This window comes from Microbacterium sp. GXF6406 (assembly GCF_054798215.1).
The window spans coordinates 1-52554 of record NZ_JBSJZH010000020.1 but is presented as its reverse complement, the minus strand read 5'-3'; the positions used below and the strand labels follow the sequence as shown (position 1 = coordinate 52554).

Genomic DNA, 52554 nt, shown 5'->3' with positions numbered 1-52554 from the left:
GCCTGCGACAGATATGCCGCGGCTTTCCTGAGGACCTCGTTCTCCTGCTCGAGAAGACGGATCCGCTTCTTCAACTCCCGAGCCTCGGCCGCGTCAGCCGCGGTCTGACCAGGCCGATTCCCGGCTTCGACATCGGCTTGGCGGAGCCAGTTCTGCAGGGTCGCTTCGCTGATACCGAAGTCGGTGGCGATCTGTTTAATGGTGACGCCGCTCTCGCGACGCCGTGCGACCGCGACGACATCCTCGCGGAACTCTTGGGGATAGGGACCAGGCATGATGACATCCTTCCCGCCAGCGCCTCCCAGCACTAACGATCAGTTGTCACCGATCCGTTCCTCACGCCCAGAGCAAGTTATGCACATGGTGAGCACGCAACTACCAAAAGTGTCTAGAAGGTCACTAGTGTTAGTGGCGCAAGGTAGCTCGGGTTGCAAACAACCACGACGACGACCCCCACAGAGGGACACGTAGCGTTCACGTTGAGTGGCGAGCTAAGGGAGTCCGATCACCATTCGGTGTCGTCGGGCAAGGCAGCCATAGCCTGTCGTCAGTGAGTGCCTCCACGGAATGAGGCGAGCGCGAACAGCGCGACGAAAGTCGCGTGCATCGTGCTCGGAATCCGTGGAGATGTGCTCATGCTCACCACTGCCCTTACCGACACCAGCGCAGCGACCGAGGTTGCCGCGCCTGACGTCCTGCTCTGGGATGTCGAGGCCGCCGCATCGGCGACCGGACTGCGCGTGCGCTACGTGCGCAAGCTGATCGCAGAACGCCGCGTGCCAGTAGTCAAGCTCGGACGCCTCGTGCGCATCCGGCCGGCTGACCTGGTCGCCTACATCGAGGCGAGCACTCTCCCCGTCCAGGAGCGTTGATCGCCGTGCCCGCGCCTGAATGGCACCTGCTGTCAGCACCCCGCGCCGAGATGCTCACGCCTCTCCCCGACCGGGCGCCGCTGTCCGCACGCGCACTGTATGCCGCGCTCGCATGGTGCTCCCCTGCCGTCATGCGCGACATCGAGCATGGCCGAGAGAACTCGCGCCGCGTTCGTCTCGCGCTCGCGCAGCACGCAGCACGACACGTCGCGCCTAAGCTCTCGCGCGCCGAGGTACGCAGAGGCGCTGAGCACCTCCGCGGCATCATCCGAGAAGGTCTGAGATGACTGATGCCCGCCTCCCGAGCCGCTGGATGGCAGATCGACGCTTCGCCCGCCTCGCTCCCGAGCACTTCGTTAGCTACACCTGGGCGCTCATGTATGCCGTTGAGAGCGGGACAGACGGACGGCTCGAGCAAGGTGACCTTGAAGTCATCCTCCGCTACCGCGGCGACAGCACCGAAGTCCTCATCGCCGCCGGCCTATTCGGACGCGACGACGACGGGGCGCTGCAGATCCTCGATTACCCCTCGACGCAGAGCACCGCCGCCGAGGTCAAGGCCGCAGACGATCGCCGGGTCAAGGAACGCCTGCGCAAGCGCGAACAGCGCGGGCGACGCCGACAACCGGGCACCACCGAGGGCGACTCTGACGCCACTCCGCCGGCTGCTGAGCCGACGTGGGACGTTGCCAGCATCCCCGATGTCGACAGCTGGGAAGCAGCCGGCATCGATACCACCACCTTCTAACCAACCTGAACCACAGAAAGCGAACACAACATGTTCAACCGCAAGACCGACACTCTGAACACCGCTTCCGAGATGCTGAACGACACTCCTGAGACATGGGTGCCGGCCGACGTTGCCGACCGCGTTCCTGACGTCACGCAAGCCCTCACCCTCGATCCTCTGACGGAACGCGACTGGCAAACCTTCATCGAGCAGTATCCCCTCGCAGGACGCCTGAACCGTCTGGAAGCTCACGTCTCGGCTTACTTCCTCGAGTGCGACCCTCTTCCCGACGTCCCCGCTTCTGCGGGCCTCGCTGCGCTTGGTCTCGTTCGGAAGGCCGCTTCTCCCGCGGATCGTGAATATCGAGAAGCGGAGCAACGACACCGCGAGCGCGTGCAGGCCATGGCCGCTGACATCCTTGACTCGCCTCGTCGAGCTTGGGATGCGTACGTGACCCTGCGAACTATCGAACAGGCACGCGAGCTGATCGCCGAGGAGAAGGCCGCAGCACACCGCGAGCGCACACGTCTTGCCCTCGAGCTCTGCCCCATCTGCGGAAGGTCTGACGGTAAGAACATCGGGCCGGTTCGCCCTCGGGACGTGCGGCACAGACTGGATCACGTTCGTTCCTGCGCTGACTGCCACCTAGTGGTTATGGACCAGATGACCCGTCGTGCGAGCCAGGCGCTCACAGAGAACGGTACGCAGCGATCAGAACTCATCGCCGCGTATCTCGACGCGCGCTACGGCGCTTAAACAACGGTCAAGGGCCCTGCTACCCCATGTAGCGGGGCCCAAGCGAACGACATTCACTCGAAAGGTACGAAGAACAATGGCAGGATCAGCACGCTTCGAAGTCGATATGACGATGAACGCCCGCGGTGTAGCCGCCGGTGCCAAAGAGGCAGAGAAGCATTTGGGAGAACTCGGGGACGCGCTGGAGGATCTCGACGCGCTCGGACCCCGCAGCGCCGGCCGCGCCGAGGATGCCCTGGACGACCTCGGCCGCGCAGCGAAGGACGCCGGCCGCGACGGCGAGCGCGCGATCGATAACCTCGAAGATGCGCTCCGCGACGTCCAGCAGCAGTCGAAAAAGACCGAACGATCGGTCGATGACATCGGCGACGTCGGCGGCAAGGGCTTTCAGAAGGTCCGCGAAGGCGCCCAGGAAGTCACCCAGGAAGTCGGCCAGAACCTCGGCGAGGCCGTGTCCTCGATCCGAGGCGACCTCACCGACCTCGGCCAAGTCGGACAGGACACCCTAGGCGGGCTCGCCGCGACCCTCGCCGGCACCGGACCCGCAGGCATCGCCGGCGCCGCAGCACTCGCGGCCGGCGCAGTCGGACTCGGCCTCATCACCGCCGAGATTGAGGCGCAGAACGAGCGCGTGCAAGCGCTCAAGAGTTACTTCTCCGACGCGTGGCGTGAGGCCGTCGAGGGCGGCCGAGACTACATCGAAACCGCGACCATCATCGGCGAGATGAACGACATCAGATTTGACCCCGACCGCGCGAAGGAATACAAGCAGATCCAAGAGGACGCGGCCGCATACGGCCTCGAGGTGAACACGCTACTTCAAGCAGCCGCCGGCGATGAAGAGGCGCTCAACGAAGTACGCAGCCGAGGTAACGCGCTGCTCGAAGAGCGCAAGGAAAAGACCCTCGAAGCGCAAGAGAGCTTCATCCCTGGGAACGAGTACACCATCGACGGACTGCTCCGCGAAGAGCGCGAGATGTCGAACGTGAACGAGCGTTGGAAAGAGCGATCCGACATCTACGCCGAGAACAAGCAGAACGCCGCCGATGCGCAGGCTGCTGAATCCGAGTACCTCAAGTCGGTGGTGGAGAACGCATCCTCCGCTGCCGTCGAGGTCGATGAACTCGGAAACAAGCTGCTCACCCTCCCTGACGATCAGCAGATACTCATTGACGCCGAAACCGGACAGGCCACGCTGAATATCGACAAATTCCAGGGCGACGCTGACGACGTCGTTGACCACGTCAACGGCCGACAGATGAAACTCGACATCTCCACCCACGACGCGATCAGCGCCGCGCAGAGCGCCGTGAATCAGATCAACGGTATGCGCGCCTCGATCGACATTACCGCGCACGCTAACAGCGCGATCAGCTCGGCGCTGAGCGCGGTACAGCAGATTCGAAGCCTGAAGTGGGACTGATGATGGAACAAGCAACACAAGCTCAAATCACGGCCCTCGGCGATCAGGACACAGCGGCTTTACGCGACCTCCACAAGGCCGCAGGCGCAGCGATCCGCATGTATGGCAACCGCGGCGAGTTCCTCGCAGCTAGCGAGAACTACGCAGAAATGCTCTACAGCATCGACGGCGAGACCGCTCGTCGACTCTTAGGAAGAATCGTCACGGATGCCGCCGCAGCCGAAATGAACGCATAGGAAGTACAGATAGGACGGCTGTAGGCACGAGTCAAGACTCGTGCCTACAGCCGTTTCGTCTTGCTCAGAGTGATGCTTGCCAGAGCCCGTTACTCAGTGAGGACGCATTCAGCGTAGAACTGTCCTTCTAGGACTGGTTTCTCATCGATCACCGTCTCGCCCCGGGCGAGCCTGCAACCGATCGAGCCGGATCCGCTCTGCACGACGCCCGCCGTATACCCGTCGTGAACAAGTGTGATCGAGAATGGAAGCTTCACAGTCTGCTGCGAGTGCGCGCCATCCGCGACCCATATGACTGTGGCTTCACCCTCGCCGAGCGCTTCGAACACCAGACCCGCCGAAACAGGCTCCGCTGCGCTCTCCGGCACGGATGCTGATACGTCCACAGGCGTCTCGGTAGTCACAGGCTCGGCAGTGACCGTCACAGTCACCGCAGGGGCCGGCATCGGCTCTGATGTGCACCCGGTCAGGAATCCGACCACGACGAGCAGGACGAGCAACGCACTTCGCTTAGCGGACACGACCTCAAGATACAGCCTCACTGCTACAGGACAGGACAGGACAGGACAGGACAGGCCACTACAGGACGGGTTAGATTCCTCGACATTCCGAGAGCACCAGCACGCACACCAGCACGACGACGAGACCACCAGGACGACCAGGGGCCCACAGGAGTTAAGCGGGATGCCTGTCCTGTCGTGTCCCTTGGGACGTCCCGCGGGACTCTACAGGACAGGACAGGACAGGACAGGCCACTACAGGACGGGTTAGATTCCTCGACATTCCGAGAGCACCAGCACGCACACCAGCACGACGACGAGACCACCAGGACGACCAGGGGCCCACAGGAGTTAAGCGGGATGCCTGTCCTGTCGTGTCCCTTGGGACGTCCCGCGGGACTCTACAGGACAGGACAGGACAGGACAGGCCACTACAGGACGGGTTAGATTCCTCGACATTCCGAGAGCACCAGCACGCACACCAGCACGCACACCAGCACGCACACCAGCACGACCACGAGCACCAGCACGACCACCAGGCACCAGCACGACCACCAGGCACCAGGCACCAGGTACCAGCAGCAACGACCAACGACCAACGGCCAACGGCCAACGGCCAACGGCCAACGACCAACGACCAACGACCAACGACCAACGCTCTTTTTTTAGAACACAGTCGCAACCCCCGCCTTAGGCTCTACAGCAGTGTTTTTCCCCGAGTCCCAGGGGACGTCCCAAGGGACACCAGAACACTACGAATACCCTCGTCGCCCTCGTCGCCCTCGTCGCCCTCGTCGCCCTCGTCGCGCTCGTCGTGGTCGTCGTGGTCGTGGTCGTCGTGGTCGTCGTGGTCGTCGTGGTCGTCGTGGTCGTGGTCGTCGTGGTCGTCGTGGTCGTCGTGGTCGTCGTGGTCGTGGTCGTCGTGGTCGTCGTGGTCGTCGTGGTCGTCGTGGTCGTGGTCGTCGTGGTCGTCGTGGTCGTCGTGGTCGTCGTGGTCGTGGTCGTCGTGGTCGTCGTGGTCGTCGTGGTCGTCGTGGTCGTGGTCGTCGTGGTCGTCGTGGTCGTCGTGGTCGTGGTCGTCGTGGTCGTCGTGGTCGTGGTCGTCGTGGTCGTCGTGGTCGTGGTCGTGCTGCGCCACCGGATCCGCGCTCGATCCCCGCCGGCTGTCGTCGCCCTCGTCGTGGTCGTGGTCGTGGTCGTGCTCGTCCGCCGACTGTCGTCGCCCTCGCCGACTGTCGTCGCCCTCGCCGACTGTCGTCGCCCTCGTCGCCCTCGTCGCCCTCGTCGCCCTCGGCGTGGTCGTGGTCGTCGTTGGTCGTGGTCGTGCTGCGCCACCGGATCCGCGCTCGATCCCCGCCGGCTGTCGTCCGCCGGCTGTCGTCCGCTCGCTGTCGTCCGCCGTGCTCGTCCGCCGGCTGTCGTCGCCCTCGTCGTGGTCGTGGTCGTGGTCGTGCTGCGCCACCGGATCCGCGCTCGAGCCCGGCCAGCCGTCGTCGTTTCCTATCCGCGTTGCGCGTATCGCTCAGCACCCGCCGCCCAGTCGCGCAGCGCATCCACAACCTCTGCCGGGCTCGAGGCATCATCGACGACCAGTGCCGGGCCGATCACCAGCGAGTAGGAGTCCCTACCGTTCTCCTGATGCCGCCAGATCACCGCCTCGCCGCCTATCGACGTGCCACGATCCGCGTGCATCCATTGGTCCGGCGCATCACCCTCGGCGCCGTGATCCGGTCGATACCCTGCGCACCATGTGACCGGGCAGTCAAAGTAGTCGTTCATCGTGTCGTCTCCTCTACCAGTGCGCGCATCCGCTCGTCTGAGACCTGTACGTATCGCTGCGTAGTCGCGGCTGAGGCGTGACCGAGCAAGCGTTGAACTGTGAACACATCGCGGTTCACGTTGTATGCCCGCGTCGCGAATCTGTGCCGTAGCGCGTGCATCGTCACGCCGGGCGGCAGTAGCTCGCTGATCTTCTTCCCGAGGTATCGCGCCGAGATATGCCCCGCTGTGACCGTGTGCCGTTGTCGTTCCACGATGCGACCGGGGAACACGTAGCCGACCGGCAGAGTCCGCAGCGTGAGTGCGAGCGACTGAGACAGCGGGACTCGACGCAGCTTGGACCCCTTGCCATGCACTGTCAGCCAATCGCCGTCGGATCCCGTCACGATGTCCGCGGAGTGAATCTGCGCGACCTCGCCACGCCGCAAGCCGAGTTCAGCAGAGATACGGATAGCAAGACGCCAGCGCTCGTCGTCAGCGCCCGCGAGAGCGGCGGATAGATCTTCCTCAGTCGCCGGCCGCGCTACGGGGTCGCCAGCTCGCACGACGGGAAGGCGCTCAGTTGGATCCCGTTCAACTCGCCCTGTCTCGACCGCCCAGCCGTAGAACCCTCGTAGCGTCACCTTTCGCGCCCGTCGAGTCTCTCGCGACCATTGCTGGCCGGCCATCCACTCATAAAGATCATCGATGGTGATATTGAACGGCTGCGCCGATGCATGCGCGCGCGCGAACGTCCTGAGCTGGTCGACGTACGCCCGCACGCTGCTCGGCGCCGTCCCCTTTGCGGGCTCTTCGCAGATGAGGGTGTAGTCGAGAGCCGGCGGCTGGTTCGCGGATAGGCGTCGGGGTCTCCCAGGATGGAAGTTCTCACACTGACCATCGCCGGAAGACCTCGACTTGCACCAGCCTACGTTCGCGACCCCTGACCTGACCACGTTCTGCCGCCTCGACGAGCTCGGCCTCGAAGCCGTCGGGCAACGTTTCGAGCCCGATCGGGCGGTGCTGGAGTGCCGCGTCATTGACGATGATCCGTGGTGTCGCAAGTGCGGTGTCGAGGGCATCGCGCGGGACACGGTGGCGCGGCCGCTCGCGCACGAGCCATTCGGGCACCGACCCACGACGCTGTTGGTTCGAGTGCGTCGGTACCGGTGCGGCCACTGTCGCCGGACCTGGCGGCAGGACACGACGAAGGCTGCGGCACCGCGAGCGAGGATCTCTCGCGGCGGGATTGGATGGGCGCTGACGGCGATCGTGGTCGACCATCTCACCGTTTCCCGCGCCGCAGCAGGCCTCGGGGTGTCGTGGCATACCGCGAACACTGCGGTCCTCGCCGAGGGCAAGCGGCGACTCATCGACGACCCGGCCCGGTTCGACGGAGTGACCACGATCGGTGTCGACGAGCATGTCTGGCGGCACACGAAGTTCGGCGACAAGTACGTGACCGTGATCATCGACCTCACCCCCGCGAGGAACAAGACCGGCCCGGCCAGGCTGCTGGACATGGTCGAGGGCCGCTCCAAGGCGGTCTTCAAGCAGTGGCTCGCTGCCCGGCCCAAGGACTGGTCGAAGCGGATCGAGGTCGTCGCGATGGACGGGTTCAGCGGGTTCAAGACCGCGGCCGCGGAAGAATTGCCCGACGCAGTCCCCGTCATGGATCCGTTTCATGTGGTCCGTCTCGCTGGCGACGCGCTCGATGTCTGCCGTCGACGCGTCCAACAGGACCTGTTCGGTCGGCGCGGCATGAAGGGCGACCCGCTCTACAAGGCCCGCCGTACCCTTCACACTGGCGACAGGCTGCTCACCGACAGACAGCGGATCCGGCTGCAGGCACTGTTCGCAGCTGAGGAGCACGTCGAGGTCGAAGCGACCTGGGGCATCTACCAGCGCATGATCGCCGCGTATCGCGAACCCGACAAGAAGCTCGGCAAGAAGATGATGCAGGCCGTGATCGACGCTGTCAGCAGTGGCGTCCCCGCCCCGCTCGTCGAGTTGCGCAGGCTCGGCCGCACCCTCAAGCAGCGCGCCGCAGACGTGCTCGCGTTCTTCGACCGCCCCGGCACGTCGAACGGACCAACGGAGGCCATCAACGGCAGACTCGAGCACCTACGCGGCTCCGCGCTCGGCTTCCGCAATCTCACGAACTACGTCGCCAGGTCGCTGCTCGAAGCCGGAGGATTCAGACCCGCACTACACCCTTAGCTACGAAGAGCCCCTTTGCGTAGAGGTATCGCTCATAGGCTGTCAACGGCTGTTCCCACTGCTCGGGCACAGGGAGACGGCTCGCCCGATGTGACTGCATCGCCGTCGGATCTTCCCGCATCCGGCCTGCTGAAGTCGCCCACCTGTAGAAGGCTCGCAAGCTGTCGCGCATCGTCGTCCGCGTCGAGTCCGCGACGATCAGCGCGCCGAGCCATGCTTCGACGTCCGTCGCCGTGACATGCCACGGCGACAGATCCACGGTCGCCGCAAAGCGTCGCAGGTGCTTGATTCGTCGACTGGTCGTCGCGCCGCTGACGTTCGTTTGTGCGCGTTCGAAGTCGTCGAGCGCGTCAGTCCACCGCTGATCGAGTTTGTATGCCATGCCCCGCAAGCTACCTTTGCGGTTGTTTAGGAGTCGAGGTCGTGGACTCCCGTGGACTCATGCCGTGTCATTTGGTGTCATTCCGTGTCACTACGTGTTAACCTAAACCCGCGTGAATCCGCAGAATTACGGGATTCACGCGGTATTCGAGAGGGTCTGTGGCGTTTCTTCCAAACAGATGATGCGAGTTCGATTCTCGTCAGCCCCTCCATTTCTCTCACCAGGAGGATGCCGTGGTTAAACCGTCCGCATCTTCCCTGTCCGGCTTGCATGAGCTTCCGGCATCCTTCAGCGGAGCATCCTCTCCCCTGGTTCCGAAGCCGCGATCCGGAAAACGCGCGCTCACCCTCATCTTCGGCTCGCTTGTGGTGATCGGCGCGGGCGTGGCCACGCATGTCGGCGCGAACCTCGGTTACGACGATTCACGCGCGGCCTATGAGCTGTCTGTGGCCGAAGCCGAGCAGACGCAGAACGCGCTCTCGGGAGAGATCGCCGTCATCACCCGCACGGTGGCGAACGCCGAACGGGCTCTCGCCGCAGATGACGGGCTGCTCGCCAGCGCCGATGGCGCAGACGCTCTTTCCCGTGCAGCCCTGTTGGCAGCAGAAGTTCTGGGTGAGCACGCTGGACTCGCCCGGCATTCGTTCCCGAAACCAGACCCGAAGCCCGACTGGCCCTGGGAGCTGTTCTCCACGATGAAACAGCTGGATGACGAGAGCGAGGAAGCCGCTGTCATGGACAAGGCATTCGCCGCCGCGTCGGACGACCTCCAGGCTGCGGATGACGATGTCGCCGAAGCCGCCTTCGTGCACGTCTCCGGGGCTGCAACCGCGAGCTCCGCATTCGAGGCCGCTCATCTCTCGGCACGGAATAAAGACATCATCGACCTTCGCCGCGCGGCGGAAGAACTGGCCGGCCGCACGTCTTTCGATGACCATGCGCTGGAGGGATACATTGCACTCGAGGATGCAGCGGCCGCGATGATCGCGTCTGAAGCAGCGGAGATCGCCGAGAAGCAGGGCCCGTTGTACGACACCCGGCTCGAGGTCGAGGCCTTCGCGCGATCATTGGCTCCGGGCGTGCTGCTCGACTTCGACTGGTCGCCGATCGTGAACGGTTACGGATACTCCGACAGCATGGCCGGCTACGCCACATGGTGGTACGGCGATCCGGGCCACGCGAACATCGAACTCACCGACTCGGTGGCCGCGTACTGGCCCGGCGAACGCAGCAAGTCCCTCGTCGCGCACGAGGTCGGGCATGCGATCAGCGTGAAGTGCCAGGGCATGTACGACGATTCGAACCAGAACACGATCGAGCACTGGGCAACAGCGTGGGCCATCAGCATGGGTTTTCACAGCGCCGCGAACGGCACATCGGCCTATGGCCCTCCCCCGCAGGACCTCATCGACGCCGCATCCGGTTGCCGCTGAATCGTTCTGAGAAGGCCCGCGGATGCTCCGACGCGCCGTGATCAGATCGTTTCTGTTCACCGACCACCCGGGCGTGTTTCCGCGTTACGCTATCAGCGACACGCCGCACCCAGGCGTGCCATCCAGAGGGGGAATCTCATGACTGAAGCTGTACCCGCGACCCGTCGCGAAAGCCGTGCCGTAGTAAAGCCCAACAACCGCACCAAGGCGATCGTCGCAATCGCAGCCGGCGCCATCCTGCTGCTTGGCGGCGGCACGACGCTCGCCTATTGGTCGACGACGCAGGAGCTGACCGCTGGAACGGTAACTTCCGGTGACCTCAACATCACCGTCTCACCCGACGACGTGGTCTGGACCGTCACACCCGAAGGCGGAACTGCTGTCGCCGCAGACGTCAACACGCTCCACATCGTTCCGGGCGACACCGTAACCATGACGCAGACGGCAGAACTCACCCTCGTCGGAGACAACATCAAGGCTGCGCTGACCGCCGAGCTCGTCGGAGCGACCATGCCGGGCGGAGCCATCGCTCCGGCTCCCGTGGTCACGGTCGACACCGCAGAACCCGTGACGGCGCTCACAGACGAGAGCGACGGCGGCACCGTCACTGTGACCGTCACCTACCTCTTCCCGACCACGACCAGTGCGCGCGATCTGACCAACGAGGACTTCGACTTCGGAGGAGTCGACCTCACGCTGACACAGGTCGCCCCGTAATCGGATTCCGATGCGCAGTCGCGGCCACGGCCGGCGCGTAGCGCTCGGTGCCGCGGCGGGAGTGGTCATCGCTCTCGCCGCGGCGACTGGTGTGTCCGCGTACTGGCAGGCGCAGCAGACCGTCAACCTCGACACCGTCAGCTCGGGCGACCTCTCGGTATCGGCTAATTGGGTCGGCGGGACGCCGAACTGGTCGGGGGTGTACCCCGGACAGTCCGTCGACGCGAAGATCGCGGTGGCCGTGCAGGGCGAAGGAACGAACCTGGAATGGACCGTGAATGCTCAGCCGTCCGGGCTCGACCCCGCGTTCACTTTTCAGGCGTGGAGCGGCGAGTGCGGAACCGGTGGTGCGCTTCCCGCCTCAGGTTCTCCGCAAACCCTGATCGTATGCGTGCGCTTTACGTTGGCCCCGGGCACATCCGGTTCCTACCAGGGCCTGAACTTCACACCGAGCGTCACGATCACAGCAGAGCAGGGGAACTGATGAAGCGAGAGGCCAGGCAGACCTGGCGCGCCGCCGCGATCAGTGCGATCGCGACGATGCTCGTGTTCGGTGTGCCCGCGTCTTCGTGGGGGTACTGGAGTGCGAACGCTACCCTCCCGAACGCGACCGTATCTACGATCTCCGTGCCTATCGTGAGCAATTTCACGTGCACGAACGGAGGTGGCATCGCAACCGGCCGCGCGAATCTCGCTTGGAATCCGATGCCTGTCACTGCTGCCGGCGAATGGCGCTATCAAGTGTGGTTGCGCACCGCCGCCGGCGTCACAGCGCGCATTGACAACGGCGTCGAACCCGGGCTGCCAGGTCAAACAGAAACAACGCTGAGCGTTTCAACCGGTCTACTCAGCAGTCTTCTCGGATCACTCATTGGGAATATTCTTGACCTCCTCTTGGGGTCAAACCCACCTAATGTGTACGTCGTCGCAGTACATCCGTCTGGTTGGGTCGGTTCTAAAAGTCCAGATAGGGTCATCCGTTCAGTTGCCCTCATCGGTGCGCAATGCGGATAACAAGACAAGTAATTGCGAGTGCAATGCTCATCTTGATGTGCGCACTGGCCCTCTTCACCGTGGTCATCCCCCTGCTCCTTGGCGGCCAGAGCTACACCGTGCTCACCGGCAGTATGACGCCCTCACTCAAACCCGGCCATCTGATCGCGGTGCGAGCAACGCCGATCGACGATATCCGGATCGGCAATATCGTCACGTACCAGATCGAATCAGGCAAACCCGAAGTCGTCACACACCGCGTCGTCTCCGTCGGCTATGACAGCACCGGAGAACGGGTGCTCTACACACAGGGCGACGCGAACAACGCCCAAGACGACCTACCGGTCCACGAGGTGCAGGTGCGCGGTGTCGTCGTCTACGCGGTGCCCTGGCTCGGCTACATCAACATCTGGGGAACTCCCGCGGTCAAGTCGATCGTCGTCACCGCTGTCGGAGTGGGTGCCATCGCATGGGGCATCGTCGTCTTCGCCAAGGACGCCAGGCGTCGACGGCGCACGAGAAGCATCACAAACGCAGCCGCAGCGCTGGTCATGATCGGCGCGGCGGTCGCATTCGCACCCGCAACGAATGCGGTAGCTGCAGAGTCCGACGACCCCACTGCCGACTATCTGCAGATCAGCACCGACGGAGTCACCTGGCACAGCGCGGATGACATCACGCTTCCCGACGACCTCCTGGATCGGATCGTCCCCGGTGAAGCACTCCCCCTGGATCTCTGGGTTCGTAACAGCAGCGCTGATACTTCCGAAGTCAGCATCACGGGCCTCTGGTCGCCCGCACGGGCCGGAGATCCTGGAGACGAGGCCCTCGCCTCAGATCTCATCCCACCGCGTCTCGACCCGCGCGAACTGGAACCAGGCGAAGAACTCCGCGCTCCCGTGTCAGTCGGTCTGCCGGAGTCGAGCGGCAACATCACCCGTCTCGCTTCCGCCGAGCTGACCATAACCGTGACGCTCACAGAGACGATTCCTGGTGACGGAAACGACGAGCCGCTCGCCATCACCGGTGCACCGATTCCGGTCGGAGTGATCATCCTCGCATCCCTCCTCCTCGGCGCAGGACTGATTCTGTTCATCATCAGGATCATCGCCGCGCGAAGAAACCGCCGCGATCCATAAGGATCACGGCGGTTCCGTAAAAGTCTTCTGATCAGGCCTGACCGCGACGCTCGCGCAGCTGTGCGAGAGCGTCGTCGAGCAGTTGCACCGACTCCTCGTCGGTGCGACGCTCCTTCACATAGGCGAGGTGCGTCTTGTAGGGCTCGTTCTTGGAGAGCTCCGGCGGGTTGTTCTTATCGCGCCCGGCGGGCAGACCGCTCTGCGGGTGGTCGATCGTCTCGGGGATCTCCTCTTCGGGAAGACCCGCAGCGAAGTATCGCACGGTCTCGTTGCCGAGGCCGTCCCAGTACGAGACCGCCGTGCGGTCTGCATGGTAACCGTGGTCCTGCTCCCCCATGGGGCCGGAACCGACGCGAGTTCCGCGGATCGCGCTTCCTCCGGTCGCCATATCAGCTCACCACATCCAGCTTCGTGATCAGACCCATCGCGACGATGGAGACGAACCATACGAGCGCGAGAATGATCGTGAAGCGGTTGAGGTTTCGCTCCGCAAGGCCGGAGGACCCGACCGCAGAGGTCATCCCCCCACCGAACATGTCGGAAAGACCGCCACCGCGGCCCTTGTGGAGAAGGATGAGGAGAGTCAGCAGGACGCTGGTGACGCCCAGCACGACCTGCAGGACGAACTCAAGAATTGCCACGAGGGAGAGCCTTTCGCTGGGCCAGGTGCCCGTAATCGTCAAGTATACGAGAAGGTGGCGGGGCCGAGGCCCCGCCACCCGCTCAAACGCCGACGTGCTTTTCGAAACGGATGATCGCTGCGAACTCGTCGACGACGAGGCTGGCGCCACCGACAAGAGCACCGTCGACGTCGGGCTCGCGCATGAAGGTGGCGATGTTCGCCGACTTCACCGAGCCGCCGTAGAGGATGCGCGTGCGCGCGGCCGCGTCGTCATCAAGGGTCTTCGCCAGAACGCCTCGCAGCGCGGCGCAAACATCCTGCGCCTGCTGCGGGGTCGCCGCCTGGCCGGAACCGATCGCCCAGACCGGCTCGTAGGCGACGACGATCTCGGCGGAAGCCGGGACGTCCTTGAGCGCTGCCTCGAGCTGACCGGCGGGAACGGCGCTCGCGCCGAACTTCTCCAGGTCCTCCGAGGTCTCGCCGACGCAGATGACGGGAACGAGCCCGTGCTTCAGCGCCGCCTGAACCTTGGCAGCCACGACATCGTCGCCCTCGGCGTGGTATTCACGACGCTCCGAGTGGCCGATGATGACGTACTTCGCGTCGAGCTTCGACAGGAAGGCGCCCGAGATCTCACCGGTGTACGCACCCGAGTCGTGCGCCGAGAGGTCCTGCGCGCCCAGGGCGAACGGGATCTTGTCGGCGTCGAGCAGGGTCTGCACGCTGCGGATGTCGGTGAAGGGCGGGAAGACCGCGACGTCGACGGAGTCGGAGTCGTGCTTCGCGTCCTTCAGAGCCCAGTGCAGCTTCTGCACGAAGGCGACCGCCTGCAGGTGGTCGAGGTTCATCTTCCAGTTTCCCGCGATCAGCGGGGTACGAGCGTTTACGCCCATCCGAGCACCTCCAGGCCGGGTAGTTTCTTTCCCTCGAGGAACTCGAGGCTTGCGCCTCCGCCCGTCGAGATGTGACCGAAGCGGTCATCCGCGAAGCCGAGCTGACGCACGGCTGCCGCGGAGTCGCCGCCGCCGACAACGCCGAGGCCGTCGACCTCGGTCAGCGCCTGCGCGACGGCACGTGTTCCGGCGGCGAATGCCGGGAACTCGAAAACGCCCATGGGGCCGTTCCAGAACACGGTCTTCGAACCGCGGATCGCCGCGGCGAACGCCGCTGCCGTGTCGGGTCCGATGTCGAGGCCGATGCCGGAGGCACCGAACGAGGACTCCTCGATCGCGTCGGCCGCGACGACCTCGTGTGCAGCATCCGCCGAGAAGGAAGCGGCGACGACGACATCCGTCGGGATGACGATCTCGACGCCGCGCTCGGCTGCCTCGGTCAGGTATCCGCGAACCGTGTCGAGCTGGTCCTTCTCGAGAAGGCTGGATGCGACGGCGTGGCCCTGCGCGGCGAGGAAGGTGAACAGCATCCCTCCGCCGACGAGGATCCGGTCGACGCGCGGCAGCAGGTGCGAGATGACACCGAGCTTGTCGCTGACCTTCGAGCCGCCCAGAACGACTGTGTAGGGACGCTCCGGGTTCTCGGTCAGACGGTCGAGCACGTCGAGCTCAGCGGCGATCAGGAGTCCGGCTGCCGAGGGCAGCAGCTCCGCGAGGTCGTAGACGCTCGCCTGCTTGCGGTGGACGACTCCGAAGCCGTCCGAGACGAGGGCATCGCCCAGCTGAGCGAGCTCAGCGGCGAACGCCTGACGGGTTGCGTCGTCCTTCGCCGTTTCGCCGGCGTTGAATCGCAGGTTCTCGATGACGACGACTCCGCCGTTCTCGAGCTCCGAGACAGCGGACTGGGCGGACTCGCCGACCGTGTCGCGGGCGAATGCGACGGGCTTGCCGAGCAGCTCCGACAGGCGCTGCGCAACCGGCTCCAGGCTGTACTGGGCGTCGGGCTCCCCTGCGGGGCGTCCGAGGTGCGAGCACACGACAACACGTGCGCCCGCATTGATGAGGGCGTTCAAGGTCGGCAGCGAGGCACGAACACGGCCATCGTCCGTTATGACCCCATCCCGCAGAGGGACGTTGAGATCACAACGAACGATGACGCGCTTGCCCTCGAGCGAACCCAGAGATTCCAGGGTGCGCAGGGTCATCGGATGCTCAGAGACGCTCTGCGACGTACTCGGTCAGGTCGACGAGACGGTTGGAGTAGCCCCACTCGTTGTCGTACCAGCTGGAGAGCTTGACCTGGTTGCCGATGACGCGCAGGAGGCCTGCATCGAAGATCGACGAGTGCGGGTCGGTGACGATGTCGCTCGAGACGATCTCGTCCTCGGTGTACTTCAGGATGCCCTTGAGCGGACCTTCTTCAGCAGCTGCCTTGTATGCGGCCTTGACCTCGTCGATCGTGACGGGGCGCGAAGCGGTGACCGTGAGGTCGGTGATCGAGCCGGTGGGAACCGGAACGCGCAGCGCGAAGCCGTCGAGCTTGCCCTTCAGCTCGGGCAGGACCAGGCCGATGGCCTTGGCTGCACCCGTCGAGGTGGGGACGATGTTGACGGCGGCCGCGCGGGCGCGACGCAGGTCGCTGTGCGGGCCGTCCTGCAGGTTCTGGTCGGCCGTGTAGGCGTGGACCGTGGTCATGAGACCGTTCTCGATGCCGAATGCGTCGTTGAAGACCTTGGCCAGCGGCGCGAGGCAGTTCGTGGTGCAGGAGGCGTTCGAGAGGATGTGGTGGTTCTCGGGGTCGTAGATGCCCTCGTTGACGCCCATGACGATGGTGGCGTCGTCGCCCGAGGCGGGAGCCGAGATGAGAACCTTCTTGGCGCCGGCGTCGATGTGCTTCTGCGCGAGCTCGGCCTTCGTGAAGAAGCCGGTCGACTCGATGACGATGTCGACTCCCAGCTCGCCCCACGGGAGGTTGGCGGGGTCGCGCTCCGCGAACGCCTTGATCTCCTTGCCGTCGACCGTGATGCTGTGGTCGTCGTAGGTGACTTCGGCGTCGAGACGGCCGGTGATGGAGTCGTACTTGAGAAGGTGCGCGAGCGTCTTGTTGTCGGTGAGGTCATTCACCGCGACGATCTCGATGTCCGCACCCTGCGCGAGAGCCGCGCGGAAGTAGTTGCGTCCGATACGGCCGAAGCCGTTGATACCGATCTTGACAGACAAAGATGTCTCCTGATTGTCATGCGCGGAGTGCGCGATTTCGGGGGATGTGGACATCGGCGTCCCGACGGGCAAAGAGCCCATCGGGACGCCCGTCTTGATTACGACAGTACCAGGAGGCCGTTCGTCTGCTTACGGGCGACGTCGAGACGCTGAGCGACGTTCTCCCAGTTCGCGATGTTCCAGGCCGCCTTGATGTAATCGGCCTTCACGTTGAGGTAGTCCAGGTAGAAGGCGTGCTCCCACATGTCGAGCTGGAAGAGCGGAATCGTGCCCTGGGCCGTGTTGGCCTGCTGGTCGAACAGCTGCTGGATGATCAGACGCTGTCCGATGGGCTCCCAGCTGAGCACGGCCCAGCCGGAGCCCTGGATGCCCGCAGCCGCAGCAGCGAAGTGAGCCTGGAACTTCTCGAACGAGCCGAAGAACTCCTCGATCGCAGCCTTGAGCTCGCCCTCGGGCTGGCCACCGCCGTTCGGCGAAAGGTTCGTCCAGAAGATCGAGTGGTTGACGTGGCCGCCGAGGTTGAACGCGAGGTCCTTCTCGAGCTTGTTCACGTTGGCGAGGTTGCCGGTCTCGCGCGCCTCGGCGAGTGCATCGAGAGCCGCGTTCGCGCCGGTCACGTAGGCCTGGTGGTGCTTGTCATGGTGCAGTTCCATGATCTTGCCGCTGATGTGCGGCTCGAGCGCCGAGAAGTCGTAGGGGAGGTCGGGGAGCGTGTACGTCATGTCGCTTTCATCCAATCCGCGCCGCGCCGCGGCGCTTGCCGATCCTCTTCACAGCCCAAATGCGGTGAAGAGCGGACTTTTTCATCCTACTGACGTCAACGTCGCGATGGTGGGGATGCTTCCCCTGATGACGAAAAAGTCCCAGGGATCACTCCCTGGGACTTCTCGAGAACAGCGTTTCGTCAGGCGTCGAGCCCGGCAGGCACGGCGGCCTCGGTACCGGGGATGCCTTCCTGCTGCGCGCGCTTGTCCGCCATCGCGAGCAGACGACGGATGCGTCCGGCGACGGCATCCTTCGTCAGCGGCGGCTCAGCGTGGTGCCCCAGCTCGTCCAGGCTCGCGTCACGGTGCGCGAGGCGCAGCTGACCGGCGGTGCGGAGGTGATCGGGAACCGTGTCGCCGAGGATCTCCAGCGCGCGCTCGACGCGGGCGCACGCGGCGACAGCGGCCTGCGCGGAGCGCCGCAGGTTGGCATCGTCGAAGTTCACCAGACGGTTCACTCCGGCGCGCACCTCGCGGCGCTGACGCATCTCCTCCCACGCGGCGGCCGTCTTCACAGCACCCATCTGCGCCAGGATCGAACGGATCGCCTCGCCCTCGCGGACGACGACGCGCGGCATGCCGCGCACCTCGCGGGCCTTCGCCGCGACGCCCAGGCGGTGCGCGGCGCCGACCAGGGCCATGGCGGCCTCGGACGTCGGGCACGAGATCTCGAGCATCGCCGAGCGGCCCGGGTCGGTCAGCGTTCCGTTCGCGAGGAACGCACCGCGCCACAGGCCGGCGATCTCTTCGCGGGAACCGGTCGTGAGACGGTTCGGCAGGCCGCGCACAGGGCGTCGGCGCTGGTCGAGCAGACCGGTCTGACGCGCGAGAGTCTCCCCCGCGCCGATCACGCGCACGGCATAGCGGGCGCCCTCGGTCGCGGTCGCAGACTGAACCTGGGCGATCTCCGGGCGCACACCGTAGATCTCGGCAAGGTCGCGGGCGACGCGACGCGCGAGAAGATCCGCGTCGACCTCGGCTTCGACGGCCACCCGGCCGGCGATCGAGTGGAGGCCGCCGGCGAACCGGAGGATAGCCGTCACTTCCGCGACTCGCACCGTCGGGGGTGCATTACGAATGCTGACGAGTTCAGCTTTTACGTCGGTGGTTAGTGCCACGGGACTCCTTGGAAAACTTTCATGCATCGGATCGCGACGCAACGAACCAGTTTACCCCGGGCGCGGCGCCGTCTTATTCGCGCCCGAGATCGCGGTGACGCACATTCACCGCGATGCCGGGCATCTCGGCAAGACGCTGCGCGAGCTGCTCGGACATGGCGACGGAACGGTGCTTGCCGCCGGTGCATCCGATCGCCACCGTCGAATGACCCTTGTTCTCGCGCTGGTAGCCCTCGAGGACCGGCACAAGCGCCGTCGCATAGGCGTCGAGGAACTCCGCCGCGCCCTCCTGCTCGAGCACATAATCGCGCACCGGAGCATCCTGCCCCGTGAGGCCGCGCAGCTCCTCGTTCCAGTACGGGTTCGGGAGGAAGCGCATATCCGCCACGAGGTCCACATCCGTCGGGAGGCCGTACTTGAAACCGAAGCTCAGAACCGTGAGTCGGTGTCGGGCGGCACCGTCCTCGGCGAAGGTCTCCGAGACCTGTGTGGCCAGCTGATGGATGTTCAACGACGACGTGTCGATGACGATGTCGGCGGCCTCGCGCACGAGCGTCAGCCGCGAGCGCTCGAGACGGATGCCGTCGAGGAGCGTTCCGTCCTCCTGCAACGGGTGCGGGCGACGGACCGCCTCGAAGCGGCGCACGAGGACGTCGTCGGACGCATCGAGGAACACCACGCGCACGCTGCCGCGCGAGCGCAACGCCCGCGCCACCTCGGGGAAGTCGTTGAAGAGGTTGCGCCCGCGCACGTCGACGACCGCTGCGACCTTCGGCAGCGCTCCGGCGCCGAGATCCGTGAGATCCAGAAGCGGAGGAAGCATCTGCGGGGGGAGGTTGTCGACGACATACCACCCCAGATCCTCCAACGCATTCGCCACCGTTGAACGCCCCGCACCGGACATGCCGGTGACGATGAGGAACTCGTTCTTATCCCCGTCGACCATCGGTACTCCCTCTCCCTGTCCGTACAGCCTATCGACTCGACAGATGGGAATGGATGCCCGTGGCCAGTGCCGGCCCGATCCCGGGAACCTCCTGAATCTCCTCCGCGCTCGCACCGCGCAACGCGGTGACGGACCCGAAGTGCTTCAGCAGCGCCTTGATGCGGGACGCGCCGAGGCCGGGCACCTCCGCGAGCACCGTGGTGATGTCGCGCTTGCGACGCTTGCGCTGGTGCACGATCGCGAATCGATGCGCCTCATCGCGCAGCCGCTGCAACAGGTACAGCGCCTCGCTCGTGCGCGGCAGGATCACCGGGTAGTCCTCCCCCGGCAACCAGATCTCCTCAAGGCGCTTCGCGATGCCGCACAGTGCGATCTCGGTGCGCCCCGCATCGCGCAGCGCGCGGGCCGCGGCCTCGACCTGCGGCTTGCCGCCGTCGACGAGCAGCAGCTGCGGCCGGTATGCGAACCGCGGCTTGCGCTTCGCCGTGATCACCTCGCCCTCGGCGGTGACCGCACTCGCCTCGCCCGTCGCCGCATCGATCACCGATGCCGGCTCGTCATCCTCCGGGCGATCGAGGTGCGCAAGGCGCCGCATGAGCACCTGGTACATCGAATCGGTGTCATCCGTCGTCTCGGCGATGTTGAACGAGCGGTACTGATCGGTGCGGGGCAGGCCGTCCTCGAAAACGACCATCGAGGCGACGACGTTCGTGCCGCTCAGATGCGAGATGTCGAAGCACTCGATGCGCAGCGGCGCGGCATCCAGGTCCAGAGCCTCCTGCAGATCGGTCAGCGCCTGTGTACGGGCGACGTAGTCGCTCGTACGACGCGTCTTATGACGAATGAGCGCCTGTTGCGCATTCAACGTCGCCGTGCGCATGAGCTCGGCGCGCTGACCGCGCTGGGCCACCGCCAGCTCGACCTTGCGCCCGCGACGCTCCCGCAGCCATTGCTCGAGCTCTGCCGCGTCATCGGGCAGGGCCGGCACCAGCAAGCGGCGCGGCACATCAACGCCCTCTCCATAGGCCCGCTGGAGGATCTGGTCGACGAGTTCGGCACCGGAGATGTCGATCTCCTTCTCGATCATGGTGGCCCGAACGCCGCGTACTCGGCCGCCCCGGATCACGAAGTGCTGCACGGCCGCCGCGAGCTCGTCCTCGGCGATGCCGAAGAGATCCGCATCCTCGTCAGCCGGCAGCACGAGTGCGCTCTTGCCGAGGACCGCCTCGATCGAGGCGAGCTGGTCGCGGTACTTCGCCGCGGACTCGTAGTCCATGGCGGCGGAGGCCGCCAGCATCCGCTTCGTCAGCTCCTTCGTGAAGCGCTCATCCCCGCCCGCCATGAAGGCCACGAAATCATCGACGATGGCTCGGTGCTCCGCGATCGTCACCCGCATCGAGCAGGGACCGCCGCACTTGCCGATCTGCCCGGGGAAGCACGGCCGCCCCGTGGCCATCGCGCGCTTGTAGCTCGAATCGCTGCAGGTGCGGATCGGGAAGGCCTTGATCATCAGATCGATCGTCTCGTGCACCGCCCACACCTTGGGGTACGGCCCGAAGTACCGTGCCCGCGGGATCTTGCGGTTGCGGGTCACGAGCACCCGAGGCGCCTCATCCCCCAGCGTCACCGCCAGGAACGGGTAGGACTTGTCGTCCTTGTAGCGCACGTTGAAGGGCGGATCGAACTCCTTGATCCACATGTACTCCAGCTGCAGGGAGTCGACATCGGTCGCGACGACCGTCCACTCGACGGAGGCCGCTGTCGTGACCATCCGCCGGGTGCGCTCGTGGAGCGTGCGCAGCGGGGCGAAGTAGTTCGACAACCGCTGGCGCAGGTTCTTCGCCTTGCCGACGTAGAGCACGCGCCCCTCCGCATCGCGGAAACGGTAGACGCCCGGGTTCGTCGGAATCTCGCCCGGTTTCGGCTTGTAGGGAAGGACCTCGGCCATCAGCCGGCCTTCCGCGCCCCGCGTCCTGCACCCAGGATCTCACCGAGGAAGAGGCCCGTGTGGCTCTCCTCGACCTGGGCGATCTGCTCGGGGGTGCCGGTGGCGAGCACCGTGCCGCCGCCGGAACCGCCCTCAGGACCCATGTCGATGACCCAGTCGGCCGACTTGATGACGTCGAGGTTGTGCTCGATCACGACCACCGTGTTGCCCTTGTCGACGAGGCCGTTCAGAACCTCGAGGAGCTTGCGCACGTCTTCGAAGTGCAGACCCGTGGTCGGTTCGTCGAGCACATAGATGCTGCGTCCGTTGCTGCGGCGCTGCAGCTCTGTCGCGAGCTTCACGCGCTGCGCCTCGCCGCCGGACAGGGTCGTCGCGGACTGCCCGAGACGGACATAGCCGAGCCCGACGTCGACGAGCGTCTTCATGTAGCGGTGGATGGCCTGGATCGGCTCGAAGAACTCTGCCGCTTCTTCGATCGGCATCTCGAGGACCTCGGCGATGTTCTTGCCCTTGTAGTGCACCGCCAGGGTGTCGCGGTTGTACCGCTTGCCGTCGCAGACCTCGCAGTCGACGTAAACATCGGGCAGGAAGTTCATCTCGATCTTGATCGTGCCGTCACCCGAGCAGGCCTCGCAGCGACCGCCCTTGACATTGAAGCTGAAGCGGCCGGGCTGGTAGCCGCGGACCTTCGCCTCGGGGGTCTCGGCGAACAGCGACCGGATGCGGTCGAAGACGCCCGTATACGTCGCCGGGTTCGACCGCGGTGTGCGCCCGATGGGCGCCTGGTCGACGTGCACGACCTTGTCGAGGTTGTCGAGACCGGTGACGCGGGTGTGCTTGCCGGCCAAGGAGCGGGCACCGTTGAGCTTGGATGCGAGGACCCGATAGAGGATGTCGTTGACCAGCGAGCTCTTGCCCGAGCCGCTGACACCCGTGACCGCGGTCAGCACACCGAGTGGGAAGGATGCCGTGACGTCCTTCAGATTGTTCTCGCGCGCACCGACCACCGTCAGCATCCGCTTCTTGTCGATCTTGCGACGCTTCGCGGGCGTGGGGATCTCGCGACGGCCCGACAGGTAGTCGCCCGTCATGGAGTCCTCTTCGCCGAGCAGCGCGTCATAGGGGCCGGAGTGCACGACCGAGCCACCGTTGACGCCGGCGCCCGGTCCGATGTCGACGACCCAGTCGGCCGCTTCGATCGTCTCTTCATCGTGCTCGACGACGATCAGCGTGTTGCCGAGGTCGCGCAGAGTCTCGAGAGTCTGGATCAGACGACGGTTGTCGCGCTGGTGCAGGCCGATCGAGGGCTCGTCGAGCACGTAGAGAACGCCGGTGAGGCCGGAGCCGATCTGCGTCGCCAGCCGGATGCGCTGCGCCTCGCCTCCGGAAAGGGAGCCGGCCGAACGGCTGAGGTTGAGGTAGTTCAGTCCGACCTGCAGGAGGAAGTTCAGCCGGAGGCGGATCTCGCGCAGCACCTGGGCCGCGATCTTCGCCTCGCGCTCGGTGAGGGTGAGGGTCTCCATGAAGTCTGCGGCCTCGGCGAGGCTGAGATCGGCGATCTCGGCGATCGAGCGCTGGTCGACCAGGACGGCGAGCACCTCGGGCTTGAGGCGCGCGCCGTTGCAGGTGGAGCAGGGCACCTCGCGGAGGTACTCGGCCCAGCGTGCCCGCTGGTTGTCGCTCTCGGCCTGCGCGTACTGGCGTTCGATGTAGGGGACGACGCCCTCGAAGCCGGAGGCGTATCGCATCTCGCGACCGTACCGGTTCTTCCACTTGACCGTGACCTTGTAGTTGTCGCCGCGCAGCACCGCGTCCTGCACATCGACGCGCAGGTCCTTCCACGGGGTGTCGAGCGAGAAGTTCAGGTCGCCTGCGAGGCCCTCGAGAAGACGCTCGTAGTACTGGAAGAGGCCCTTGCCCTGGGTGGTCCAGGGGATGATCGCGCCCTCGCGGATCGAGAGGTCCTCATCGCCCAGCATGAGGTCGACGTCGACCGACATGCGCGTGCCGAGCCCCGAGCAGGTCGGACAGGCGCCGAACGGCGCGTTGAAGGAGAAAGTGCGCGGCTCGATCTCGGTGAGGGTGATCGCGTGGCCGTTGGGGCAGGCGAGCTTCTCGGAGAACGACTGCCAGGCCGCGTCGCCCTCTTCATCGATGAAATTGATCTGCATGACGCCGCCGGCGAGCCCGAGCGCGGTCTCTACGGAGTCGGTGACACGGCCGAGGATGTCGCCGGATGCCACGAGCCGGTCGACGACGACGGAGATGTCGTGCTTGTAGCTCTTCTTCAGCGTCGGCGGCTCGGCGAGCTGGACGAGGTCGCCGTCGACGATGGCGCGCGAGTAGCCCTTGGCTCCGAGCTCGCGGAAAAGGTCGACGAACTCCCCCTTCTTCTGCGACACGATCGGCGCGACGATCTGATATCTGGTGCGGTCGGGCAGCTCCATGAGCTGATCGGCGATCTGCTGCACCGTCTGGCGCTGGATCTTCTCTCCGCACTCGGGGCAGTGCGGCACGCCGATGCGCGCCCACAGCAGGCGCATGTAGTCGTAGATCTCGGTGATCGTGCCGACCGTCGAGCGCGGGTTGCGGTTGGTCGACTTCTGATCGATCGACACCGCCGGGCTCAGCCCCTCGATGAAGTCGACATCGGGCCGATCGACCTGGCCCAGGAACTGACGCGCATAGGCGCTCAGCGACTCGACGTAGCGGCGCTGCCCCTCGGCGAAGATCGTGTCGAACGCGAGGCTCGACTTGCCCGACCCGGACAGCCCCGTGAACACGACCAGCGAGTCGCGAGGGATGTCGATGTCGACGTTCTTGAGGTTGTGCACGCGGGCACCGCGAACACTGAGTTTTCCGGTGGTTGCTACAGGGACGATTGGCACCCGATAAGTCTAAGAGGGGCCACGGACATCGGGGCCGTGACCGCGTTCAGGATCGCGTGCGTGCCCGCGGCAGCAGCACGGCGACCCCCGCCACGATCACGCCTCCGATGGGCGCGAGCCAGGACACCCCGCCATCGCCAACCGCGGGCATCACCACGACGAGCACAGCGACCGGTTGCGCGATCAGCTGCACGCCGACGAACCGCCGGAATGTCGGCTGCAGCGCCTGAGGCTGCATCCGTGAGGTGAGCGGCACGACCATGCAGACGCTTCCGAGCACGTGCACGAGGTGCAGGATCAGCAGCGCGAGCGCGGTGCGCCACGGCGACGGCTCGCCGAGCGCCATGCCCAGGACGATGACCGCGGCTCCGGCCCAGGTCGCAAGGCTGCGTGGGAGCACCGCGCCGACCGTGAACGCAAGGGCTCCGATCATCTGCCAGACGGGGTAGCCGTTCAGCACGATCACCCCGGCGATTCCGATGAGCGCGGTGAGGGCGCGGAGGACGGCGGCGGGGATCCCGGAGGGAACGCGCATCTCGTGGGTGCGGGACCTCATCGCCCGCGCCGTCCCGCCGTGCGCAGTGCCGCATCCGCACCATCTCCATCGACCCGCCACGCGAGCACGTCCGCTCCGGCGTGACGCAGCTCGGTGAGGGCGTCGTCGTGCTCGGCGCTCAGGGTGCGCAGCGCGATGCGCTGCTCACGGCTCAGTCGGGCGTCGTCGAGGACAGGCAGCACGTCGACGGCGACGACCCGGTGCCCGCTCGCCCGCAGCGCGAGCGCGAGCGCAGTGGCCCCGCGGTCGACGAACGGCGAGAGCACGTGCACGGTCGCGCCGTGCGGCACGGGCGGCGTGCGCCGGTACCGGGTGATCTGGCCGTTCACGCCGGTGGCCGCGATCGCGCGGCTCAGGCGTGCGAGATGGCGGGCGCCGGCGCCGGGGGCGACGGTCCGTCCGTCCGCCGAGAGCTCATGCAGCGCGACTCGGTCGCCGGCGCCGATCGCCGCGGTCGCGATCGACAGGGCGGCCTGGCGGGCGAGGTCCAGCGAGGTGACGCCGCTGCGGTCGGGGTCGGAGGATCCCCAGGTCGCGACGACCGTGCCGAGGTCGTCTGCGGTGTCGATCATGATGACGACGGATGCGTCGCTGAGGGTGTCTGTGCGCCGCACCAGCAGGTCTCCGGGACGCCGGGCCAGGCGCGCGGTGGCCCGCCAGTCGACGCGGCGCAGCTCGTCGCCCGGCGCGAACGGGTGGATGTCGCGGAAGTCGCCGCCCTGTCCGGGGCGCGAGCCGCGATAGATGCCGTGCAGGCCGCGCAGCCGGGGCGGGACGGGAAGCGCGCCCAGCCGGATCGACGTCGGCGCCGCATTCCAACCCAGTGCGCGCCGCGGCATCGTCGTGCTGACCCATGCGCCGTCGGATGCCACCGCACGGGCCGTCGCGGCGCAGCCGTGCGGTGGTGCGCACGACGGCGTCGCCGTCCGCGGCGTCCGCCACGCCCCGCCGCACCCCGCCCTGGTCGATCGCCAGCTGCGCCCAGTCCGCCTCGGCGCGCACGCCGACCGTGCCGTGCACCGTTCCCGGCTCGGTCCCGGACTCCGCTTGCAGAGCTACGACTATCCGTGCGGGTCGCGGCCGGCGCAGCACGAGCACGCACCACAGTGCGAACGGCAGACCCAGCACGACGAGGTCCGGGCGCGAGAAGGCGACCCCGACCGCGGCGAGCGCGACGGCGGCGACCGCCGCCATCGACGGGGTCGCGGTTCGCTGCCAGGTGACGGGGTGCTCCGCCTCGACGTGCTGTTCGGTCATCGGGCCGCGGCGACGGTCGGCGGCACGGCGCAGGTCGCCACGACCGTCGCGATGATCGCCGCGGGGTCGATGCCCTGCGCCCAGGCCTGCGGGGTGAGGGTGAGGCGGTGGGCGAGGACGGGCACCGCGATGCGCTTGATGTCGTCGGGGCGCACGTAGGCGCGGCCGTCGAGCGCGGCGAGCGCGCGGCCCAGCAGCACGAGGGTCTCCAATCCTCGGGGCGAGGATCCGACGGCGACGTGGTTGGCGGTGCGCGTGGCCCGCACGAGGTCGACGCAGTAGCGGGCGACGTCCGGGTCCACGTGGATCCGCTCCACGCCCTGCTGCAGACGGGCGAGGCCTGCGGCGTCGACGACGGGCTCGACCGTCGCCTCGGGCACGCCCCGGCGGGCGCGGGCGAGCACGATCTCGGTCTCGGCATCCGGGGTGGGATACCCGACGGCCAGGCGCACCATGAAGCGGTCGAGCTGCGCCTCCGGCAGCGCGTACGTGCCCTCGTACTCGATGGGGTTCGCCGTCGCGATGATGTGGAACGGCTCGGGCAGTGCGAAGCGGTTGCCCTCGACGGTGACCTGGCGCTCGGCCATCGCCTCGAGCATGGCCGACTGCGTCTTCGGCGTCGTCCGGTTGATCTCGTCGGCGAGCACGAGGCCGGCGAACAGGGGGCCCGGGCGGAAGCGGAACTCCCCCGTGTCGGGTGCGTAGACGTACGATCCGGTGACGTCGCCCGGGAGCATGTCGGGCGTGCACTGGATGCGGCGGAAGTCGAGGCCGACGGCGGCGGCGAGACTCCGCGCGGCGAGCGTCTTGCCCAGGCCCGGCACGTCCTCGAAGAGCACGTGACCGCCGGCGAGGATCGTGCCGAGGGCGATCGTGAGCGGTTCGTCCATACCCACGACGGCGGTGCGCACCCCGGCCAGGATGCGTGAGCCGGCGGCGGCGATCTCGTCGATGTCGGCGATCTCGGTCATTTCTCCTCCAGATGGGACGGAATTGTCTCGATGGCGCCGAGCACGCGCTCGACGTCGTCGCGAGTAACCTCTCGGGCGGTGAGCGCGGTGCGGATGCCGTCGCCGAGCAGCGCGTCGATGCGGGCGGCGTCACCGGGCTCGTCGATGTCGAGTCCTCGGAGCTGGAGCCTGCGGCGCAGCAGCGCGTCGAGCCGGGCGACGAGCATCGAGCCGACGGCGCCGTTGCGGGTGTTGATCGACCAGGCCAGGCGCGAGACGTCCGAGCCTCGGAAGTCCGGTTGGGGTTTCTCCGGCGGCCAGGCATCCGGCTCCGGCGACTCGTCGGCTCGGGTGATGATGCCGACGGCGCCGACGAGCAGCAGCCAGGCGATGACGAACAGCGGCGGCATGCCGATGAGCGACAGCACCCACACCACCACGGCGGCCCCGAGGAGGCCGATGATCGTCAGCGCCACGCGGCCCCTCATCGCCAGTGCTCCTGGATCTGCTCGAGCAGCGCGCGGGCGCGGAGGCGATCGGACTCCTCGGCGATGCGGCCGCCGAAGCGCACGCTCTCGTAGAGCGCGAGCAGCGCCCGTACAGCGTCTTCACTGTCCGCACGGGTGCCGACGATGCGCAGGGTGAACTCCCCCGGCGTCTCGGCGGCGCCGCGGCTCTGGCCGGCTCGTCTCGCCGCGTCCTCGAGGCCGACCCAGGCCGCGGTGATGGCATCCGTGGGTGCGAGGTCGGATGCCACGGCGTCGATGGCACCGGCGATCCCGTGCCGGACGACGGCCTCCTCGATGCGCTCCTGGGGTGCGGCCGCCGTGAGGCCGACGTCCGGAGTGCCCCCGTCCGCGCGACGCAGCGGGCGGTCGTGCCACCACTGGCGGATGACGCGCACGATGAGGCGAATGAGCAGGAACGCGAGGGTCAGCCCGACGGCCGAGGCGATGACGGCCGCGATGATCGCGATCCACGGGTTGGGCTCGCGGGGTTCGAGATCCGGGAGGCCGGAATCGGTCGGGCCGGGCGCCGGAGTCTCGGTCGGCATGATGACCTGGCCGGAGACGTCGATCGACTGGAACACCGGATGCCCCTGCAGAGCGGCGATCGCGATGAGTGCGACGAAGGCCAGTGAGATGGCGATGAGAGCCCTGGTGCGGGTGCGGGATCCGGCGCGCGCATCCTCGTGACCCATGGCATTCAGCCTAGGGGGGCGGGAGGACTCCGCCATGCACTCCGGCATCGTTCGCACCGGCGATGGTCGCCTCGGTGCGCGTCAGACCGGCGCGGTGCGGCCGGCGAAGCGGCTGACGCCGTCGCGGAGCGCGGCGACCTGTTCGGCGTCCATCTGCACGGCCTCCATCACCTGGCGCGGCACGTCGAGCGCGCGCTCGCGGAGGGCCCGTCCGGCGTCGGTGAGCACGATGTCGAGGCGCCGCTCGTCGGCGCTGCTGCGGCCGCGGGCCACGAGGCCCTCCTTTTCGAGCCGTTTCACCAGTGGTGAGGCGGTGGCGGGTTCCAGGGCGAGTTCGGCGGCGAGCTCTCCGAGCGTGCGCGGCGACTGCTCCCAGAGGGCGAGCATGACGAGGTACTGCGGATGGGTGAGTCCGAGAGGCTCGAGGATCGGGCGGTAGATCGAGACGACGTTGCGCGCCGCGGTGACCAGCGCGAAGCAGAGCTGGTTCTCGAGCTTGAGCATGTCGTCGTCCGTGGGCACCCCCTGATGATACCCGGCGGCCTAATGTTTAGTACACTAAGCATCATGGCGAACAGTTCTGACCGTGTCCCGCTGCGCACGCGCATCCGCGAAGCGGGCGGACTGTACAAGTGGTTCAACACGAACCTCATCCGCCTGGCTGGCCCCGCGGCCGTCGGCCCCTACGAGCCGACCCCGCCCCCGACCTCAGCGCAGCGCGCCGAGCGCGCCTGCCCCCTGTGCGGGCACGCCATGACCGAGCACACGATCGACCGGTCCGGCCCCAAGCCGCTCATGCACTGCCCCTGACGGGCGCCACTGACCCTCAGGCGTGCCCCGCGCGCTCCATCGCCCGCAACTCCTTCTTGAGGTCCTGCACCTCGTCGCGCAGGCGCCCGGCGAGCTCGAACTTGAGTTCTTCGGCTGCCGCGAGCATCTGGTTCGACAGGTCTTCGATGGTCGCCTCGAGCTGAGCGGCGCCCTCCGCAGCGATCCCCTCGCGGCGCAACTGCGGCGTCGGGCTCTTGCCCTTGCCGGACTTCGTGCGCCCCTTGCCCCGCAGCATGTCCTGCGTATCGGATGCCTCACGCGCGAGCACGTCGGTGATGTCGGCGATCTTCTTGCGCAGCGGCTGCGGATCGATGCCGTTCGCCGTGTTGTACGCGATCTGCTTCTCGCGGCGCCGCTCGGTCTCCTCGATCGCCTTGGCCATGGAGTCGGTGATCTTGTCGGCGTACATGTGCACTTCACCCGAGACGTTTCGCGCGGCGCGGCCGATGGTCTGGATGAGCGAGGTGCCCGAGCGCAGGAACCCCTCCTTGTCGGCGTCCAGGATCGCCACCAGGGACACCTCGGGAAGATCGAGACCCTCGCGCAGCAGGTTGATGCCGACGAGCACGTCGTACACCCCGGAGCGCAGTTCGCTGAGCAGTTCGACGCGGCGCAGCGTATCGACATCGGAGTGCAGGTAGCGCACCCGCACCCCGTGCTCGCCCAGGAAGTCGGTGAGCTCCTCCGCCATCTTCTTCGTCAGCGTCGTGACGAGCACGCGCTCATCCTTCTCGACACGGATGCGGATCTCCTCGAGCAGGTCATCGATCTGCCCCTTCGAGGGCTTCACGACGATCTCGGGGTCGACGAGGCCGGTCGGCCGGATGATCTGCTCGACGACGCCATCGGCGATGCCCATCTCGTACTTGCCCGGGGTCGCGGAGAGGTAGACGGTCTGGCCGATACGGTTCTTGAACTCGTCCCAGCGCAGCGGGCGGTTGTCCATGGCGCTGGGCAGACGGAACCCGTGCTCGACGAGGGTGCGCTTGCGGGACGCGTCACCCTCGTACATCGCGCCGATCTGCGGCACCGTCACGTGCGACTCGTCGATCACGAGCAGGAAGTCGTCGGGGAAGAAGTCAAGCAGCGTGTGCGGTGGTTCTCCGGGCTCGCGGCCATCCATGTGCCGGGAGTAGTTCTCGATGCCCGAGCAGAATCCGAGCTGCTGCAGCATCTCGAGGTCGAATGCGGTGCGCATGCGCAGACGCTGCGCTTCGAGCAGTTTGCCCTGTCGTTCGAACTCGGCCAGGCGTTCTTCGAGCTCGGTCTCGATCGTGCCGATGGAGCGCTGGATCACGTCGGTGCCGGCGACGTAGTGCGAGGCGGGGAAGATCGGGACCGCATCGAGCTTCTCGATGATGTCACCGGTGAGCGGATGCAACGAATAGAGCGCTTCGATCTCATCGCCGAACAGCTCGACGCGGATCGCATGCTCCTCGTAGACCGGGATGATTTCGATCGTATCGCCGCGCACCCGGAAGTTTCCGCGTGAGAAGTCGACGTCGTTGCGGTTGTACTGCATCGCGATGAACTGCCGGATCAGCGCGTCGCGGTCGTAGCGCTCCCCCACCTGCAGGGCGACCATCGCCCGCAGGTACTCTTCCGGGGCGCCGAGGCCGTAGATGCAGGACACCGTGGAGACGACGACCACATCGCGACGGCTGAGCAGCGAGTTGGTGGTCGAGTGGCGCAGACGCTCGACCTCGGCGTTGACCGAGGAGTCCTTCTCGATGAAGGTATCGGTCTGCGGGACGTACGCCTCGGGCTGGTAGTAGTCGTAGTACGAGACGAAATATTCGACGGCGTTGTTCGGCATGAGTTCGCGGAACTCGTTGGCCAGCTGCGCGGCGAGCGTCTTGTTGTGCGCGAGTACGAGCGTCGGCCGCTGCACCTGCTCGATGAGCCAGGCGGTCGTCGCCGACTTTCCGGTGCCCGTGGCACCGAGCAGCACGATGTCGGTCTCTCCCGCGTTGATACGGGCGGCGAGATCGGCGATCGCCTTCGGCTGATCACCGGCGGGCACATATTCGCTGACGACCTCGAACGGACGGACGCTGCGCGTGGGTTGCATACATCCAGCGTAGGCGCCGCCGGGGACATCCGGGCGGACGTTCCTTCTAGAGTGGGAGCGTGATCGAGTTCATCATCGGTTCGAGCCTCGCGGCATCCGCCGGTCTCAATGCCTGGATGCCGCTGTTCCTGCTGGGCCTCGCCGATCGTTTCCTGCCCGCCGTGGATCTGCCGTCCGGCTGGTCATGGATCTCGAGCGACATCTCCCTCTGGGGGCTCGGTGCGCTGCTCGTGCTCGAGGTCATCGCCGACAAGATCCCCGCCCTCGACTCGATCAACGACGTCGTGCAGAGCGCGCTGCGCCCCGCCTCCGGTGGAATCGTGTTCGGCGCGGGAAGCAGCGCCCAGACCATTGCGGTCGATGATCCGTCCACGTTCTTCGCGGACTCAGCCTGGGTGCCGATCGTCACCGGCGTGGTGATCGCGCTCGTCGTGCACATCGTCAAGGCCACGGGACGCGTCGCCGCGAACGCCGTCACGGGCGGGCTCGCAGCACCGGTGCTCAGCGCGACGGAGGATGGAGCATCCTTCCTGCTCGCGGCCCTCGCGATCATCGTGCCGGTGCTCGCCGGGCTGCTCCTGATCGGACTCGTCGTCCTCGCCGTCGTCCTCATCCGCCGGCTGGCACGTCGTCGCGCGGCCGCTCGGACCACAGCACCGCGATAACCGCGGCGAGCATCGACATCGCCAGCACCGCGGCGAGGAACCACCACCAGCCCGCCTGGCCGAACACGACTCCGAGCGCCCAGCCGAACAGGCTCGAGCCGGCGTAGTAGCCGAGGTAATACAGCGACGACGCCTGCGCGCGGGCGCCATCGGGAGCTGCGACCGGCACCCAACCGGATGCGATCGTGTGCGCCCCGAAGAACCCGGCCGTGAACAGGATCAGCCCGACGATGATCACCCACGTGACCGCGATGAACATCAGCGAGATCCCCACGATCGACAAGCCGATCGAGGTCAGCAGCACCGGCATCCGCCCACGCCTCGTCGCGAGCCGACCCGCCCAGGGTGAGGAGAACGTGCCGGCGAGGTAGGCGAGGAACAGCAGCGAGACGAACCATGCCGGCAGGAAGAAGGGCGCCTCCGCGAGGTGGAAGCCGAGGTAGTTGTAGATCGCGACGAATGCCCCCATCAGCAAGAAGCCCTGTGCATACAGCGCGAGCAGGCTCCGTGATCGCAGCGCGCGGCGCATTCGGATGCCGATCCCGACGGGCTCTCGCCGTCGCCCCGGCACGAAACCGCGCGCCCGCGGCACGAGCAGCAGGAAGATGACCGCAGCCAGCGCGCACACGGCCACGGTCGCGGCCACGCCGAGGCGCCAGCCGAACGACTCGCCGACCGGTCCCGAGATGAGCCTCCCGCTCAGACCGCCCACGGTCGTGCCGGCGATGTATCCGCCGGCGGCAGCCGCGGCATGGCGGGCCGAGACCTCCTCGCTGAGGTAGACGAGGGCGACCGCGGGCATCGCGCCGAGCCCGATCCCCTCTGCCACGCGCAGCGCCAGCAGCAGCGTGAGCCCGTTCGCGGCGACGGCCGCGAAACCGCAGACGGTGGCGATCGCGACGCCTGTCGCCATCGCGGGGATGCGGCCGATCCGATCGGCGATGAGAGACCAGAACAGCACCGAGCCCGCGAGCCCCAGCGTCGCGGCCGAGACCGCGAGCGCCGCCGTCGCGGGATCCGCGTCGAGATCGACGGCGATGAGCGGTAGCACCGCCTGCGGTGCATACAGCTGCGCGAAGGTTGCGACGCCCGCGAAGAACAGGCCGATCAGCAGGCGCCGATAGGCGGCCGTGCCCGGAACGTGCCCGGTGAAGGGAACCGCGCTCACCGCGCGGCGATCCGCTCCCAGGCCGCGTCGGTCTGCCGCAGGGTGCCATCCATGGTTCCGGACGTGTCGATGACGATGTCGGCGATCGCCCGGCGTTCGTCGTCCGGCACCTGCGCGGCGATCCGGCGCTCGGCGTCGTCGGCGCTCATGCCGCGAAGTGACACCAGACGATCCAGGCGGACGGATGCCGGAGCATCCGCCACGACGATGAGATCCCACGGGTCGTCCACGCGCGCCTCGACGAGCAGCGGCACGTCGTAGACGACCACGGCATCCGCGTCGGCCTCGAAGGCCTCGGCGAAGCGGCGCTGGGACTCGTCGCGCACAGCGGGGTGCACGATCGCGTTCAGCGCGGCCAGCGCCTCGTCGTCGCCGAACACCCGGGCGCCGAGGGCGGCGCGATCCAACGCGCCGGAGGCATCGATCATCTCGGCGCCGAACCGCGCGGCGATGGCGTCGAGCACCGGCGAGCCGGGCGACTGAACGTCGCGCACGATCTGATCGGCGTCGACGATCACGGCGCCGCGCTCGGCGAGACGGCGCGCGATCGTGGATTTGCCCGAGGCGATTCCCCCGGTCAGCGCGATGAGAGGCATGTCCTCATCCTGTCACGCCGACCGGGGACGAATCGCGTCAGCGCGCCAGCAGCTGGCGCTTCGAGCTGATCACGCCGGTGTCGAAGCCGGCCAGATGCAGGCCGCCGTGGAAGCGCGCGTGCTCGATCTTGATGCAGCGGTCCATGACGACCGAGAGACCCGCACCCTCGGCAAGGGCTGCGGCCTCCTCGTTCCACGAACCGAGCTGCAGCCACAGCGCCTTCGCGCCGACGTCGATGGCCTCCTGCGCGACGCCCGGCAGGTCGTCGTGCTTGCGGAACACGTCGACGATGTCGGGCACGACCGGCAGGTCGGCGAGCGAGGCGTAGACCGGCTGACCGAGGATCTCGGTGGCGCGCGGGTTGACGAAGTAGATCTCGTACGGCGAGCTCGACAGCAGATACGTCGCGACGAAGTACGACGCGCGGGCCGGGTTGTCGGATGCACCGACGATCGCGACCGAGCGCGAACGGCGCAGCAGCGCGAAGCGCTCCTGCTGGTTCGGGCTCACCCAGGTGCGAGCGGGGTCGGATGCCACGGGAGCCGCACCCGGCAGGGCGCACGCCTCGACGGGCGGGGTGAACTCGCAGGCGTCGGCGCTCATCGGGTCTCTCCCGTCGCGGCGGTCAGGGCCTGATCGAGGTCCCAGATGATGTCCTCGACGTCCTCGAGGCCGACCGAGATGCGGATGAGGTCGGCGGGCGCGCCGGCCGCGACGAGCTGCTCGGCCGTGAGCTGGCGGTGCGTTGTGGATGCCGGGTGGATCACCAGGGTGCGGGCGTCACCGATGTTCGCGAGGTGCGAGGCGAGCTGCAGGTTCTCGATCAGCGTCTCGCCCGCGGCGCGGCCGTCGTCGGCCTTCACGCCGAAGGCGAAGACGGATCCGGGGCCCAGCGGCAGGTACTTCTTAGCGCGCTCGAAGTGCGGGTGGGATTCCAGGCCCGACCACGTGACGTACGAGATGCGCGGGTCGGAGTCGAGCCACTCGGCGACGATGCGCGCGTTCGCGAGGTGCGCATCGATGCGCTGCGGCAGCGTCTCGATCCCCTGCAGAAGGTTGAACGCGGACTGCGGGCTGAGCGCCGGACCGATATCGCGCAGCTGCTCCGAGCGGAGCTTGGTGAGGAACCCGTACTCGCCGAAGTTGTCCCACCACTTGATGCCGCCGTAGGAGGCGACCGGCTCGGTCATCTCGGGGAACTTGCCGTTTCCCCAGTCGAACGTGCCCTTCTCGATCACGACGCCGCCGAGGGTGGTGCCGTGGCCGCCGAGGAACTTCGTCACCGAGTGGATCACGATATCGGCACCGTGCTCGAGCGGACGCGCGAGGTAGGGCGTCGCGAGCGTCGCGTCGACGACGAGCGGCACGCCGGCGGCGTGCGCCACCTCGGCGAGGCCCTCGATGTCGGCGATCTCGCCGGACGGGTTGCCGATCATCTCGACGTAGACGACCTTGGTCTCGGGACGGATCGCCGCCGCGTAGTCGGCGGGATCCGTCGACGGCACGAACGTCGTCTCCACACCGAATCGGCGCAGGGTCACGTCCAGCTGCGTGACGGTGCCGCCGTAGAGCTGAGCGGATGCCACGACGTGGTCGCCGGCGCCGACGAGGGCTGCGAACGTGATGAACTCCGCGCTCATGCCCGATGAGGTGGCCACGGCGCCGATGCCGCCTTCGAGGGACGCGAGGCGCTCCTCGAGCGCGGCGACGGTGGGGTTGCCGATGCGGGAGTAGATGTTGCCGTACTTCTGCAGGGCGAACAGGTTCCCGGCATCCTTCGCGTCGTCGAAGACGAACGAGGTGGTCTGGTAGATCGGCACGGCGCGCGCCCCGGTGGCGGCATCCGGCGTTCCTCCGGCGTGGAGCGCGCGGGTGCGGAACCCGAAACGATGTTCTTCCGTCATGTCTTCCTTCGTAGAGAGCGAGGTCAGGGACGCGTCGCCGCGAGAGCCGCGGCGATGGCGTCCACGGCTTCCGGGTTCTGCAAAGAGGTGGTGTCGCCGAGCGCCGTCGGCACGCGGCCAGCGCGGTGATCCTGCTCAGCCTCCCACAGCTGGGCGAGGAGTCGGCGCATGATCTTGCCCGAGCGGGTCTTGGGCAGGTCGGGCACGATGACGATGTTCTTCGGCTTGGCGACGGGGCCGATCTCGCGGGCGACGCGGTCGCGCAGCCCTGCATCGGTGATCTCGCCGGCGCCGGATGCCGTGACGAACGCGGTGACGGCCTGCCCGGTGAGGGCATCCGGAACGCCCGCGGTGCCGGCCTCGCCCACCGTCGGGTCGGCGACGAGCGCCGACTCGATCTCGATGGTCGACAGGCGGTGACCGGAGACGTTCACGACGTCGTCGAGGCGGCCGAGGATCCAGATGTGCCCGTCGGCGTCGCGCGTGGCGCCATCACCGGCGACGTAGTAGCCGCCGTGCACACCCTTGCCCGCGTAGTCGGACCAGTACGACGTGCGGTACCGCTCGGCATCGCGCCAGACGGTGCGTGCCATGCCCGGCCACGGACGGCGCACGACGAGGGTTCCGGAGCGGCCGGGGGCCACCTCGTCGCCGTTCTCGTCGACGACGGCGGCGTCGATCCCCGGCAGCGGCACGGATGCCGAACCGGGTTTGAGCGTCGTCACCCCCGGCAGCGGCACGATCATCGCCGCTCCCGTCTCGGACTGCCACCAGGTGTCGACGATCGGCAGCTCACCGCGGCCAAACGTGCGATGGAACCACACCCACGCCTCGGGGTTGATCGCCTCGCCGACCGTGCCGAGCAGGCGCAGCGACGACACGTCGTGATCCGTGGGCAGCTCGTCGCCGAACCACGTCATGAACGTGCGGATCAGCGTGGGAGCCGTGTAATAGACCGTCACGCCGTAGCGCTCGATGATCTCGAGATGCCGCTGCTGATGCGGGGTGTCCGGCGTGCCCTCGTAGATGACCTGGGTGAGGCCGTTCGAGAGCGGCCCGTAGATCTCGTAGCTGTGCGCGGTGACCCAGGCGAGATCCGCCGTGCACCAGTGCACGTCGTCATCCTTCGCATCGAAGTGCGCCCAGTGCGCCCAGCTCGTGTGCGCGAGGTACCCGCCGGAGGTGTGCACGAGCCCCTTCGGCTTCCCGGTGGTCCCGGAGGTATAGATGATGAAGAGCGGATGCTCCGCGTCGAACGGCTGCGGATCGTGGGCCTCGGATGCCGTGTCGACGACGTCGTGCCACCAGACGTCTCGGCCCTCGGTCCAGGCGATGTCCTGGCCGGTGCGCCGAACGACGAGGACGTGCTCGAGGTCGGGGAGATCGGCGGCGGCGATGTCGGCGGCCGACTTGACCTCGACGGCCTTGCCTCGGCGGAACTGTCCGTCGGTGGTGACGAGCAGCTTCGCACCGGTGTCGGAGAGGCGGAACCGCACCGCCTCGGCGGAGAAGCCGCCGAACACGAGCGAGTGCACGGCTCCGATGCGGGCGCAGGCGAGGGCGATCACGATCGTCTCGATGAGCACGGGCAGGTAGACGACGACGCGGTCGCCTGGTCCGATGCCGAGGGCCAGCAGTCCGTTCGCCGCCTGCGACACGCGTCGCTGCAGGTCGGCGTAGGTCACGGTGACGCGATCCCCTGGCTCGCCCTCGAAGTGCAGCGCGACCTTGTCTCCGCGACCGGCGTCGACGTGACGGTCGACGCAGTTGTACGCGACGTTCAGCGATCCGCCGACGAACCACTCCGCCTTCGGCATCGCGCCGTCGGCGGGCGATTGCCATGTCATCGCGGTGTGCCACGGCGTCGACCAGTCCAGCCGCCGGGCCGCCTCTTCCCAGAAAGCGATGGGGTCGGCATCCGCCGCCGCATAGATCGCCGCATCGACATTCGCTTGCGCGGCGAAGGCCGCCGGCGCCGGATAGGTGCGGTTCTCGATCAGGCGTGCTTCGTCGGTCATGTCCACCGCCGCAGAAGATACTTCTCGATAAGGCCGAGGATGGTGTTCGTCAGTGTTCCGAGAAGCGCGAGCAGCACGATGGCGAGCAGGATGCGGTCGACACGGCCGTTGTTCTGCGAATCATCCAGCAGGAACCCGAGCCCCATCGACGACGCGATCAGCTCGGCGGCGACGAGGAACAGCCACGACTGCGCGAGTGCGAGGCGCAGACCGGAGATCACGGACGGGATGACAGCCGGCAGCTGCACGGTGCGGAACAGCGACCAGCCGCGCAGGCTGAACGATCGCCCCGCCTCGACGAGGTGCGGGTCGACATGGCGCAGTGCGTCCGCGACGGTCGTGTACACGGGGAAGAACGCGCCGATCGCGATCAGCGTGACCTTCGACTCCTCGCCGATCTGCATCCACAGGATCAGCAGCGGCACCCAGGCCAGCGACGGCACGGCACGCAGAGCCGCCAGCGTTGGGCTGAGCAGCACATCGCCCAGCTTCGACAGACCCACGACGGCCGCGATGACGAGCCCGATCAGCGAACCGATCGCGAAGCCGAGCAGCACTCGCTGCACCGAGATCGCGATGTGCGTCCACAGCTGCCCGCGCTCCGCGAGCTCGACACCCGCACGGAACACCGATTCCGGTGTCGGCAGCCGATACGCCGGAACGAGGCCCGAGGTCGTCACGACATGCCAGATGACGAGGATCACCGCGGGAAGCAGCGCACCCGCGACGATTCGGACACCCGTGCGGTCCCAGATACCGCGGGAAGCGGCGTCCGCCCGACGGGGACGGCCGGACGCGAACGCACGGGCATCATCCGAATCGGCGGGAACCGTCACACGCTGATCGGCAAGGGACGCGCTCATTCTGCCGCGACGGCCTTCTCGGCGAAGTCGGCGAAGATGATCTCCTCCAGTGCCGCATCGACAGCATCCTGACCGCCCTGCACATCACCGGACTCGACGATCACCGGAGCGATCTTCTCGAGAACCGCGATCTGCGCCTCGCCCGGAACACCGCTGACGTCGAGGTTCGAGCGCTCCTGGATGACGGTCGTCGCCACCGCGATGTCGATGCCGGCTGTGTCGGCGAGCAGCTGAGCCGTCTCATCCGGGTTCTCCAGCGCCCACACGCGCGCCTGCTCATAGGCGTCGACGACGGCCTGCGCGAGATCCGCGTGATTCTCGATGAAGTCCTCGGTCGCATTCAAGAAGCCATAGGTGTTGAAGTCGACGTTGCGGAACATCAGCTCCGCACCGGACTCCACCTCGGCGGCGCCCATGATCGGGTCCAGACCCGCCCAGGCCTGGACGGATCCGCCCTCGAGTGCGGCGCGACCATCCGCGTGCTGCAGGTTCTGAACCTCGATGTCGTCGACCGTCAGACCGCCCTCTTCGAGCGCCTGCAGCAGGAAGAAGTACGGGTCGGTGCCCTTGGTCGCGGCGACCGACGTGCCCGCGAGGTCCTCCAGCGAGTCGATGTCGCTGTCGGCGCCGACGACGATCGCCGACCACTCCGGCTGCGAATAGATATCGATCACCTTGATCGGCGAGCCGTTCGCCTTGGCCAGCAGCGCGGCGGATCCGGCCGTCGAGCCGACATCGACGGACCCCGAACGCAGCAGCTCGTTGGCCTTGTTGGAACCGGCCGACTGAACCCACTCGACCGTCACGTCATCGCCGAGGATGTCTTCCAGAAGCCCCTGGTCCTTGACGACGAGGCTCAGCGGGTTGTAGGTCGCCCAGTCGAGCGTCACCGTGCTCGCGGACCACTCCCCCGATGCGGCGCCGTTGTCGGCCGAGGCATTCTCACCGGCGACGCAACCGGTGGCGACGAGCATCATCATTCCGGCGATCGCTGTCGCAGGAATGACTCGGCGGGTGATGATGCTCATCAGTTCTCCTCGGTGTTGCGGTGATGGGTCTCCACACCGAGGCCTTCGAGCAGCTCGGTGCGGAGGTTCGCGAGGGCGCGATCTGCGCGGTCGCGGGGTCGGATGCCGGGAACATCGATCACACGGGCGATCGATGTCGAATCGGCGGATGCATCGGCTGCCAACGAACGCAGCAGCAGGACGCGATCGGCCAGGTAGAGGGCCTCCTCGACATCATGGGTCACGAGGAGGATCGTCGTGGGCTCTGCCGCGTGGATGTCGAGCAGCAGATCCTGCATGCGCAGACGGGTCAGAGCATCGAGAGCGCCGAACGGCTCGTCGAGCAGCAGGACACCGGGATTGCGGGCGAGCGCCCGGGCCAGTGAGGCACGTTGTGCCATGCCGCCGGAGACCTCGCGCGGACGCTGGTCGGCGGCGTGCTCGAGGCCCACCAGACGCAGAAGCTCGCGGACGCGGTCGGCGCGACGAGCGCGCCCCTTGACGGAGCGGGGAAGCCCCAGCTCGACGTTCTGCGCGAGGGTACGCCACGGCAGCAGGCGCGGCTCCTGGAACGCAACAGCCGTGCGCTCATCGATGTCGGAGATCCCTGTGCCGTCGAGTGCGATGACGCCGCCCGTCGGAGCATCGAGACCCGCGATCAGCCGGAGCAGCGTCGACTTCCCGCACCCCGAGGGACCGACGACCGCGATGATCTCGCCCGCGGCGAGCTCGACGTCGACATCGCGCAGGACAGGACGCTCACCGTCGCGCAGGGCGAACGTGCGGGCGACGCCTTCCAAACGCACCGTGTTGGCAGCGCCGGACGGCACCGGTGCCGCGTCGGCACGCGGAGGCAGGAGCGTCGTTGTCATGTGACCATCGTCGCGGAGCAGCGGAAACATGACGAGTCGAGTCGTAATCCGACGTCACACCCGTCTGAAACGACCCCGGAACGACGGAACGGGCCGCCACCCGGAGGTGACGGCCCGTTCTGCGTTTCAAGCGTTATTACGCGTTGCCGCCCGAGAGCTTCTCGCGCAGAGCAGCGAGAGCCTCGTCGTCAGCGAGCGTGCCGGCGCCGGCCGAGTCGCTCGTGAAGGACTGGGCACCACCGAAGTCGTCGCCCGCAGCGGCCTCAGCCTCTGCAGCCTTGACGACGGCAGCCTTGTGAGCCTCCCAGCGACCCTGCGCTGCGGCGTACTCCTGCTCCCAAGCCTCGCGCTGAGCGTCGAAGCCTTCCTTCCATGCACCGGTCTCGGGGTCGAAGCCCTCCGGGTACTTGTACTCGCCGTTCTCGTCGTACTCGGCGAGCATGCCGTACAGAGCCGGGTCGAACTCGGTGCCGTTGGGGTCGACCGACTCGTTGGCCTGCTTGAGAGACAGCGAGATGCGGCGACGCTCGAGGTCGATGTCGATGACCTTGACGAAGACCTCTTCGCCGACGGAGACGACCTGCTCGGCCAGCTCAACGTGCTTGCTGGAGAGCTCGGAGATGTGAACGAGGCCCTCGATGCCGTCTGCGACGCGCACGAACGCACCGAACGGAACGAGCTTGGTGACCTTGCCCGCGGCGATCTGACCGATCGCGTGGGTGCGGGCGAAGACCTGCCACGGGTCCTCCTGCGTCGCCTTCAGCGACAGGGAGACGCGCTCGCGGTCGAGGTCGACCTCGAGGATTTCGACGGTGACCTCCTGGCCAACCTCGACGACCTCGGAGGCGTGCTCGATGTGCTTCCAGGAGAGCTCGGAGACGTGCACGAGGCCGTCAACGCCGCCCAGGTCGACGAACGCACCGAAGTTGACGATCGAGGAGACCTGGCCCTTGCGGACCTGGCCCTTGTGCAGGTTGTTGAGGAACGTGGTGCGCGACTCGGACTGCGTCTGCTCGAGCAGAGCGCGGCGCGAGAGGACGACGTTGTTGCGGTTCTTGTCGAGCTCGAGGATCTTCGCCTCGATCTCCTGGCCCAGGTAGGGGGTCAGGTCGCGGACGCGGCGCAGCTCGATGAGCGACGCGGGCAGGAAGCCGCGCAGTCCGATGTCGACGATGAGTCCACCCTTGACGACCTCGATGACCGTTCCGGTGACGACGCCGTCGTCTTCCTTGATCTTCTCGACATCGCCCCACGCACGCTCGTACTGAGCACGCTTCTTGGACAGGATCAGGCGGCCTTCCTTGTCCTCCTTCTGGAGGACGAGAGCCTCGACCACGTCGCCGACCTGGACGACCTCGTTGGGGTCGACGTCGTGCTTGATGGAGAGCTCGCGCGAGGGGATGACGCCCTCGGTCTTGTAGCCGACGTCGAGCAGAACCTCATCGCGGTCGATCTTGACGATCGTGCCTTCGATGATGTCGCCGTCGTTGAAGAACTTCAGGGTCTTCTCGACCGCGGCCAGGAAGTCCTCGGCGGATCCGATGTCGTCGATCGCGATCTGCGTGGTGGCCGGGGCGGTCGTTGCGGTAGTCATGTAGTGGGTTGTCCTTGTGGGTGGATACTCGGGCCCCGGCAGCGCACGCCGAGCGTGGAAAAGCTGCGGGACAGGTGGATTTTGAGTGAATCATCACTGAGGCATGCGGATGCTCGCCACAAGTGACACTTCAGAATATCAGAGAAACGCCCAGAACGAGCCTGTGGATAACTCGAACGCGCGCCGCGACCGTCGGGTTACCGTGTGCGGGTGACACCGTCCCGTTCGAAGACCCGCCGCCCCGGCATCCCCGCTGTCGCCGCACTGATCGCGATCACGCTGTCCGGATGCACTCCGACCCCCGAGCCGACGCCCTCGCCGACGCCCGCCTTCGCCAGCGAGGAAGAGGCTTTCGCCGCGGCCGAGGAGGTGTATCGGACTTACATGGCTGCGTTCAATGACGTTGATTTTCGATTGCCGACGACGTTCGAACCACTCTCCGGCTACACAGCCGGCAGCTACGAGCGCGACGAGCGCGAGCTTCTGTCGCAGATGCACGCGGCGCAACACGTCCGCGGCGGCGCCATCGAGATCATCGAGTTCTCGGGAGTCGAAGTCACCGAACATGGTGAAGTGTTTGCCACAACTTGCAACGACGTGAGCAGCACGACCTATCTCGATGAAGAAGGCCGGAACCTAGTACCGGCAGATCGAGCAGCACGGTATGCGCTTGAGCTGGTCTTCTCCTTGGATGAGACCGGACTAAGACTCACTGAGGCTACGACAGCTGAGGATCCATCGTGCGCCGAATAGCAACGTCGCTGTTGGTCGTTTCCATAGCTCTCTCAACCTTGAGCGTCTCGGGAGCTGTGAGCGCGCTATGCACTTCAGCCCAGCAATCAACAACAGGATGCCCACCGAAAAATACCGGTACCGAAATCATCATCGAAGACTCCCGGGATATCGGCGGCACACCGATCCACATCCCCGTCGGCGACCGGGGGCCCGGCGGCGAGATCATCACCGCGCCGGATCCGCGCGCCGTCGAGTTCACGAAGTGCCTCCATGACTGGGACAGCTACATCCGATGCTTCCGCGGCGGCGAGGACGAAGAGCCCGACGAGGAGTCCGAGGACGAGACGGTCCCCTCGATCACGATCTCCGATCTCGTCCGCTTCGCGCCGCTCGGAACCGCCCTCGCGGGCGAACCAGAGAACGTCGGAGTCGCCGGCCTGCCGACGAACTTCGTCGCCGCAGCATCCGTCCACACCGTGAGTGAGACGCTGTTCGACCTTCCGGTGACCGTCCGGTTCACCCCGGCCTCCTACGACTACGCGTTCGGCGATGGCGCGACGCTCACCACCGCCGTCGCGGGCAAGTCCTGGGAGCAGCTCGGTCAGGCGCAGTTCACTCCGACCCCGACGAGCCACACCTATGGGGAGCGCGGCACCTACCTCGCATCCGTCGATCTGCGGTATACGGCGGAAGTGGATTTCGGGATCGGATGGTTCCCGATTCCCGGCGAGGTCACCGTCGCGGGTCAACCGCAGGAGGTCCGTGTCTTCGAGGCGCATACCGCGCTGGTCGCCTACACGTGCGAGCAGTCGCCGCGCTCGCCCGGCTGCTGACCCGTGTCGTCACGGTCCCCTGTGGGAAGCTGATGCCATGAGCGAAAAGCTGATGCTCCTCGACACTGCGTCCCTCTACTTCCGCGCCTTCCACGGCATCCCCGACAAGGTGAAGGCCACCGACGGCACATCGGTGAACGCTGCTCGCGGACTCCTCGACATGATCGCGAAGCTGACCCAGATCTACGATCCCACGCACGTCGTCGCCTGCTGGGACGACGACTGGCGTCCGCACTGGCGCGTTTCCCTCATCCCGAGCTACAAGCAGCACCGCGTCGTCGAGGTCGTCGAGTCCGGCCCCGACGTCGAGGAGATGCCCGAGCCGCTCGCGGCGCAGTTGCCGGTGATCCGCGAGTCGCTGGAGGCGCTCGGCATCCCGATCATCGGCGCCGCCGCCCACGAGGCGGACGATGTGATCGGCACGCTCGCCACGCGCTCCGAGATGCCGGTCGACATCGTCACCGGCGATCGGGATCTCTTCCAGCTCATCGACGATGTACGTGCCGTCCGCATCATCTACACCGCTCGTGGGATGAGCAACCTGGAAGCCGTCACCGCCGAGACGGTAGAGTCCCGCTACGGCATCTTCCCCTCCCAGTACGCGGACTTCGCCACCATGCGCGGAGACGCCTCCGACGGCCTTCCCGGTGTTCCCGGCGTCGGGGACAAGACCGCGGCGACGCTCCTGCAGAGCCATGGCGACCTCGCCCGCATCCGGGCCGCGGCCGAAGCCGGCGGCGGCATGAGCGCCGGCGTCCGGGCCAAGATCCTGGCAGCATCCGCCTATCTGGATGTCGCGCCGACCGTCGTCGCCGTCGCCACCGACCTCGATGTCGCGGCCCCGTCCGTTGCGCTCCGCCCGCTCTCCCCCGTGCACGCAGCCGACGGGCGACGCGTCGCCGAGCAATGGAATCTCGGGGCCTCTATGGAACGCGCGATCGCGTCGCTCTCTCAGAAGCCCCGCTGAAACCCGACCCTTTCAGGAACGGCCGAACGCCTTCACCATCGCCGTCGTGAGTGCGACCCCGTAGAAGACGGCGACGGCCAAGAGTACGAGGAGAGGAATCTCCCACCCTCCACTGCTCTCGTGAAGCGCGCCGAGCGCCGGTGCCGCCGTCGCCGCGAACAGATAACCGCCGCCCTGCACGACCGCCGACATCGTCGCCGCCTCCGAGTCCGAACGCGCCTGCCGAACGAGAGCCGTGAAGATCAGCACGAAGCCCGCCGCATGCGCAACGGCCCCGAAAGACGCCCACACCGCCGCGAGCGACGGATTCATGAGCAGTCCGCAGACCATCACCGCGAAGCATCCGCCCATCATCACCGCTGACGGCACCGGCCCCACCACGCGCATCAATGCGGGCGCCATCAGCGCCCCGATGATCGCAGCGCCCTGGAAGATCGAGGCGAGAGCCCCCGCGGATGCCGCATCAACCGATGTCGTATCCAGCAGGATCGTCGGCAACCAGGTCGACATCGCGTAGTACACCGCCGACTGAGCGGAGAAAGAGGCGAGCAGCAGCCACACGATCGGACGACGCATGGTTCCCGTCATCCGTCGCTCGACGATCACCGGCACCGGACCGGTCAAGGTCTGGGGATCGATACTCACCGCGCCGGCGCGTCGAGATGCGTCCCCAGCGGGAAGATCCCGAAGAGCCCGGCGTCGACGAAGGATGTGCGCGGACCAGAGGACGACGCCGAGGACAGTGATCATCCCCCATGCCAGGAGTGCGAACGACCAACCGAGGAGTTCCGCCAACGGAACCGTGCCGAGAGCGGTGAGAAGGGAGCCGACGTTGAGCGTCGCGGTGTACGCCGCGGTCGCCGTCGCAACACGATCCGGGGGAACATCGCGACGGATCACCACCGGAATCACGACATTGCCGATCGTGATCGATGCTCCGATCACGAACATCCCCGCGAGCATCGGAGCATAGCCCGGGATCGCGCGCAGCGCCGTGCCCGCCAATACACCGCACAACGACAGCAGCAGCGCCGTCTCGGCACCCGCCCGCCGTATGAGGAGCGCAGCCAACGGCGTCAGCGCCGCGAACATCAGCACCGGTGCGGTGGTGAGCATCCCCGCCGAGGCACCCGTCAGCCCGAGATCGGCGGTGATCTCGGGCAGCACCGGAGTCACCGCGATGATCGGACCGCGCATGCTCAGCGCTGCCACGAGCACGGCCGACAGGACGAACCAGGGCATCGCGCGGCGCATCATGAGCTGCGCCCCGCTCCCCCGAACCCCATCTCAGATCACGCCGAGCCGAGTTCGCGCGCCGTGGTGATCCATTCCTCGAGCTTCGCCGTCGCGCGGCCGTCGTCGATCGCGGCCTCCGCACGGTCGTAAGCGTCGCGAAGACGCTCGAGAATCGGTCTCTGCACCTGAGCCGCGTCTCGCGAGAGCTCGAAGGAGACGATGCCCGCTGCCGCATTGAGCAGCACGATGTCGCGGACCGCGCCCTTCGTGCCGGCGAGAGTCTCCCGGAGGATCCCGGCGTTGTGCTCGGGAGTTCCGCCGATGAGCTGCGACATCTGAGCGACGGGGATGCCGAGATCCCGCGGGTCCAGATCGTGCTCGTGGATATCGCCACGTGTGACTTCCCAGATTCGGCTGTGGCCCGTGGTCGTGAGCTCGTCCAGCCCGTCGTCACCGCGGAATACCAGCGCAGTCGCCCCTCGTGTCCGGAAGACGCCCGTGATCAGCGGGACGCGCTCGAGCTGGGCCACGCCCACGGCGTTCGCCTCCGCGCGGGCCGGGTTGCAGAGCGGGCCCAGCATGTTGAACACGGTGGGAACTCCGAGCTCGCCCCGCGCAGCACCCGCATGCTTGAAACCGGGGTGGAAGGCAGCGGCCCAGGCGAAAGTGATGCCGGTCCGATCGAGCACAGCGGAAACGTGCTCCGGATCCAGCGTCAGTTCGAGCCCGAGCGCACCGAGCACATCCGATGAACCGGATGCGGAGCTCGCGGCGCGGTTCCCGTGCTTGACCACCGGCACGCCGGTAGCCGCGATGATCACGGCGGCCGTCGTCGAAACGTTGACCGTTCCGTAGCGGTCGCCGCCCGTGCCGACGATGTCGAGCACATCGGGTGAGACCGGCAGCGGCACAGCGGCTTCGAGGATCGCGTCGCGGAAACCGACGATCTCATCGATCGTCTCGCCCTTGGCCCTCAGTGCGACCAGGAAACCGGCGAGCTTCGCATCGGAGACATCGCCCTGCATCACCTGGCGCATCGCCCAGGTCGACTCCCAAACACTGAGATCACGCCTTTCGAGGAGGGAAGTGAGGACGTCGGGCCATGTCAATGAGTCAGCCATGGAGCGATCTTATCGGCGGCGGAGAGGTGCGCCGTGACACCGCTGGGCATCGACACCCTTGATTTCATCGGCATTCACCGAGAATTCGCAGTGTTTTCTTAGGCAACCCTTAGTTAGACTCGGGCGAATCGACCTCCCCAGGTGCAAGAATCACGCTCCAGGATCAGCCATAATGGAGGGGTGACCACCTCAGCGACCTATGCCCCGGCGGCAAGAACCATCAAGCGCCCGAATCCGGTAGCTGTCGGCACCATCGTGTGGCTCGGCAGCGAGGTGATGTTCTTCGCGGGACTGTTCGCGATTTACTTCACCCTCCGCAGCACGTCCCCCGAACTCTGGGCCGACCGTACCGATCTGTTGAACGTGACCTTCGCGTCCATCAACACCGCGATCCTGGTCCTCTCCTCGTTCACGTGCCAGTTGGGCGTGTTCGCGGCTGAGGACATGCAGTCCTACCGCATCAAGAAGGGCCAGGTGAACGCCGCCGGCCGCCGCCGCCTCTTCGGATGGGGAATGGTCGAGTGGTTCTGGCTGACCTTCGCACTCGGAGCAATCTTCGTCTCCGGCCAGGTCTGGGAGTACGCGACGCTCGTCGCCGAGGGTCTGCCGATCCAGGCTGACGCCTACGCCTCCGCCTTCTACATCACGACCGGCTTCCACGCCCTCCACGTGACCGGTGGTCTCATCGCATTCCTGCTCGTCATCGGACGCGCATACGCCGTCAAGAACTTCACGCACAAGGAGGCGACCACCTCGATCGTTGTGTCCTATTACTGGCACTTCGTCGACGTCGTCTGGATCGTGCTGTTCTTCGTCATCTACTTCCTGAAATAAGAGCGGAGCTGACCTGCGAAATGGCACGAGAGAAGAAGCGTCGCTCGAATGGTCGCCGCAGCCCCCTGGCTGCCGCGGCCCTCATCGGCGCGGGACTCCTGATCACCGGCGGCATCTACGCCGGCGCTACGGTAGCGATCGCCGCGACCGAAACGCCCACGGCTGCGAGCACGCAGCTCACGGTTGAAGATGGCGAGAAGCTGTTCCAGGCGAACTGCGCGACCTGCCACGGTCTCGACATGCAGGGAACCGCCAACGGCCCGAGCCTCTACGGCGTCGGTGAGCTGTCGGTCGAGTTCCAGCTGGCCACAGGCCGCATGCCCCTGCAGATGCAGGGACCGCAGGCACCGCAGAAGCCCGCACAGTTCACAGAGGACCAGATCCACGCGATGGCGGCCTATGTGCAGTCCGTTGCCCCCGGCCCGTCCTACCCCGCCGACGAGATCCTCGACGGCGGCGGAGACGTCGCCCACGGCGCGGAGCTCTTCCGCATCAACTGCGCGATGTGCCACAACGTCGCCGGCGCCGGTGGAGCGCTCACCGAGGGCAAGTACGCCCCCGCGCTCACCAACACCAGCGCGCTGCACATCTACGCGGCCATGGTCACGGGCCCGCAGAACATGCCGGTATTCGGAGACATGAACCTTTCCGACGACGACAAGCGCGACATCATCTCGGCTCTGCTGTTCCAGCAGGAGGCCGTCGAGGTCGGTGGCTTCACGCTCGGATCGCTGGGACCTGTTTCCGAGGGTCTTTTCATCTGGATCTTCGGCATCGGCGCGCTCGTCGCCGTTTCCGTGTGGATCACTGCGAAGTCCAACTGACGAATTCATATCGAAGAGGAACGTACGAGGAGCACCATGGCACACGACGACGACTCGCAGGCTCTTGACAGGGCCTACCAGCCCTCTCCAGGGCTGGGTGTCGCAGTCAGCGATCCCGTGCAGAACCCTGGTCTGCCGCCCCACCGGGTGCGGATGACGGACAAGGATCCGAAGGCTGAGAAGCGCGCGGAACGCACTGTCTACACGCTGTTCTACCTGTCGCTCGCCGGCAGCATCTGGGCAGTAGCGGCATACATGCTGTTCCCGATCGAGGATGGGTCGCTCCTGGCGATCCGCTACAACAACCTCTTCATCGGGCTCGGCATCGCGCTCGCGCTGCTTGCTATCGGCATCGGCGCAATCCACTGGTCCAAGGCGCTCATGAGCGACAAGGAGCACGTGGAACTGCGCCATCCCACCCGCGGCACCGACGCGACCCGCGAGGGCGCCATCGAGGTCTTCGAGGCGGCCAACGAGGAGTCCGGCTTCGGGCGCCGCTCGATGATCCGCAACTCGCTGATCGCAGCACTCGTGGCATCCATCGTTCCGGGAGTGACGTTGTTCCGCGGCCTTGCCCCGCACAACAACTCGGGAGGAAACCCGCACGCGGGAGACCCCGTCTACCTGCTCAAGCACACGATGTGGGAAGAGGGCCAGCGTCTGGTCCGCGACCCGGACGGAACACCGATCCGCGCTGCGGACGTCACCCTGGGCTCGGCGTTCCACGTCATTCCCGAGGACCTGGCCTCGCTCTCGCACCACGACGGCTACCTCGAGGAGAAGGCCAAGGCCATCGTCCTCATGATGCGCCTGCGCCCCGAGCAGCTCATCGAGACCGAGGACCGCAAGGACTGGTCCTACGACGGAATCGTCGCCTACTCGAAGGTCTGCACGCACGTCGGCTGCCCTGTTGCTCTGTACGAGCAGCAGACGCACCACCTGCTGTGCCCCTGCCACCAGTCGCAGTTCGACGTCACCGACCGCGCAAAGGTCATCTTCGGCCCGGCTGCGCGCCCGCTGCCGCAGCTGCCCATCACCGTCGACGATGAGGGCTACCTCATCGCCCGCAGCGACTTCACCGAACCCGTCGGCCCGAGCTTCTGGGAGCGCCATTGAGTACCGCAACGCTGTCCAAAGAGGACAAAGACAAGAAGGCTCCGCTCGGCGGACGCTTCGTCGGAGGTGCGGCGAACTACATCGATGAGCGCTCCAGCATCTCCGGCATCGTCAAGGAGATCGGTCGCAAGATCTTCCCCGACCACTGGTCGTTCATGCTCGGCGAGATCGCGCTCTGGGCGTTCGTCGTGGTCTTCATCTCCGGCTCGTTCCTGACGTTCTTCTTCCAGGCGTCGATGGTCGAGACCCACTACACCGGTGCATACGCGCCGATGCGCGGTATCGAGATGTCCGCTGCGTTCGAGTCCGCGCTGCGCATCTCTTTCGATATCCGCGGTGGTCTGCTCGTCCGTCAGATCCATCACTGGGCTGCCCTCGTGTTCATCGCCGGCATCGGCGTGCACATGCTGCGAGTGTTCTTCACCGGTGCGTTCCGCAAGCCGCGCGAGCTCAACTGGGTGATCGGTTTCGTGCTGTTCATCCTGGCTCTCGCCGAAGGCTTCACGGGCTACTCGCTTCCGGACGACCTGCTCTCGGGCAACGGTCTGCGAATCATCGACGGCATGATCAAGGGTCTGCCCCTGATCGGCACGTGGACCTCGTTCCTGATCTTCGGCGGCGAGTTCCCGGGCACGGATATCGTCGGCCGCCTGTACACGATGCACATCCTGCTGCTGCCGATGCTGGTAATCGCCTTCATCGTCCTGCACCTGATGCTCATGATCATCAACAAGCACACGCAGTTCGCCGGCCCCGGCCGGACGAACGACAACGTCGTGGGCTACCCGATGATGCCGGTCTACATGTCGAAGATGGGCGGATACCTGTTCATCGTCTTCGGCGTGATCGTCCTGATCGCATCGTTCTTCCAGATCCTGCCGTTCTGGCAGTACGGGCCGTATGACCCGTCCCCCATCTCGGCTGGTACGCAGCCCGACTGGTACATCGGCTTCGCCGATGGAGCACTGCGCCTTGCGCCGTCGAACTGGGACATCGTGTTCATGGACCGGACCTGGTCGTTCGGAATCCTGATTCCCGTCGCAGTCCTGGGTCTGTTCATCGTCGCTGTCGCCATCTACCCCTTCATCGAGGCGTGGATCACGGGCGACAAGCGCGAGCACCACATCGCTGAGCGCCCGCGCAACGCCGCGACGCGCACCGCGATCGGTGTCGCCGGTGTCATCTTCTACGCGGTCATGTGGGCAGCTGCCTCCTCCGACCTCATGGCTACGCACTTCATGCTCACCATGGAAGGCGTCATCCACACCCTGCAGGCTCTGCTGTTCGTCGGCCCGATCCTCGGCTACTTCATCACGAAGCGCATCTGCATCGCGCTTCAGAAGAAGGACCGCGAGATCGTCCTGCACGGTTACGAGTCCGGACGCATCGTCCGCCTCCCCGGTGGCGAGTACATCGAGGTGCACAAGCCCGTCGATGTCTACGACCGGTGGAAGCTCATCGATGTCGAGTCGTACGAGCCGCTCGTCGTCCGCCCGAACGCCAAGGGACGCATCCCGTGGACCCAGAACGTTCGTTCGGCGATGTCGCGCTGGTTCTACGAGGACCGTCTCGCTCCGCTCACGCAGACTGAGGTCGCTGCCGCGGATGCTCACCAGCAGCACGTCACTGAGGCCGCAGATGCGGCGGAGGCAGCGGAGATCCAGGGCGCTCACGAGCGCGCCGGAGCTCCTGACGCCCCCCTCACCGCTCCGGACGAGAAGCACCTCGGCGAGACCGCCAACAAGCCCAGCACGGTGATCGCCGATGAGTCGGGCAAGAAGAACAAGGAGGGGAACGCGGAGGCCTGATCTTCGCGCCTCTCCCCGGGCCCCGCAGCTTTCGAGCTGCGGGGCCTTTTCGTTCCCGCTGCGACGTGCGCATTCGTAGACTGGCGACATGAATTCTGTAGTCGACTATTTCACCGCAAAGCTCTCTTCCGAGACCGATGCCAGCGACCTGTACGCTCGTCAGAAGGCCGGGGATCAGATCGTCCTGATCGATGTCCGCTCCGAGGAGGCGTGGACTCAAGGACGGGTCGCCGGCGCCGTGCACATGCCCTACTCCGAGATCGCCTCCCGGGCGGTCGACGAGGTTCCCGCCGGTACGGAGGTCGTGGTGTACTGCTGGAGTCCCGGTTGCAATGCCGGCGCGAAGGGCGCACTCGAGTTCGCGAGGCTCGGCTATGCCGTGCGGGAGATGATCGGCGGTTACGAATACTGGGTGCGCGAGGGATACCCCATTGAAACAGCCGATGAGATCAGCCGCCGCCCTATCGATCCCAATGTCGGTGTGCCGCGCATCCGTTCCCGCGCCTGAGCAACCCACGGCCCGGCCTGCGCTCAACGGACCTTATCCGCTCCTGGTCAAGGCCGCTCGCCTCCCCTGACGAGCATCGTGTCGTCGCCAATGCTTGGTGACACGTTGACGGGAAGGCATGCGTGATGACGAAGATGACGATTCTGCTTGCCGGTTCATCGGCGGCGATTCCCGTCGGAGGCGTCGACTGTGCTCCAGCAGCCGATGGGGAGACGGGCCTCTTCCACCCCTCCCCCCTATCGGGACTGTCGCCCCCTCACGCAGCACCATCAGTCTGGGGACCGGTCCCGGCCAGATGTGCTCGATGCAGCAACCGGAAAGAATCTCTATCCGCAGCTGCCTAGCACCTCCGTCTGTGCCAATAGGCCGGAGATCTGCGACGATGACGGCGCTCACTGAAATTCCTCAGTTCTGCTCATCGAAGTTCCCCACCCTGGGTCGCTCCGCCGCATGAGGCGGG

At 66.5% G+C, this 52554-nt stretch carries 54 protein-coding genes; 20 read left to right on the top strand and 34 right to left on the bottom strand.

What is annotated here, in order from left to right; all coding sequences use genetic code 11:
• A partial coding sequence (locus tag ACWAUG_RS11280) for a transposase (protein WP_460802487.1) occupies positions 1-275 on the bottom strand: 275 nt, incomplete at its 3' end.
• Positions 276-554: 279 nt separating this feature from the next.
• On the opposite strand from ACWAUG_RS11280, the gene ACWAUG_RS11275 reads away from it, so the two are divergent.
• From ACWAUG_RS11275 to ACWAUG_RS11255, 5 genes are all read left to right on the top strand, one after another.
• On the top strand, positions 555-872 hold the full coding sequence (locus ACWAUG_RS11275) for an excisionase family DNA-binding protein (RefSeq protein ID WP_460802486.1): 318 nt from the start codon (positions 555-557) through the stop codon (positions 870-872).
• Between the two features lie 283 nt (positions 873-1155).
• Complete coding sequence (locus ACWAUG_RS11270) at positions 1156-1620, top strand: hypothetical protein (protein WP_460802485.1); 465 nt, start codon at positions 1156-1158, stop codon at positions 1618-1620.
• 30 nt (positions 1621-1650) lie between these two features.
• A complete protein-coding gene (locus tag ACWAUG_RS11265) occupies positions 1651-2358 on the top strand; it encodes a hypothetical protein (RefSeq protein ID WP_460802484.1) in 708 nt (235 codons plus the stop codon).
• Between the two features lie 76 nt (positions 2359-2434).
• Positions 2435-3781, top strand: coding sequence for a hypothetical protein (locus ACWAUG_RS11260; protein ID WP_460802483.1), 1347 nt, complete (start codon positions 2435-2437; stop codon positions 3779-3781).
• On the top strand, positions 3781-4017 hold the full coding sequence (locus ACWAUG_RS11255) for a hypothetical protein (protein WP_460802481.1): 237 nt from the start codon (positions 3781-3783) through the stop codon (positions 4015-4017). The genes ACWAUG_RS11260 and ACWAUG_RS11255 overlap by 1 nt, the downstream gene beginning before the upstream one ends.
• A gap of 89 nt (positions 4018-4106) precedes the next feature.
• On the opposite strand, the gene ACWAUG_RS11250 is transcribed toward ACWAUG_RS11255, so the two are convergent.
• From ACWAUG_RS11250 to ACWAUG_RS11235, 4 genes are all read right to left on the bottom strand, one after another.
• Positions 4107-4538, bottom strand: a complete 432-nt coding sequence (locus tag ACWAUG_RS11250) for a hypothetical protein (RefSeq protein WP_460802480.1) — start codon at positions 4536-4538, stop codon at positions 4107-4109.
• A 676-nt stretch (positions 4539-5214) separates the two neighbouring features.
• Positions 5215-5979, bottom strand: a complete 765-nt coding sequence (locus ACWAUG_RS11245; RefSeq protein WP_460802479.1) for a hypothetical protein — start codon at positions 5977-5979, stop codon at positions 5215-5217.
• Positions 5980-6017: 38 nt separating this feature from the next.
• Complete coding sequence (locus ACWAUG_RS11240) at positions 6018-6170, bottom strand: hypothetical protein (protein WP_460802478.1); 153 nt, start codon at positions 6168-6170, stop codon at positions 6018-6020.
• A 122-nt stretch (positions 6171-6292) separates the two neighbouring features.
• A complete protein-coding gene (locus ACWAUG_RS11235; RefSeq protein ID WP_460802477.1) occupies positions 6293-7057 on the bottom strand; it encodes a tyrosine-type recombinase/integrase in 765 nt (254 codons plus the stop codon).
• A 136-nt stretch (positions 7058-7193) separates the two neighbouring features.
• Between ACWAUG_RS11235 and ACWAUG_RS11230 the strand changes: the two genes are divergently transcribed.
• The gene (locus tag ACWAUG_RS11230; protein ID WP_460802476.1) at positions 7194-8495 is read left to right on the top strand and encodes an ISL3 family transposase; all 1302 of its coding nucleotides are present in this window, start codon (positions 7194-7196) and stop codon (positions 8493-8495) included.
• On the opposite strand, the gene ACWAUG_RS11225 is transcribed toward ACWAUG_RS11230, so the two are convergent.
• Positions 8473-8877, bottom strand: coding sequence for a site-specific integrase (locus tag ACWAUG_RS11225; RefSeq protein WP_460802475.1), 405 nt, complete (start codon positions 8875-8877; stop codon positions 8473-8475). The genes ACWAUG_RS11230 and ACWAUG_RS11225 overlap by 23 nt on opposite strands.
• Before the next feature lie 233 nt (positions 8878-9110).
• Between ACWAUG_RS11225 and ACWAUG_RS11220 the strand changes: the two genes are divergently transcribed.
• From ACWAUG_RS11220 to ACWAUG_RS11205, 4 genes are all read left to right on the top strand, one after another.
• A complete protein-coding gene (locus ACWAUG_RS11220) occupies positions 9111-10310 on the top strand; it encodes a hypothetical protein (protein ID WP_460802474.1) in 1200 nt (399 codons plus the stop codon).
• A gap of 138 nt (positions 10311-10448) precedes the next feature.
• Positions 10449-11027, top strand: coding sequence for an alternate-type signal peptide domain-containing protein (locus tag ACWAUG_RS11215; RefSeq protein ID WP_460802473.1), 579 nt, complete (start codon positions 10449-10451; stop codon positions 11025-11027).
• A 10-nt stretch (positions 11028-11037) separates the two neighbouring features.
• Positions 11038-11511, top strand: a complete 474-nt coding sequence (locus ACWAUG_RS11210; protein ID WP_460802472.1) for a hypothetical protein — start codon at positions 11038-11040, stop codon at positions 11509-11511.
• Positions 11512-12031: 520 nt separating this feature from the next.
• Positions 12032-13159: a signal peptidase I gene (locus ACWAUG_RS11205; RefSeq protein WP_460802471.1), complete on the top strand. Its 1128-nt coding sequence runs from the start codon at positions 12032-12034 to the stop codon at positions 13157-13159.
• A gap of 31 nt (positions 13160-13190) precedes the next feature.
• On the opposite strand, the gene ACWAUG_RS11200 is transcribed toward ACWAUG_RS11205, so the two are convergent.
• The 16 genes from ACWAUG_RS11200 to ACWAUG_RS11125 form a co-directional block, all read right to left on the bottom strand.
• Complete coding sequence (locus ACWAUG_RS11200) at positions 13191-13547, bottom strand: RNA polymerase-binding protein RbpA (protein WP_460802470.1); 357 nt, start codon at positions 13545-13547, stop codon at positions 13191-13193.
• 1 nt (position 13548) lies between these two features.
• Positions 13549-13800, bottom strand: coding sequence for a preprotein translocase subunit SecG (secG, locus tag ACWAUG_RS11195; RefSeq protein ID WP_460802469.1), 252 nt, complete (start codon positions 13798-13800; stop codon positions 13549-13551).
• A gap of 82 nt (positions 13801-13882) precedes the next feature.
• Positions 13883-14674, bottom strand: a complete 792-nt coding sequence (gene tpiA / locus ACWAUG_RS11190; RefSeq protein ID WP_460802468.1) for a triose-phosphate isomerase — start codon at positions 14672-14674, stop codon at positions 13883-13885.
• Entirely contained in the window at positions 14665-15879 is a 1215-nt protein-coding gene (locus tag ACWAUG_RS11185; RefSeq protein WP_460802467.1) for a phosphoglycerate kinase, read from the bottom strand. Before ACWAUG_RS11185 ends, tpiA begins: the two co-directional genes overlap by 10 nt.
• A 7-nt stretch (positions 15880-15886) precedes the next feature.
• Positions 15887-16894, bottom strand: a complete 1008-nt coding sequence (gap, locus tag ACWAUG_RS11180) for a type I glyceraldehyde-3-phosphate dehydrogenase (protein ID WP_460802466.1) — start codon at positions 16892-16894, stop codon at positions 15887-15889.
• Positions 16895-16992: 98 nt separating this feature from the next.
• Positions 16993-17616, bottom strand: a complete 624-nt coding sequence (locus tag ACWAUG_RS11175; protein ID WP_460802465.1) for a superoxide dismutase — start codon at positions 17614-17616, stop codon at positions 16993-16995.
• Positions 17617-17798: 182 nt separating this feature from the next.
• Positions 17799-18776, bottom strand: coding sequence for a DNA-binding protein WhiA (whiA, locus tag ACWAUG_RS11170; protein ID WP_298040609.1), 978 nt, complete (start codon positions 18774-18776; stop codon positions 17799-17801).
• A gap of 73 nt (positions 18777-18849) precedes the next feature.
• Positions 18850-19722, bottom strand: coding sequence for an RNase adapter RapZ (gene rapZ, locus ACWAUG_RS11165; protein WP_460802464.1), 873 nt, complete (start codon positions 19720-19722; stop codon positions 18850-18852).
• Positions 19723-19750: 28 nt separating this feature from the next.
• Positions 19751-21670 (bottom strand): excinuclease ABC subunit UvrC, encoded by a 1920-nt coding sequence (uvrC, locus tag ACWAUG_RS11160; RefSeq protein ID WP_460802463.1) that lies wholly within the window; start codon positions 21668-21670, stop codon positions 19751-19753.
• The gene (uvrA, locus tag ACWAUG_RS11155) at positions 21670-24558 is read right to left on the bottom strand and encodes an excinuclease ABC subunit UvrA (protein WP_460802462.1); all 2889 of its coding nucleotides are present in this window, start codon (positions 24556-24558) and stop codon (positions 21670-21672) included. The genes uvrC and uvrA overlap by 1 nt, the downstream gene beginning before the upstream one ends.
• A gap of 46 nt (positions 24559-24604) precedes the next feature.
• Entirely contained in the window at positions 24605-25114 is a 510-nt protein-coding gene (locus ACWAUG_RS11150) for a hypothetical protein (protein WP_460802461.1), read from the bottom strand.
• A complete protein-coding gene (locus ACWAUG_RS11145) occupies positions 25111-25986 on the bottom strand; it encodes a DUF58 domain-containing protein (RefSeq protein ID WP_460802460.1) in 876 nt (291 codons plus the stop codon). The genes ACWAUG_RS11150 and ACWAUG_RS11145 overlap by 4 nt, the downstream gene beginning before the upstream one ends.
• Before the next feature lie 381 nt (positions 25987-26367).
• On the bottom strand, positions 26368-27342 hold the full coding sequence (locus tag ACWAUG_RS11140; RefSeq protein ID WP_460802459.1) for an AAA family ATPase: 975 nt from the start codon (positions 27340-27342) through the stop codon (positions 26368-26370).
• Positions 27339-27809 carry a hypothetical protein gene (locus ACWAUG_RS11135; RefSeq protein WP_298039124.1) on the bottom strand — a complete coding sequence of 157 codons (471 nt, stop codon included), beginning with the start codon at positions 27807-27809 and terminating at the stop codon, positions 27339-27341. Before ACWAUG_RS11135 ends, ACWAUG_RS11140 begins: the two co-directional genes overlap by 4 nt.
• Positions 27806-28522 carry a DUF4129 domain-containing protein gene (locus tag ACWAUG_RS11130; protein WP_298039122.1) on the bottom strand — a complete coding sequence of 239 codons (717 nt, stop codon included), beginning with the start codon at positions 28520-28522 and terminating at the stop codon, positions 27806-27808. The genes ACWAUG_RS11135 and ACWAUG_RS11130 overlap by 4 nt, the downstream gene beginning before the upstream one ends.
• Positions 28523-28603: 81 nt before the next feature.
• Positions 28604-29026, bottom strand: coding sequence for a MarR family winged helix-turn-helix transcriptional regulator (locus ACWAUG_RS11125; protein ID WP_460802488.1), 423 nt, complete (start codon positions 29024-29026; stop codon positions 28604-28606).
• A 63-nt stretch (positions 29027-29089) separates the two neighbouring features.
• Here ACWAUG_RS11125 and ACWAUG_RS11120 point away from each other — a divergent pair, with 63 nt between their 5' ends.
• The gene (locus ACWAUG_RS11120) at positions 29090-29332 is read left to right on the top strand and encodes a hypothetical protein (RefSeq protein ID WP_298039118.1); all 243 of its coding nucleotides are present in this window, start codon (positions 29090-29092) and stop codon (positions 29330-29332) included.
• Positions 29333-29348: 16 nt separating this feature from the next.
• Here the strand turns inward: ACWAUG_RS11120 and uvrB are convergent, their stop codons facing one another.
• Positions 29349-31424: an excinuclease ABC subunit UvrB gene (gene uvrB, locus ACWAUG_RS11115; protein ID WP_298039116.1), complete on the bottom strand. Its 2076-nt coding sequence runs from the start codon at positions 31422-31424 to the stop codon at positions 29349-29351.
• Positions 31425-31483: 59 nt separating this feature from the next.
• On the opposite strand from uvrB, the gene ACWAUG_RS11110 reads away from it, so the two are divergent.
• Positions 31484-32089: a DUF4126 domain-containing protein gene (locus ACWAUG_RS11110; RefSeq protein WP_460802458.1), complete on the top strand. Its 606-nt coding sequence runs from the start codon at positions 31484-31486 to the stop codon at positions 32087-32089.
• On the opposite strand, the gene ACWAUG_RS11105 is transcribed toward ACWAUG_RS11110, so the two are convergent.
• From ACWAUG_RS11105 to rpsA, 9 genes are all read right to left on the bottom strand, one after another.
• Entirely contained in the window at positions 32034-33257 is a 1224-nt protein-coding gene (locus ACWAUG_RS11105; protein ID WP_460802457.1) for an MFS transporter, read from the bottom strand. The genes ACWAUG_RS11110 and ACWAUG_RS11105 overlap by 56 nt on opposite strands.
• The gene (gene coaE / locus ACWAUG_RS11100) at positions 33254-33853 is read right to left on the bottom strand and encodes a dephospho-CoA kinase (RefSeq protein ID WP_460802456.1); all 600 of its coding nucleotides are present in this window, start codon (positions 33851-33853) and stop codon (positions 33254-33256) included. Before coaE ends, ACWAUG_RS11105 begins: the two co-directional genes overlap by 4 nt.
• A 37-nt stretch (positions 33854-33890) precedes the next feature.
• Positions 33891-34457 carry a CoA-binding protein gene (locus ACWAUG_RS11095; RefSeq protein ID WP_298039107.1) on the bottom strand — a complete coding sequence of 189 codons (567 nt, stop codon included), beginning with the start codon at positions 34455-34457 and terminating at the stop codon, positions 33891-33893.
• Entirely contained in the window at positions 34454-35758 is a 1305-nt protein-coding gene (locus ACWAUG_RS11090; RefSeq protein ID WP_460802455.1) for an O-acetylhomoserine aminocarboxypropyltransferase/cysteine synthase family protein, read from the bottom strand. The genes ACWAUG_RS11095 and ACWAUG_RS11090 overlap by 4 nt, the downstream gene beginning before the upstream one ends.
• Positions 35759-35781: 23 nt before the next feature.
• On the bottom strand, positions 35782-37776 hold the full coding sequence (gene acs / locus ACWAUG_RS11085; protein WP_460802454.1) for an acetate--CoA ligase: 1995 nt from the start codon (positions 37774-37776) through the stop codon (positions 35782-35784).
• Positions 37773-38639 (bottom strand): ABC transporter permease, encoded by an 867-nt coding sequence (locus ACWAUG_RS11080; RefSeq protein WP_460802453.1) that lies wholly within the window; start codon positions 38637-38639, stop codon positions 37773-37775. Before ACWAUG_RS11080 ends, acs begins: the two co-directional genes overlap by 4 nt.
• Complete coding sequence (locus ACWAUG_RS11075; RefSeq protein ID WP_460802452.1) at positions 38636-39667, bottom strand: aliphatic sulfonate ABC transporter substrate-binding protein; 1032 nt, start codon at positions 39665-39667, stop codon at positions 38636-38638. The genes ACWAUG_RS11080 and ACWAUG_RS11075 overlap by 4 nt, the downstream gene beginning before the upstream one ends.
• The gene (locus ACWAUG_RS11070; RefSeq protein WP_460802451.1) at positions 39667-40518 is read right to left on the bottom strand and encodes an ABC transporter ATP-binding protein; all 852 of its coding nucleotides are present in this window, start codon (positions 40516-40518) and stop codon (positions 39667-39669) included. The genes ACWAUG_RS11075 and ACWAUG_RS11070 overlap by 1 nt, the downstream gene beginning before the upstream one ends.
• Positions 40519-40654: 136 nt before the next feature.
• A complete protein-coding gene (gene rpsA, locus ACWAUG_RS11065; RefSeq protein ID WP_460802450.1) occupies positions 40655-42112 on the bottom strand; it encodes a 30S ribosomal protein S1 in 1458 nt (485 codons plus the stop codon).
• Between the two features lie 204 nt (positions 42113-42316).
• Between rpsA and ACWAUG_RS11060 the strand changes: the two genes are divergently transcribed.
• The 3 genes from ACWAUG_RS11060 to ACWAUG_RS11050 are packed head-to-tail and all read left to right on the top strand — an operon-like array spanning position 42317 to position 44647.
• The gene (locus ACWAUG_RS11060) at positions 42317-42865 is read left to right on the top strand and encodes a hypothetical protein (RefSeq protein WP_460802449.1); all 549 of its coding nucleotides are present in this window, start codon (positions 42317-42319) and stop codon (positions 42863-42865) included.
• 56 nt (positions 42866-42921) lie between these two features.
• Positions 42922-43680, top strand: coding sequence for a hypothetical protein (locus ACWAUG_RS11055; RefSeq protein ID WP_460802448.1), 759 nt, complete (start codon positions 42922-42924; stop codon positions 43678-43680).
• Between the two features lie 37 nt (positions 43681-43717).
• Positions 43718-44647, top strand: coding sequence for a 5'-3' exonuclease (locus ACWAUG_RS11050; RefSeq protein ID WP_298039085.1), 930 nt, complete (start codon positions 43718-43720; stop codon positions 44645-44647).
• Between the two features lie 12 nt (positions 44648-44659).
• Here ACWAUG_RS11050 and ACWAUG_RS11045 read toward each other — a convergent pair whose 3' ends face one another.
• Together ACWAUG_RS11045 and trpD are read right to left on the bottom strand one after the other, a co-directional pair.
• Positions 44660-45889, bottom strand: a complete 1230-nt coding sequence (locus tag ACWAUG_RS11045) for an MFS transporter (RefSeq protein ID WP_298039083.1) — start codon at positions 45887-45889, stop codon at positions 44660-44662.
• 50 nt (positions 45890-45939) lie between these two features.
• On the bottom strand, positions 45940-47004 hold the full coding sequence (gene trpD / locus ACWAUG_RS11040) for an anthranilate phosphoribosyltransferase (RefSeq protein WP_298039080.1): 1065 nt from the start codon (positions 47002-47004) through the stop codon (positions 45940-45942).
• A 180-nt stretch (positions 47005-47184) separates the two neighbouring features.
• Between trpD and ctaE the strand changes: the two genes are divergently transcribed.
• The 5 genes from ctaE to ACWAUG_RS11015 all read left to right on the top strand — a co-directional run bounded on the left by ctaE (position 47185) and on the right by ACWAUG_RS11015 (position 52094).
• Positions 47185-47838: an aa3-type cytochrome oxidase subunit III gene (gene ctaE, locus ACWAUG_RS11035; protein WP_460802447.1), complete on the top strand. Its 654-nt coding sequence runs from the start codon at positions 47185-47187 to the stop codon at positions 47836-47838.
• Positions 47839-47858: 20 nt separating this feature from the next.
• Positions 47859-48662 (top strand): cytochrome bc1 complex diheme cytochrome c subunit, encoded by an 804-nt coding sequence (gene qcrC, locus ACWAUG_RS11030; protein ID WP_460802446.1) that lies wholly within the window; start codon positions 47859-47861, stop codon positions 48660-48662.
• A gap of 36 nt (positions 48663-48698) precedes the next feature.
• Complete coding sequence (gene qcrA / locus ACWAUG_RS11025) at positions 48699-49778, top strand: cytochrome bc1 complex Rieske iron-sulfur subunit (protein WP_298039074.1); 1080 nt, start codon at positions 48699-48701, stop codon at positions 49776-49778.
• The gene (gene qcrB, locus ACWAUG_RS11020; RefSeq protein WP_460802445.1) at positions 49775-51586 is read left to right on the top strand and encodes a cytochrome bc1 complex cytochrome b subunit; all 1812 of its coding nucleotides are present in this window, start codon (positions 49775-49777) and stop codon (positions 51584-51586) included. Before qcrA ends, qcrB begins: the two co-directional genes overlap by 4 nt.
• A gap of 88 nt (positions 51587-51674) precedes the next feature.
• The gene (locus tag ACWAUG_RS11015) at positions 51675-52094 is read left to right on the top strand and encodes a rhodanese-like domain-containing protein (RefSeq protein WP_298039066.1); all 420 of its coding nucleotides are present in this window, start codon (positions 51675-51677) and stop codon (positions 52092-52094) included.
• Positions 52095-52554 lie beyond the last annotated feature (460 nt).

Coding starts and splice junctions, on each gene's coding strand:
- rapZ (WP_460802464.1), bottom strand. CDS start 19,722: ATGGTCGACGGGGATAAGAACGAGTTCCTCATCGTCACCGGCATGTCC.
- ACWAUG_RS11255 (WP_460802481.1), top strand. CDS start 3,781: ATGATGGAACAAGCAACACAAGCTCAAATCACGGCCCTCGGCGATCAG.
- ACWAUG_RS11150 (WP_460802461.1), bottom strand. CDS start 25,114: ATGAGGTCCCGCACCCACGAGATGCGCGTTCCCTCCGGGATCCCCGCC.
- ACWAUG_RS11080 (WP_460802453.1), bottom strand. CDS start 38,639: ATGAGCGCGTCCCTTGCCGATCAGCGTGTGACGGTTCCCGCCGATTCG.
- ACWAUG_RS11200 (WP_460802470.1), bottom strand. CDS start 13,547: ATGGCGACCGGAGGAAGCGCGATCCGCGGAACTCGCGTCGGTTCCGGC.
- ACWAUG_RS11015 (WP_298039066.1), top strand. CDS start 51,675: ATGAATTCTGTAGTCGACTATTTCACCGCAAAGCTCTCTTCCGAGACC.
- ACWAUG_RS11135 (WP_298039124.1), bottom strand. CDS start 27,809: ATGAGGGGCCGCGTGGCGCTGACGATCATCGGCCTCCTCGGGGCCGCC.
- ACWAUG_RS11270 (WP_460802485.1), top strand. CDS start 1,156: ATGACTGATGCCCGCCTCCCGAGCCGCTGGATGGCAGATCGACGCTTC.
- coaE (WP_460802456.1), bottom strand. CDS start 33,853: ATGCCTCTCATCGCGCTGACCGGGGGAATCGCCTCGGGCAAATCCACG.
- trpD (WP_298039080.1), bottom strand. CDS start 47,004: ATGGCTGACTCATTGACATGGCCCGACGTCCTCACTTCCCTCCTCGAA.
- ACWAUG_RS11120 (WP_298039118.1), top strand. CDS start 29,090: ATGGCGAACAGTTCTGACCGTGTCCCGCTGCGCACGCGCATCCGCGAA.
- qcrA (WP_298039074.1), top strand. CDS start 48,699: ATGGCACACGACGACGACTCGCAGGCTCTTGACAGGGCCTACCAGCCC.
- uvrB (WP_298039116.1), bottom strand. CDS start 31,424: ATGCAACCCACGCGCAGCGTCCGTCCGTTCGAGGTCGTCAGCGAATAT.
- ACWAUG_RS11045 (WP_298039083.1), bottom strand. CDS start 45,889: ATGCCCTGGTTCGTCCTGTCGGCCGTGCTCGTGGCAGCGCTGAGCATG.
- ACWAUG_RS11125 (WP_460802488.1), bottom strand. CDS start 29,026: ATGCTCAAGCTCGAGAACCAGCTCTGCTTCGCGCTGGTCACCGCGGCG.
- ACWAUG_RS11130 (WP_298039122.1), bottom strand. CDS start 28,522: ATGGGTCACGAGGATGCGCGCGCCGGATCCCGCACCCGCACCAGGGCT.
- ACWAUG_RS11140 (WP_460802459.1), bottom strand. CDS start 27,342: ATGACCGAGATCGCCGACATCGACGAGATCGCCGCCGCCGGCTCACGC.
- ACWAUG_RS11205 (WP_460802471.1), top strand. CDS start 12,032: ATGCGGATAACAAGACAAGTAATTGCGAGTGCAATGCTCATCTTGATG.
- ACWAUG_RS11210 (WP_460802472.1), top strand. CDS start 11,038: ATGCGCAGTCGCGGCCACGGCCGGCGCGTAGCGCTCGGTGCCGCGGCG.
- ACWAUG_RS11225 (WP_460802475.1), bottom strand. CDS start 8,877: ATGGCATACAAACTCGATCAGCGGTGGACTGACGCGCTCGACGACTTC.
- ACWAUG_RS11070 (WP_460802451.1), bottom strand. CDS start 40,518: ATGACAACGACGCTCCTGCCTCCGCGTGCCGACGCGGCACCGGTGCCG.
- ACWAUG_RS11265 (WP_460802484.1), top strand. CDS start 1,651: ATGTTCAACCGCAAGACCGACACTCTGAACACCGCTTCCGAGATGCTG.
- ACWAUG_RS11215 (WP_460802473.1), top strand. CDS start 10,449: ATGACTGAAGCTGTACCCGCGACCCGTCGCGAAAGCCGTGCCGTAGTA.
- ACWAUG_RS11095 (WP_298039107.1), bottom strand. CDS start 34,457: ATGAGCGCCGACGCCTGCGAGTTCACCCCGCCCGTCGAGGCGTGCGCC.
- ACWAUG_RS11090 (WP_460802455.1), bottom strand. CDS start 35,758: ATGACGGAAGAACATCGTTTCGGGTTCCGCACCCGCGCGCTCCACGCC.
- ACWAUG_RS11075 (WP_460802452.1), bottom strand. CDS start 39,667: ATGAGCATCATCACCCGCCGAGTCATTCCTGCGACAGCGATCGCCGGA.
- tpiA (WP_460802468.1), bottom strand. CDS start 14,674: ATGGGCGTAAACGCTCGTACCCCGCTGATCGCGGGAAACTGGAAGATG.
- ACWAUG_RS11050 (WP_298039085.1), top strand. CDS start 43,718: ATGAGCGAAAAGCTGATGCTCCTCGACACTGCGTCCCTCTACTTCCGC.
- ACWAUG_RS11260 (WP_460802483.1), top strand. CDS start 2,435: ATGGCAGGATCAGCACGCTTCGAAGTCGATATGACGATGAACGCCCGC.
- rpsA (WP_460802450.1), bottom strand. CDS start 42,112: ATGACTACCGCAACGACCGCCCCGGCCACCACGCAGATCGCGATCGAC.
- qcrC (WP_460802446.1), top strand. CDS start 47,859: ATGGCACGAGAGAAGAAGCGTCGCTCGAATGGTCGCCGCAGCCCCCTG.
- ACWAUG_RS11175 (WP_460802465.1), bottom strand. CDS start 17,616: ATGACGTACACGCTCCCCGACCTCCCCTACGACTTCTCGGCGCTCGAG.
- uvrC (WP_460802463.1), bottom strand. CDS start 21,670: ATGGCCGAGGTCCTTCCCTACAAGCCGAAACCGGGCGAGATTCCGACG.
- acs (WP_460802454.1), bottom strand. CDS start 37,776: ATGACCGACGAAGCACGCCTGATCGAGAACCGCACCTATCCGGCGCCG.
- ACWAUG_RS11185 (WP_460802467.1), bottom strand. CDS start 15,879: ATGACCCTGCGCACCCTGGAATCTCTGGGTTCGCTCGAGGGCAAGCGC.